General features: G+C 61.8%; 54 protein-coding genes and 1 tRNA gene (2 of these 55 only partly in view). 31 read left to right on the top strand and 24 right to left on the bottom strand.

The features are described from left to right. From hrpB to BLJAPNOD_RS02820, 4 genes are all read right to left on the bottom strand, one after another. On the bottom strand, positions 1-1,614 hold the 5' portion of the coding sequence (gene hrpB, locus BLJAPNOD_RS02835) for an ATP-dependent helicase HrpB (protein ID WP_115418832.1). The gene continues 846 nt to the left of window position 1, outside the view; the window shows 1,614 of its 2,460 coding nt (coding positions 1-1,614); it begins with the start codon at positions 1,612-1,614; the stop codon falls past the left edge of the window. Continuing rightward, positions 1,611-2,276 (bottom strand): ATP-binding cassette domain-containing protein, encoded by a 666-nt coding sequence (locus BLJAPNOD_RS02830; protein ID WP_244610867.1) that lies wholly within the window; start codon positions 2,274-2,276, stop codon positions 1,611-1,613. Before BLJAPNOD_RS02830 ends, hrpB begins: the two co-directional genes overlap by 4 nt. After that, positions 2,277-3,908: an ABC transporter permease gene (locus tag BLJAPNOD_RS02825; RefSeq protein ID WP_115421106.1), complete on the bottom strand. Its 1,632-nt coding sequence runs from the start codon at positions 3,906-3,908 to the stop codon at positions 2,277-2,279. 78 nt (positions 3,909-3,986) lie between these two features. Then, a complete protein-coding gene (locus BLJAPNOD_RS02820; RefSeq protein ID WP_115418831.1) occupies positions 3,987-5,213 on the bottom strand; it encodes an ABC transporter substrate-binding protein in 1,227 nt (408 codons plus the stop codon). A 697-nt stretch (positions 5,214-5,910) separates the two neighbouring features. Here BLJAPNOD_RS02820 and BLJAPNOD_RS02815 point away from each other — a divergent pair. The 8 genes from BLJAPNOD_RS02815 to deoA all read left to right on the top strand — a co-directional run bounded on the left by BLJAPNOD_RS02815 (position 5,911) and on the right by deoA (position 15,288). Next, positions 5,911-5,987, top strand: a tRNA-Met gene (locus BLJAPNOD_RS02815). Positions 5,988-6,547: 560 nt separating this feature from the next. Next, positions 6,548-8,884, top strand: a complete 2,337-nt coding sequence (locus BLJAPNOD_RS02810) for a heavy metal translocating P-type ATPase (RefSeq protein ID WP_115418830.1) — start codon at positions 6,548-6,550, stop codon at positions 8,882-8,884. Positions 8,885-9,133: 249 nt separating this feature from the next. Further along, positions 9,134-10,669, top strand: coding sequence for an ABC transporter ATP-binding protein (locus BLJAPNOD_RS02805; protein ID WP_115418829.1), 1,536 nt, complete (start codon positions 9,134-9,136; stop codon positions 10,667-10,669). Next, on the top strand, positions 10,666-11,799 hold the full coding sequence (locus BLJAPNOD_RS02800) for an ABC transporter permease (protein WP_077499550.1): 1,134 nt from the start codon (positions 10,666-10,668) through the stop codon (positions 11,797-11,799). The genes BLJAPNOD_RS02805 and BLJAPNOD_RS02800 overlap by 4 nt, the downstream gene beginning before the upstream one ends. Before the next feature lie 4 nt (positions 11,800-11,803). Further along, positions 11,804-12,775, top strand: a complete 972-nt coding sequence (locus BLJAPNOD_RS02795) for an ABC transporter permease (protein WP_077499548.1) — start codon at positions 11,804-11,806, stop codon at positions 12,773-12,775. 4 nt (positions 12,776-12,779) lie between these two features. After that, on the top strand, positions 12,780-13,172 hold the full coding sequence (locus BLJAPNOD_RS02790) for a cytidine deaminase (RefSeq protein ID WP_077499546.1): 393 nt from the start codon (positions 12,780-12,782) through the stop codon (positions 13,170-13,172). Beyond that, the gene (locus BLJAPNOD_RS02785; RefSeq protein ID WP_115418828.1) at positions 13,169-13,972 is read left to right on the top strand and encodes a purine-nucleoside phosphorylase; all 804 of its coding nucleotides are present in this window, start codon (positions 13,169-13,171) and stop codon (positions 13,970-13,972) included. The genes BLJAPNOD_RS02790 and BLJAPNOD_RS02785 overlap by 4 nt, the downstream gene beginning before the upstream one ends. Then, a complete protein-coding gene (deoA, locus tag BLJAPNOD_RS02780) occupies positions 13,972-15,288 on the top strand; it encodes a thymidine phosphorylase (protein ID WP_115418827.1) in 1,317 nt (438 codons plus the stop codon). Before BLJAPNOD_RS02785 ends, deoA begins: the two co-directional genes overlap by 1 nt. Here the strand turns inward: deoA and BLJAPNOD_RS02775 are convergent. The 7 genes from BLJAPNOD_RS02775 to BLJAPNOD_RS02745 form a co-directional block, all read right to left on the bottom strand. Continuing rightward, positions 15,281-15,811 carry a TIGR02281 family clan AA aspartic protease gene (locus BLJAPNOD_RS02775; RefSeq protein WP_115418826.1) on the bottom strand — a complete coding sequence of 177 codons (531 nt, stop codon included), beginning with the start codon at positions 15,809-15,811 and terminating at the stop codon, positions 15,281-15,283. The two genes, deoA and BLJAPNOD_RS02775, sit on opposite strands and share 8 nt — an antisense overlap. 146 nt (positions 15,812-15,957) lie before the next feature. Beyond that, a complete protein-coding gene (gene upp, locus BLJAPNOD_RS02770) occupies positions 15,958-16,587 on the bottom strand; it encodes a uracil phosphoribosyltransferase (protein WP_077499538.1) in 630 nt (209 codons plus the stop codon). A 129-nt stretch (positions 16,588-16,716) separates the two neighbouring features. After that, a complete protein-coding gene (locus BLJAPNOD_RS02765) occupies positions 16,717-17,685 on the bottom strand; it encodes an adenosine deaminase (protein WP_115418825.1) in 969 nt (322 codons plus the stop codon). After that, on the bottom strand, positions 17,682-18,902 hold the full coding sequence (locus BLJAPNOD_RS02760) for a phosphopentomutase (RefSeq protein WP_115418824.1): 1,221 nt from the start codon (positions 18,900-18,902) through the stop codon (positions 17,682-17,684). The genes BLJAPNOD_RS02765 and BLJAPNOD_RS02760 overlap by 4 nt, the downstream gene beginning before the upstream one ends. Before the next feature lie 139 nt (positions 18,903-19,041). Then, positions 19,042-19,635, bottom strand: a complete 594-nt coding sequence (locus BLJAPNOD_RS02755; RefSeq protein WP_244610866.1) for a TadE/TadG family type IV pilus assembly protein — start codon at positions 19,633-19,635, stop codon at positions 19,042-19,044. An 8-nt stretch (positions 19,636-19,643) separates the two neighbouring features. Then, positions 19,644-20,267: a TadE/TadG family type IV pilus assembly protein gene (locus BLJAPNOD_RS02750; protein ID WP_115418823.1), complete on the bottom strand. Its 624-nt coding sequence runs from the start codon at positions 20,265-20,267 to the stop codon at positions 19,644-19,646. A 112-nt stretch (positions 20,268-20,379) separates the two neighbouring features. Then, a complete protein-coding gene (locus BLJAPNOD_RS02745; protein WP_343215793.1) occupies positions 20,380-20,808 on the bottom strand; it encodes a pilus assembly protein N-terminal domain-containing protein in 429 nt (142 codons plus the stop codon). A gap of 252 nt (positions 20,809-21,060) precedes the next feature. On the opposite strand from BLJAPNOD_RS02745, the gene BLJAPNOD_RS02740 reads away from it, so the two are divergent. The 9 genes from BLJAPNOD_RS02740 (at position 21,061) to BLJAPNOD_RS02700 (ending at position 29,932) form a co-directional block, all read left to right on the top strand. Next, positions 21,061-21,240 (top strand): Flp family type IVb pilin, encoded by a 180-nt coding sequence (locus BLJAPNOD_RS02740; RefSeq protein WP_077499528.1) that lies wholly within the window; start codon positions 21,061-21,063, stop codon positions 21,238-21,240. Between the two features lie 110 nt (positions 21,241-21,350). Next, positions 21,351-21,866, top strand: coding sequence for a prepilin peptidase (locus BLJAPNOD_RS02735; RefSeq protein WP_077499526.1), 516 nt, complete (start codon positions 21,351-21,353; stop codon positions 21,864-21,866). Between the two features lie 128 nt (positions 21,867-21,994). Next, complete coding sequence (gene cpaB, locus BLJAPNOD_RS02730; protein ID WP_115418822.1) at positions 21,995-22,804, top strand: Flp pilus assembly protein CpaB; 810 nt, start codon at positions 21,995-21,997, stop codon at positions 22,802-22,804. A 20-nt stretch (positions 22,805-22,824) separates the two neighbouring features. Beyond that, positions 22,825-24,360, top strand: coding sequence for a type II and III secretion system protein family protein (locus BLJAPNOD_RS02725; protein WP_115421105.1), 1,536 nt, complete (start codon positions 22,825-22,827; stop codon positions 24,358-24,360). Positions 24,361-24,416: 56 nt separating this feature from the next. Continuing rightward, positions 24,417-25,112: a CpaD family pilus assembly protein gene (locus BLJAPNOD_RS02720; RefSeq protein ID WP_199565882.1), complete on the top strand. Its 696-nt coding sequence runs from the start codon at positions 24,417-24,419 to the stop codon at positions 25,110-25,112. 18 nt (positions 25,113-25,130) lie between these two features. After that, entirely contained in the window at positions 25,131-26,420 is a 1,290-nt protein-coding gene (locus BLJAPNOD_RS02715; protein WP_115418820.1) for a CpaE family protein, read from the top strand. A gap of 29 nt (positions 26,421-26,449) precedes the next feature. After that, a complete protein-coding gene (locus BLJAPNOD_RS02710; protein ID WP_115418819.1) occupies positions 26,450-27,916 on the top strand; it encodes a CpaF family protein in 1,467 nt (488 codons plus the stop codon). An 8-nt stretch (positions 27,917-27,924) separates the two neighbouring features. Then, positions 27,925-28,935 (top strand): type II secretion system F family protein, encoded by a 1,011-nt coding sequence (locus tag BLJAPNOD_RS02705; RefSeq protein WP_115418818.1) that lies wholly within the window; start codon positions 27,925-27,927, stop codon positions 28,933-28,935. Positions 28,936-28,945: 10 nt separating this feature from the next. Next, complete coding sequence (locus tag BLJAPNOD_RS02700; RefSeq protein ID WP_115418817.1) at positions 28,946-29,932, top strand: type II secretion system F family protein; 987 nt, start codon at positions 28,946-28,948, stop codon at positions 29,930-29,932. Between the two features lie 197 nt (positions 29,933-30,129). On the opposite strand, the gene BLJAPNOD_RS02695 is transcribed toward BLJAPNOD_RS02700, so the two are convergent. After that, positions 30,130-30,954, bottom strand: coding sequence for a tetratricopeptide repeat protein (locus tag BLJAPNOD_RS02695; protein ID WP_115421104.1), 825 nt, complete (start codon positions 30,952-30,954; stop codon positions 30,130-30,132). Between the two features lie 134 nt (positions 30,955-31,088). On the opposite strand from BLJAPNOD_RS02695, the gene BLJAPNOD_RS02690 reads away from it, so the two are divergent. The 3 genes from BLJAPNOD_RS02690 to BLJAPNOD_RS02680 all read left to right on the top strand — a co-directional run bounded on the left by BLJAPNOD_RS02690 (position 31,089) and on the right by BLJAPNOD_RS02680 (position 33,891). Next, positions 31,089-32,480: a M17 family metallopeptidase gene (locus BLJAPNOD_RS02690; protein WP_115418816.1), complete on the top strand. Its 1,392-nt coding sequence runs from the start codon at positions 31,089-31,091 to the stop codon at positions 32,478-32,480. 199 nt (positions 32,481-32,679) lie between these two features. Further along, positions 32,680-33,030: a MarR family winged helix-turn-helix transcriptional regulator gene (locus BLJAPNOD_RS02685; RefSeq protein ID WP_115418815.1), complete on the top strand. Its 351-nt coding sequence runs from the start codon at positions 32,680-32,682 to the stop codon at positions 33,028-33,030. 6 nt (positions 33,031-33,036) lie between these two features. After that, on the top strand, positions 33,037-33,891 hold the full coding sequence (locus tag BLJAPNOD_RS02680; protein WP_115418814.1) for an NlpC/P60 family protein: 855 nt from the start codon (positions 33,037-33,039) through the stop codon (positions 33,889-33,891). Positions 33,892-33,903: 12 nt separating this feature from the next. On the opposite strand, the gene BLJAPNOD_RS02675 is transcribed toward BLJAPNOD_RS02680, so the two are convergent. From BLJAPNOD_RS02675 to BLJAPNOD_RS02655, 5 genes are all read right to left on the bottom strand, one after another. Then, positions 33,904-34,863 (bottom strand): glyoxylate/hydroxypyruvate reductase A, encoded by a 960-nt coding sequence (locus BLJAPNOD_RS02675; protein WP_115418813.1) that lies wholly within the window; start codon positions 34,861-34,863, stop codon positions 33,904-33,906. Positions 34,864-34,873: 10 nt separating this feature from the next. Then, positions 34,874-36,502: an ABC transporter ATP-binding protein gene (locus tag BLJAPNOD_RS02670; RefSeq protein WP_115421103.1), complete on the bottom strand. Its 1,629-nt coding sequence runs from the start codon at positions 36,500-36,502 to the stop codon at positions 34,874-34,876. Positions 36,503-36,510: 8 nt separating this feature from the next. Beyond that, complete coding sequence (locus tag BLJAPNOD_RS02665; protein WP_077499504.1) at positions 36,511-37,653, bottom strand: ABC transporter permease; 1,143 nt, start codon at positions 37,651-37,653, stop codon at positions 36,511-36,513. After that, complete coding sequence (locus BLJAPNOD_RS02660; protein ID WP_077499502.1) at positions 37,653-38,735, bottom strand: microcin C ABC transporter permease YejB; 1,083 nt, start codon at positions 38,733-38,735, stop codon at positions 37,653-37,655. The genes BLJAPNOD_RS02665 and BLJAPNOD_RS02660 overlap by 1 nt, the downstream gene beginning before the upstream one ends. Before the next feature lie 183 nt (positions 38,736-38,918). After that, a complete protein-coding gene (locus BLJAPNOD_RS02655) occupies positions 38,919-40,778 on the bottom strand; it encodes an extracellular solute-binding protein (RefSeq protein WP_115418812.1) in 1,860 nt (619 codons plus the stop codon). Positions 40,779-41,000: 222 nt separating this feature from the next. Here BLJAPNOD_RS02655 and mepA point away from each other — a divergent pair, with 222 nt between their 5' ends. From mepA to BLJAPNOD_RS02625, 6 genes are all read left to right on the top strand, one after another. Continuing rightward, a complete protein-coding gene (gene mepA / locus BLJAPNOD_RS02650; RefSeq protein ID WP_199565881.1) occupies positions 41,001-42,056 on the top strand; it encodes a penicillin-insensitive murein endopeptidase in 1,056 nt (351 codons plus the stop codon). Positions 42,057-42,141: 85 nt separating this feature from the next. Beyond that, positions 42,142-42,525 carry a methylglyoxal synthase gene (locus BLJAPNOD_RS02645; protein ID WP_077499497.1) on the top strand — a complete coding sequence of 128 codons (384 nt, stop codon included), beginning with the start codon at positions 42,142-42,144 and terminating at the stop codon, positions 42,523-42,525. Between the two features lie 103 nt (positions 42,526-42,628). Then, positions 42,629-43,648: a glucokinase gene (locus BLJAPNOD_RS02640; RefSeq protein WP_115421102.1), complete on the top strand. Its 1,020-nt coding sequence runs from the start codon at positions 42,629-42,631 to the stop codon at positions 43,646-43,648. Between the two features lie 111 nt (positions 43,649-43,759). After that, positions 43,760-45,562 carry an ABC transporter ATP-binding protein gene (locus tag BLJAPNOD_RS02635; protein ID WP_077499495.1) on the top strand — a complete coding sequence of 601 codons (1,803 nt, stop codon included), beginning with the start codon at positions 43,760-43,762 and terminating at the stop codon, positions 45,560-45,562. A gap of 25 nt (positions 45,563-45,587) precedes the next feature. Next, positions 45,588-46,406: a 4-hydroxy-tetrahydrodipicolinate reductase gene (gene dapB / locus BLJAPNOD_RS02630; protein ID WP_115418810.1), complete on the top strand. Its 819-nt coding sequence runs from the start codon at positions 45,588-45,590 to the stop codon at positions 46,404-46,406. Positions 46,407-46,437: 31 nt separating this feature from the next. After that, a complete protein-coding gene (locus tag BLJAPNOD_RS02625) occupies positions 46,438-47,073 on the top strand; it encodes a 2,3-bisphosphoglycerate-dependent phosphoglycerate mutase (protein ID WP_077499491.1) in 636 nt (211 codons plus the stop codon). 52 nt (positions 47,074-47,125) lie between these two features. On the opposite strand, the gene BLJAPNOD_RS02620 is transcribed toward BLJAPNOD_RS02625, so the two are convergent. Further along, a complete protein-coding gene (locus BLJAPNOD_RS02620) occupies positions 47,126-47,998 on the bottom strand; it encodes a bifunctional helix-turn-helix domain-containing protein/methylated-DNA--[protein]-cysteine S-methyltransferase (protein ID WP_077499489.1) in 873 nt (290 codons plus the stop codon). A gap of 73 nt (positions 47,999-48,071) precedes the next feature. Then, the gene (locus BLJAPNOD_RS02615) at positions 48,072-48,569 is read right to left on the bottom strand and encodes a DUF2244 domain-containing protein (RefSeq protein WP_115418809.1); all 498 of its coding nucleotides are present in this window, start codon (positions 48,567-48,569) and stop codon (positions 48,072-48,074) included. A 22-nt stretch (positions 48,570-48,591) separates the two neighbouring features. On the opposite strand from BLJAPNOD_RS02615, the gene nth reads away from it, so the two are divergent. Beyond that, complete coding sequence (nth, locus tag BLJAPNOD_RS02610) at positions 48,592-49,365, top strand: endonuclease III (protein WP_077499571.1); 774 nt, start codon at positions 48,592-48,594, stop codon at positions 49,363-49,365. A 42-nt stretch (positions 49,366-49,407) separates the two neighbouring features. On the opposite strand, the gene BLJAPNOD_RS02605 is transcribed toward nth, so the two are convergent. Then, on the bottom strand, positions 49,408-50,001 hold the full coding sequence (locus BLJAPNOD_RS02605) for a TetR/AcrR family transcriptional regulator (protein ID WP_115418808.1): 594 nt from the start codon (positions 49,999-50,001) through the stop codon (positions 49,408-49,410). 70 nt (positions 50,002-50,071) lie between these two features. Here BLJAPNOD_RS02605 and BLJAPNOD_RS02600 point away from each other — a divergent pair, with 70 nt between their 5' ends. Next, positions 50,072-50,500 (top strand): VOC family protein, encoded by a 429-nt coding sequence (locus BLJAPNOD_RS02600; protein ID WP_115418807.1) that lies wholly within the window; start codon positions 50,072-50,074, stop codon positions 50,498-50,500. 87 nt (positions 50,501-50,587) lie between these two features. Beyond that, a complete protein-coding gene (locus tag BLJAPNOD_RS02595) occupies positions 50,588-51,580 on the top strand; it encodes an adenosine kinase (RefSeq protein ID WP_115418806.1) in 993 nt (330 codons plus the stop codon). Between the two features lie 139 nt (positions 51,581-51,719). On the opposite strand, the gene BLJAPNOD_RS02590 is transcribed toward BLJAPNOD_RS02595, so the two are convergent. Beyond that, on the bottom strand, positions 51,720-52,271 hold the full coding sequence (locus BLJAPNOD_RS02590) for an SH3 domain-containing protein (RefSeq protein WP_115418805.1): 552 nt from the start codon (positions 52,269-52,271) through the stop codon (positions 51,720-51,722). Between the two features lie 177 nt (positions 52,272-52,448). Here BLJAPNOD_RS02590 and BLJAPNOD_RS02585 point away from each other — a divergent pair, with 177 nt between their 5' ends. Beyond that, positions 52,449-53,453, top strand: coding sequence for a D-glycerate dehydrogenase (locus BLJAPNOD_RS02585; protein WP_077499477.1), 1,005 nt, complete (start codon positions 52,449-52,451; stop codon positions 53,451-53,453). A gap of 11 nt (positions 53,454-53,464) precedes the next feature. On the opposite strand, the gene BLJAPNOD_RS02580 is transcribed toward BLJAPNOD_RS02585, so the two are convergent. From BLJAPNOD_RS02580 to recF, 3 genes are read right to left on the bottom strand one after another with little or no spacing between them, the layout of a single operon-like run. Beyond that, positions 53,465-53,932 (bottom strand): GNAT family N-acetyltransferase, encoded by a 468-nt coding sequence (locus tag BLJAPNOD_RS02580; protein ID WP_115418804.1) that lies wholly within the window; start codon positions 53,930-53,932, stop codon positions 53,465-53,467. Beyond that, entirely contained in the window at positions 53,932-54,705 is a 774-nt protein-coding gene (locus BLJAPNOD_RS02575) for a molybdopterin-synthase adenylyltransferase MoeB (protein WP_115418803.1), read from the bottom strand. Before BLJAPNOD_RS02575 ends, BLJAPNOD_RS02580 begins: the two co-directional genes overlap by 1 nt. A gap of 28 nt (positions 54,706-54,733) precedes the next feature. Further along, the gene (gene recF, locus BLJAPNOD_RS02570) at positions 54,734-55,858 is read right to left on the bottom strand and encodes a DNA replication/repair protein RecF (protein ID WP_115418802.1); all 1,125 of its coding nucleotides are present in this window, start codon (positions 55,856-55,858) and stop codon (positions 54,734-54,736) included. Positions 55,859-56,157: 299 nt separating this feature from the next. Here recF and BLJAPNOD_RS02565 point away from each other — a divergent pair, with 299 nt between their 5' ends. After that, positions 56,158-56,491 carry the 5' portion of a DUF47 family protein gene (locus tag BLJAPNOD_RS02565; protein ID WP_077499469.1) on the top strand. Its footprint extends 311 nt past the window's final position, so only the first 334 of its 645 coding nucleotides appear in the window; the start codon lies at positions 56,158-56,160; its stop codon lies off the right edge, out of view.

The following is a 56,491-nucleotide window of genomic DNA, read 5'->3' as shown; positions in this document are numbered from 1 at the left end:
GCGTTCGGTCTCGGCGATTTCGGCGCCGCGGCCGTTGGCCATCACGAACCGCCCGCGTCCTCCGCGCTGCAGCGCGATGCGATCCGGGAAGGCATGCATCAGCAGCGTTCCGGGCTGGATCGGTTCGTTTGATCTCGGCCCGCCCTTGAGCTCGGCTGCCATGCGGCGGGCAAGGTTGCGCGAGGCCTCGGCGCGCTCGCCGCGCTCCTGGCGAAAGCGCCGCAGCCGGTCTTCCAGATCGATGGCGTTGCCGCCGAGCCCCTGTTCGGTCAGCATGACCGCCAGCAGGCAGGCGGCCTCGCCCTGGCCTTCTTCGGCTGCCGAAACAGCCATCGCCGCAAGGCGCGGGGGTAGCGCCAGATCGCGGATCTTGCGCCCCCTCGGTGTTAGCGCGCCGGCGCCGTCGAGCGCGCCAAGCTCGCCCAGCAGCTTTCGGGCTTCGGCAAGGGTGGTTTCGGGTGGCGGGTCGATGAAGGCCAGGGCTGCGGGATCGCTGACACCCCAGTGGGCCATATCGAGTAGCAGCCCGGAGAGGTCGCTGGCCAGGATCTGTGGCGGGGTAAAGGCGGCAAGGGCCGCGGTCTGGCCGGCATGCCAGAGACGGATCGCGACACCCGGCTCCGTTCGCCCGGCGCGGCCGGCGCGCTGGTCAGCCGACGCGCGCGAGACGCGCACGGTCTCGAGTCGGGTGATGCCGGTCGAGGCTTCGAACACCGGCAGTCTCTGCAAGCCGCTGTCGATGACGATCCGCACGCCATCGATGGTGATCGAGGTCTCGGCGATCGAGGTGGCAAGAACGATCTTGCGCGTGCCCTTCGGCGCCGGCCGGATCGCTGCGTCCTGCTCCTTCTGGGTCAGGTTTCCGTAGAGCGGAACGACAGTGGTCTCGGGGCCAAACCGGTCGGCAAGCCGTGCCGCTGTGCGGGTGATTTCGGCCTGTCCCGGAAGAAAGGCGAGGATCGATCCTTCTTCGCTGCGATGCGCCTCGACGATGGCGCGCACGACCGCGTCCTCGACGCTCTCGCCGCCGCGGTCCTGGTTGCGGATGTCGATCGGAAAGCTGCGCCCCTGGCTTTCGATGACGGCGGCATCGCCGAGCAATTTTGACACGCGGGCGACGTCGAGCGTCGCCGACATGACGATGATCCGGAGATCGTCGCGCAAGGCCGACTGAACGTCGAGCGCCAGCGCCAGCCCAAAATCGGCATCCAATGACCGTTCGTGAAATTCGTCGAACAGCACGGCGGAGACGCCGGCGAGCTCCGGATCGTCGAGGATCATGCGGGCAAAGACCCCTTCGGTCACCACTTCGATCCGGGTCTTTGCCGATATCCGGTTGTCGAGCCGCATGCGGTAGCCGACGGTTTCTCCCACCTTCTCGCCGAGCAACTCCGCCATGCGGCCGGCAGCTGCCCGGGCGGCGAGCCGCCGGGGTTCGAGCAGGATGATCTTGCCGCCCTTCAGCCACGGCTGGTCGAGCAGGAACAGCGGCACAAGCGTCGTCTTTCCGGCGCCGGGCGGTGCCGAAAGCACGGCGGAGCGGGCCCTATCGAGAGCCTCGGCGATTTGGGGCAGAACCTCGCGCACCGGCAAGGCAGGGAGAGTAACCGTCACGATTGCGTCTCCGCTCCGATATGAATGAGCGCACCACCGGCGGCATCCGCGTCCGCCAGGTCATGTGTCACGAGGATTGTCGGCAGGCCAGCCGAGCGCGCCTTGGCAAAGACCAGTTCGCGCGCCTGCTGGCGCAGGGCCATGTCGAGTTTGGAGAAGGGCTCGTCGAGCAGCAGCAGGCGCGGCTCGGAGAGAAGCACGCGCTGGAGGGCGACGCGCGCCTTTTGCCCGCCCGACAACGTCTCCGGATCGCGGTCGAAGAAGCCTGCAAGACCAACTTCATCGAGCGCCTCTTCGGCCAGTCGGCGCCTTGCATCTCGGCCCTTGATCGCCTCGGTAATGGCAAAGACGATGTTGCCGCCGACCGAAAGATGCGGGAACAGCAGCGGGTCCTGGAAAAGAATGCCGGTATGGCGTTGTTGCGGCGGCAGGCCGATCAGATCGTTCTCTCCGAGCCGAACCGCACCGTTGGCGACAAAGGCAGGATCGAGGAAGCCGCCGATATAGGCAAGCAGCGCCGACTTGCCGGCGCCTGACGGCCCCATGATCGTCAGCACGTCGCCGGGCATCACCATCGCTGAAACGGAAAGCAGCAGCTGGCCCGCGAGCCGGATGGTCACATCGCACAGAGTGAGAGCCATCGTCTTGCCCGGTGTTTGCATTCAAATCCTCATTGCCCGTCGGTGGCGGAATAGCAATTGCGGCACCAGCGATGCAACGAGAAAACCGAGGAACGGCAACAGCGCCTGCAGCAGCGCATAGACGCCGATGATGCGCCGATCGCCGCCTGATGAAAGCGCCACGGCTTCGGTGGTGATCGTCGTCACCCGGCCGGCGCCGATCAGCACAGTCGGCAGATAAAGACTGATGGAGACTGCAAAGCCGACGGCAAAGGCGGTGAGACAAGCGCGGAGCAGCATCGGCAGCCGGATGGTGACGAGGATCGCCAGCGGTGACTTGCCCAGCCCGGACGCAATTTGTTCGTAACGCCGGTCGAGCGCCCGCCAGGGCGGCCCAAGTGACAAGAGCACATAGGGTAGAACGAAAACCAGATGCACCGCGGCGACGGTGGCGATCGACGGTGAAAACCCCACCATCGCTGCCAGTATCTGCAATCCGAACACGAAGGCGATCTCCGGAACCAGCAACGGCAGAAAGACGGGGAGCCAACGATCGGCTGAGCGGTGCGCGCTCCGCGATAACAGCCCGATGGCGATCGCAAGGGCGACGAGCGAAGACAGAAGAGCGACGGCGACGGTGGTTGCCAGCGGTGCGGCGAGCGCCCCGAGAGCGCGGTCCCATGTTTTGAGCGTGAGGCTTGTCGGCAGACGATCGGGAAAGGGCCAAAAGCCCGCGACCGACCACAGCGCCAGCAGGCCGAGACCGATGAAGATGAATGCGGCGGACACGGCCATCACTGACGCTGCGGCCAGGCGAAGAAACCCGTCGCCGACAAGTCGTTTTCCCGAAGAACTCAGGCGTCGATGACAAATACGCCCAAGCCGTTCGACGCCGAGCCAGATCGTGATCGCGAGCAGGCCGAGCGCAAGCTGCAGCACGGCGCCGGCCGATGCGAGGAAGCGGGTGCCGATGTCGTCGTCGGCGAGCCACCGGGCGATACGCACCGGCAAGGTCGGCGGCAATTGCGGCCCGAGGATCATCGCGACGTCGACCACCGAGGTCGAGTAGACCAGCACCGCAAAAACCGGCAGCCGGACCTGCCGGTAGAGCAGCGGCCAGAGCGCGATAGCAAAGCCCGACACCCTGTTATAGCCGAGCGCCGTCATCAAGCGCCGCGCATTCGCGACCGGCAACTGCGGCAACGCGGCCAGCATCACCAGCAACAGAAAGGGGACCTCCTTGGCGATAAGGCCTGACATCATCGACAGCCCGAGCGGATCGTTGGGGATGAGCCAGTCAGGCGGGCGGGTGAAGCCGGTGAGTTCGGGAGAGATGATCCGAAGCAGAAAGCCGGACGGCGCGATCAGGAAGGCGATCGCAAAGGCCGATGCGGCATGCGGCACGGCGAGCAGCGGCGACAGCAGGTGCTGGATGAAGGCGAAGGACCGCGTCCCGGCAAAACCGGCGACGAAGGTCGCGACCACGATGAGAGCGACAAACGTGCTGGTCAGCCCTGCCGAAAGACTGATGAGCGCCGAGCGCAGGATATGCGGTTGGTCGGCAAGCGCCTCGAAGTGCCGAAATGTCACCTGGGTCCCACCGAGTGCCGGCAGGTAGCCGAAGGCCGGAAGCAGGGTGCCGGCGAGCCCGGCCAGCACCGGCAGGCATAACATCACGGTAAGGCCGGTGCCGATGCGTGGATGCAAGGCGGTTCTCACAGGGATGCCCGTCGGTAGCGCCGGCGCGCGCCGTCAATTGGCGGCGCCATAGCGGCGGATCCATTCGGCTTCGATCCGGGTCATCCAGTCGGGATGCGGTTCGCCAAGGGTCGGGCCGAGCCGATCCGGCGGCAGCGTTGCGACGCCGAGATCGAGCGCGGCGAAGGCCGCACGGTCCGCATCCGACAGCTTCGACATCGCCAGCACGGTCGGGTCCCCCCAGAACTGCGCATCCTGCTTGCGCAACTGCGCTTCGGGGGAGAGCAGGAAATCTGCAAGCAGCAACGCGCCCGCCTTTGCATTGGCATTATAGGGAATGGCGAGGAAGTGGGTGTTGCCGAGCGTTCCGCCGGAAAAGACGAAGGAGCGCACGCTCTCCGGCAGTTCACCATTGGCAATCGCCGCCGAAGCTTCCGCCGGATTGAAGGCGAAGATGATGTCGAGTTCCCCATCCGCCAGCTTCTGCTTCATGTCGGGATAGTTCTGCGGATAGGCTTTTCCCTTGCGCCATAGATTGGGTGTCAACTGGTCGAGATAGGCAAAGAGCGGCGCCACATCCTGTTGAAACGTTGTTTCATTGACCGGCTTCTGCAGCTTGCTCCTGTCTGCGACGAGCTCGATCAACACCTGCTTTAGAAAAGATGAACCAATGAAATCCGGCGGCTGCGGATAGGAGAAGCGCCCGGGATGGGTCTGTGCCCAATCGAGCAGGTCGTTTGCCGATGTGGGCAGTTGCTCGGTCGGCGTGCGGGCCTTGTCGTAGAAGAAGACCAGCTTGGCGCCGCCCCACGGGCTTTCGAGCCCCTCGGTCGGCACGGTGAAATCGGTCAGGATCGTCGACTTCGTCTCGTGGTCGACATAGACCCAGCTTGGAAGTCGGGTTGCCCAACCAGGGGTGAGGAGCAAGCCTTGCCGCTTCATGGCGGCAAAGTTCTCGCCATTGATCCAGATGAGATCGACGCTGCCGCCGACATCCTTGCCCGCCGATTTCTCGGCAAGTACGCTGGCCACCGCCCGGGCGGTGTCGTCGAGCTTCACATGCACGACGTCGACACCATAGCGCGACTTCATCTGTTCGCCCGCCCAGGCGATATAGGCATTGATGTTGCCCGCACCGCCCCAGGCATTGAAATAGACGGTTTCGCCCTTGCCCTCGGAAACGACCGACGCCCAATCATCGATATCGAAGGCTGCAGCCGGCCCGGCAAGGCCAAGTGTCACGACGACCGCCGTTGCCCATCGTCTTGCCCATCCGGCCATGTGCGCGCTCCCCCGTTTGCTGTTTCGGCGCGAAGGTAAGCCAAGCGCCCCGGGCGTCAATGTGCGCTGTCGGCAGTGGCCGTCACGTTTCGGTGAAACACTCCGGGGGCGAATAGGGGGATGATTTGCCCAAAGATGCCTGGCGATCGGCGCGATGATTGACCTTTTGCGCCCGCGCCTCGGAGATATCGGGATGAGTGACGCCATTTTTTCGGCTGCAGGCGTCGCTTTTTGACCATCTGGACAATGATTCTGCGCTTGCGTGCCGCCATTTGCAGGATCCCTTCCGCCCTGTTGATAACTCCTTTGTGAATTTCCCTATTGTTTTCAGTGGCTTGTTGGTCTTAAGACGCGGGAGAGTAGGTCGCTGCCAGGTCTGCAAAACGCAAGATAAAACCGAAAATCTTCTCGACACAAACGACTTCGGCCCAGCCGAACACGGGCCGCCCTCAAGCGGCCCTTTTGTTTTGCTAGGCTAAGATCGAAACAGACAACGGGATTTTGCCAAAGCAAAACCCGGACCGAAGGAAAGCATAACCGCTAAAGCGGTTACGCAACCGCGATAAACCGCATAGCGGTTTACGCTGGAAGTGCGTCCCTTACGCGAGACAAATCCTCACGGATTTGCTCGGCAGAGACCATAAATCCCGAAGGGATTTACGTTACCGCGACAAATCCCATAGGGATTTGCGCTTGGCGCGGGGTGGAGCAGCCCGGTAGCTCGTCAGGCTCATAACCTGAAGGCCGCAGGTTCAAATCCTGCCCCCGCAACCAAATCAAAAGCCCGCCAGGTGAAAACCGGCGGGCTTTTTGACGTTCCGGAGCAAGCAAATGCGAAACAAAAGCGCACCAGCCACAAAGTCCAACTGCTTCAAAAGCGATGTTGTTCGGCCAGAAACAGGCAACCCGTCGCGAGCCAGAACAAGCCTCGGCATCGCGGTCGCTGCGACACGCGGCGTCCCCCAGGGACACGAGCCGGTTGCCGTCACCAGCGGGCGGCTCATTGGGATTATGAGGGCCGTCGTGCGGGCAGTGGTACATCCGTGACGTTGTCATTGACCCAGGTCGTGATCGCGTGGACCTGCGCGGGGGGCCCGGTCCCGCAAGTAGGCTTCATCATCAGGCAGACCCATACGGACCCATAGCCGGCCACGAACACGGAGCGCGTATCGCCGACATATCCCGCGCGGCTCGCGCATCCGAGCGACGGGCAACGTCGAAGAAGCAAAGAAAAAAGCCGCCACAAAAAAACTTCCCGAGATCAAGCAATTCGGTCTTGCAGCTCTAGTCGCTAGAGGTCGTAGCCTTGCGTCGAGATATGCAAGGAGCAGGTCATGGCAGCCAATATTCGTGAAAACCGCTATCGGGTCGAGGGCATGGATTGTGCATCCTGCGCTTCGAAGATCGACACCGCCGTCAGGCGCATGCCCGGCGTAGAGGATGTGTCGGTTTCCGTCGCAGCGGGCACGATGTCGGTTAAGCATGCCGACAATAGCGAGCTTGCGGAGAACATTGTCAGCAAGGTCGGAAAGCTCGGTTACCGCCTGCATCCGATCGCCGCCCACCAGAAGCCGGCCATTGTCGCCGTGCACACTTGCTCAGGTGGGCATGACCACGACCATCCTCACGATCACGATCACGATCACGATCACGATCACGATCACGATCATGGGCATGGCCACGGCCACGAGCATGAGAAGCGCGCCCATACCAACGCCCATGACCATCAGCACAGCCACAACGAGGTCCTCGCAGCGTCATCGCAGCAGCCGAGCTCCCGTGCCCACGATCACGGGCCGACGAATGGTCCCTGGTGGCGTTCGGGCAAGGGCCGGCTGACGATCGCCTGCGCACTGGCGCTTGCCGCCGCCTATGGTCTCGGCCATCTCGTTCCGGCGACCGAACCCTGGATCTTCACGCTTGCCATGCTGGTCGGCCTGCTGCCAATCGCGCGGCGGGCATTCGCGGCCGCAACCGCGGGCACGCCGTTTTCGATCGAAATGCTGATGACCATTGCCGCCGTCGGCGCCGTCTTCATCGGCGCGACGGAGGAAGCGGCGATGGTCGTACTGCTCTTCCTGGTCGGAGAGTTGCTCGAGGGCGTTGCCGCCGGCAAGGCGCGGGCTAGCATCCAGTCGCTGACGGCGCTTGTGCCGAAGTCGGCCTATCTCGAGCGCAATGGCCGAATCGACGAGGTTCCGGCCGATAGTCTGGCGGTCGGCTCCGTCATTCTCGTGCGCCCGGGCGACCGCGTTCCGGCCGATGGCGTCATCCTTTCCGGCGAAAGTTCGGTCGACGAGGCGCCGGTCACCGGCGAAAGTACGCCGGTGCACAAGGCCGCCGACGATCAACTCGTCGCCGGAACGGTAAATGGAGACGGCGCCTTGCGCGTGCGGGTCACCGCGGCCGCCTCCGACAATACCATCGCCCGCATCGTGCGGCTGGTCGAGGAGGCGCAGGAGAGCAAGGCGCCGACCGAACGCTTCATCGATCGTTTTTCGCACTATTACACGCCCGCCGTCGTTGTCGTTGCCGCCCTCGTTGCGATCCTGCCACCCCTTGTCGGCGGTGGCGTCTGGAGCGAGTGGATCTACAAGGGGCTGGCGATCCTGTTGATCGGCTGCCCCTGCGCATTGGTGATTTCGACGCCGGCAGCGATCGCCGCCAGCCTTTCGGCGGGAGCACGGCGTGGCCTGCTCTTGAAGGGCGGCGCCGTTCTGGAAAATGTTGGCAAGATCACCGCTGCCGCCTTCGACAAGACCGGCACGCTGACGGAAGGCAAGCCCCGGGTGACCGATATCGTCGGTTTCGGACGCGACGAGAACGAGGTGCTGGGCTTGGCCGCAGCGCTCGAGCAGGGATCGAGCCATCCGCTGGCGCGGGCGATCCTGCAGCGCGCCGGCGAATTGGAGTCGCCCGTCCTGGGCATCGCGGCCGTAAAAGCCATCGGCGGCAAGGGCCTGGAAGGTATTGTCGGCACCGTCGCCGTGTTCCTCGGTTCTCCCAAGGCCGCCAACGACCGCGTGCCGATGTCGCCCGAACAGACCGCCCGCATCGCGGCGCTGAACGACGAGGGCAAGACGGTTTCGGTGCTGGTTGCCGACAACGAGATCGTCGGCGCGATCGCCATGCGCGACGAACCGCGCCCGGATGCCGCCGCCGGCGTCAAGGCGCTGGCCGATGCCGGCATCCATGTGGTCATGCTGACCGGCGACAACCGACGCACGGCGGAGGCGATCGGCCGGCAATTCGGCATGGAAGTGCGCGCTGAGTTGCTGCCCGAGGATAAGCAGCGCATCGTCGGGGAATTGAAGAGGTCCGGCTTCACCGTCGCCAAGATCGGTGACGGCATCAATGATGCGCCGGCGCTCGCTGCCGCCGATGTCGGCATCGCCATGGGCGGCGGAACCGATGTGGCACTGGAGACGGCGGACGCGGCGGTGCTGCATGGCAGGGTTGGAGACGTCGCGGCGATGGTCCGGCTTTCCCGCTCTACAATGCGAAACATTTTCCAGAATATCACTATTGCGCTCGGTCTGAAGGCCGTCTTCCTCGTCACGACCATCATCGGCGTGACCGGACTATGGCCGGCCATTCTGGCGGATACTGGCGCCACGGTTCTTGTCACCATGAACGCGCTGCGCCTGCTGCGGCCTGTCAAAGCGGCCTGAATCAGAAGCATAAATCAGAACCGGCGGCATCGAATGCCGCCGGTTTTTTGTTGCCGTTACGGTCTATCTGCCTGTGTATATTCACGCTGGACTCTCATCAGCGATCCGGTGAGAGTATAAGGAGATCTCGTTTGAGGGCTTCCGCGCCGGCAAATCGATGATAAACTTATACCAAATGGTAAAAAAATCGCCGGCACGGTTTCTGGGAAGAAGACCGAAGCGGGCCAGTTTGGGGATCGCAAGGCCAATATGGACAGTATTGCCATCGAACTGCGTGGGATCGACAAGAGCTTCGGTCCGGTTCACGCCAACAAGAATATCAATCTGAAAGTCCGCAAGGGTACGATCCACGGCGTCATCGGTGAAAACGGTGCGGGAAAATCGACCCTGATGTCGATCCTCTACGGCTTCTACCAGGCCGACAGCGGCGAGATCCATGTGGATGGCAGGCAGGTTACGATCCGGGATCCGAATGCGGCGATCGCCGCCGGCATCGGCATGGTGCACCAGCACTTCATGCTGGTCGAGAACTTCACCGTTCTCGAAAACATCATGCTCGGTGCTGAGGAAAGCCAGATCCTCAACAAGGGCATCGCCAAGGCGCGCGACGAGTTGAAGCGGCTGGAGCGCGAATACGCGCTGGAGGTCAATCCGGACGCGGTGATCGAGGAATTGCCGGTCGGTCTGCAGCAGCGCGTCGAGATCCTCAAGGCGCTCTATCGCCGCGCCGACATCCTGATCCTCGATGAGCCCACCGGCGTTTTGACGCCGGCGGAGGCCGATCATCTCTTCCGCGTTCTCGAACAGCTGAAGAGCCAGGGAAAGACCATCATTCTCATCACCCATAAGCTGCGCGAAATCATGGCGATTACCGACGAGGTTTCGGTGATGCGGCGCGGCGAGATGGTGGCGACGCGCACGACGGCGGAAACCTCGGTCGAGGAACTTGCCGAACTGATGGTCGGCCGCCGCGTGCTGCTGCGCGTCGAAAAGGGTGAGGCCAAGCCAGGTGATGTCAAGCTTTCCGTCAACGGTCTGACCGTCAAGGATAGCCGCGGCGTCACCATGGTCGACAATGTTTCGTTCAACTTGCGCGCCGGCGAGATCGTCGGCATTGCCGGCGTTGCCGGCAATGGCCAGTCTGAATTGCTGGAGGCGATCTCCGGCATCCGCCGTGCGGTTTCCGGTGAGGTGCACCTCAACGGAAAGGCGATTGACGTCACCGGCCATGTCGACCCCAGAGAGCTGCGTGATCGCGGTCTCGCCCACGTGCCGGAAGACCGGCATCACGTCGGCCTGGTCTTGAAATTCGAGGAATGCGAAAACGCCATCCTCGGCTACCACCACGACAAGCGCTACCTCAACGGCGTCTTCCTGAACGTCGACGCCATTCGCAAGGATGCGGAGCAGCGCATCGCCGAATACGATATCCGTCCGCCGAACGCCCGGCTGAAGACCGCCAATTTCTCCGGCGGCAATCAGCAGAAGATCGTTCTCGCCCGCGAGATGGAGCGGGGACCGGACGTGCTGATCATCGGCCAACCCACCCGCGGCGTCGATGTCGGCGCCATCGAATTCATCCACAAACGGATCATCGAGATGCGCGACCAGGGCAAGGCTGTCCTGCTTGTTTCCGTCGAACTCGATGAAATCCGCGCCCTGTCGGACCGTATCCTGGTCATGTTTGCCGGCCGTGTGGTCGGCGAGCGTGATCCCGATGCGACCGAGGGCGAGCTGGGCCTGCTAATGGCCGGCGTCGAAGGCCGCAAGGAGGCCGCAGAATGAGCAATCCCTATGCAAAGCTTCCGGGTTGGGTCGAATACGGCCTCGTCCCGCTGGTCAATCTCGCCGTTGCGTTTCTCGTTGCCGGTCTCGTGGTTCTGCTCGTCGGCGAAAACCCGCTCGAAGCCGCCTACCACCTGATCAATGGTGCCTTCGGCCGCGGCGAGTACATCGGCTTCACGCTCTATTACGCCACCACCTTCATCTTCACCGGCCTTGCGGTCGCAGTCGCCTTCCATGCCGGGCTTTTTAACATCGGCGGCGAAGGCCAGGCTTATGTCGGCGGTATCGGCGTCGCGCTCGCGTGCCTGTGGCTCGACCAGACGATGCCGTGGTTCGTGGTTTTCCCGCTGGCGATCATCGGTTCCGCCCTGTTCGGCGCCGCCTGGGCGTTCCTGCCCGGCTGGCTGCAGGCCAAGCGCGGTAGCCACATCGTCATCACCACCATCATGTTCAACTTCATCGCTTCGAGCCTGATGGTCTATCTCCTGACCCGGGTGCTGAAGCCGCTCGGCTCGATGTCACCGCAGACCCGCACCTTTGCGGAAGGCGGCCAACTGCCCAAGCTCGATTGGCTGCTAGGGATCTTCGGGCTCGATATCGGCACGGCGCCGTTCAACGTGTCGTTCCTGCTGGCGCTTGTCGCCGCCTTCGGCGTCTGGCTTTTGATCTGGCGCACCAAGCTCGGCTACGAGATGCGCACCATGGGCCACAGCCCGTCGGCCGCCCGCTACGCCGGCATGAGCGAGAGCCGCATCACCGTCATCACCATGATGATCTCAGGCGCGCTTGCCGGCATGATGGCGCTCAACCCGATCATGGGCGAGCAGGGCCGCATGCAGCTCGATTTCGTCCAGGGTGCAGGCTTCGTCGGCATCGCCGTTGCCCTTATGGGCCGCTCGCATCCCGCCGGCATCATCCCTGCGGCTGTTCTCTTCGGTGTGCTCTATCAGGGCGGAGCGGAGATCTCGTTCGAAATGCCGTCGATCTCGCGCGACATGATCGTCATCATCCAGGGCCTCGTCATTCTGTTTGCTGGCGCCCTTGAAAACATGTTCCGGCCGGCGATTACCCGGTTGTTTTCCACCTCCAGCCGGCGCGCCGCGGTCGTTGCCCAGACCAAGGGAGCTTGAAGCCATGGATTTTTTCCACGTCATCGTGGTGCTCCTCGAGTCCACCATCCGCGTCTCCGTTCCGCTGATTTTCGCGGCCCTTGCCGGGCTCTTCACCGAGCGTGCCGGTATCTTCGATATCGGCCTTGAAGGCAAAATGCTGGGCGCTGCCTTTGCCGCCGGCGCGGTCGCGGCCATCACCCAGTCGGTCTGGCTGGGATTGCTTGCCGCCATCCTGATCTCGGTCGCCCTGTCGCTGGTTCACGGCTATGCGTCGATCACCCAGCGCGGCAACCAGATCGTTTCCGGCGTTGCCATCAACTTCATCGTCGCCGGTTCCACCGTCATCTTGGGCGAGGCGTGGTTCCGCCAGGGCGGGCGCACGCCCGCGCTGGCCGAAGGCGCCCGGTTCCAGACGATCAATTTTCCCTTTGCGGACACGATTCGCGAAGTCCCTTTCATCGGGCCGATCTACGCCGATCTGCTCTCGGGCCATTTCATCCTGACCTACCTGGCCTTCGCCATGGTGCCGCTCAGCTGGTGGATCCTCTATCGCACCCGCTTTGGTCTGCGGCTGCGCGCGGTTGGCGAAAACCCGGGCGCCGTCGATACGGCCGGCATTTCGGTGATCTGGATGCGCTATCGCGCCGTCATCTGCTGCGGCATCCTGTGTGGCTTTGCCGGCGCCTACCTGTCGCTGGCGATGACCGCCGGCTTCGTCAAGGGCATGACCGCCGGCAAAGGTTACATTGCCCTTGCCGCGCTGATCTTCGCCAAATGGCGGCCGTTCAACATCATGCTGGCCTGCCTGCTCTTCGGCTTCCTCGATGCATTTGCGATCCGTCTGCAAGGCAATCCCCTGCCGCTGATCGGCCAGGTTCCGGTGCAGTTGATGCAGGCATTGCCCTATATTCTCACCGTCATCTTGCTTGCCGGCTTCATCGGCAAGGCCATCCCGCCGAAGGCCGGCGGCGTCCCCTATGTGAAGGAGCGGTAAGACCATGGAAAACGAGCTCTTCGAAGCCGCGCGCGAGGCGATGGCCAAGGCGCACGCGCCCTACTCCAAGTTTCCCGTTGGTGCTGCCATCCGCGCGGAAGACGGCCAGATCTATACCGGCGCCAACATCGAAAACCTGTCGTTTCCGGAGGGGTGGTGCGCCGAGACCACGGCCATTAGCCACATGGTCATGGCCGGCCAGCGCAAGATCATGGAAGTGGCCGTCATTGCCGAGAAGCTGGCACTCTGCCCGCCTTGCGGCGGCTGCCGGCAGCGGCTTGCGGAATTCTCCGGCGCCAGTACCCGGATCTATCTCTGCGACGAGACGGGCGTGAAGAAGACGCTGGCCCTGTCGGATCTGCTGCCACATAGCTTCGAAACCGAGATTCTGGGATGACCAGTGCTGCGGAATTTCTGCGGGGCAGGCTCGGGGGCCTGTCTCCACGCTATGGTATTGTCCTCGGGTCAGGACTTGGCACACTTGTCGAAGCGGTCGGCGGCGCGACCCGCATTTCCTACGCGGACATTCCCGGTTTCCCCGTCAGCAGCGTTTCCGGCCATGCCGGCGAGCTCGTCGCAGGTTTGCTTGGCGACGTTCCGGTCGTGATGCTGTCCGGCCGGGTGCACTACTACGAGAGTGGTGACGCCAACGCTATGCGCGTGCCGCTGCAAACCCTGAAGAACCTCGGCGTCGAAAACCTGGTGCTCACCAACTCAGCGGGCTCGCTCAGGGACGATCTGCCGCCCGGATCGGTCATGCGGATCTCGGATCACATCAATTTTTCCGGCTTCAACCCGCTGATCGGCGTTGAAAGCGACGATCGTTTCGTCGGCATGACCAGTGCCTACGATGCAGAGCTTGCCGAGCGCATGCAGGGCGCAGCCGAGCGACTGGGAATTCCCCTGCAGGCCGGCGTCTATATGTGGTTCTCCGGGCCGAGTTTTGAAACGCCGGCAGAAATCCGCATGGCGCGCGTGCTCGGAGCCGACGCGGTCGGCATGTCGACTGTGCCGGAAGTCATCCTGGCGCGCTTCATGGGCCTCAAGGTCGCGGCAGCCTCGGTGATCACCAATTTCGGCGCGGGCATGACCGGCGGTGAGTTGAGCCACCACGAGACCAAGGACATGGCGCCCGTCGGCGGCAAGCGCCTGGCGGCCATTCTCAAAGAGATGATTTCCAACGACGCGGCGGTTTAGTGACCATGCTCCCGCAAGAATTCATCCGCCGCAAGAGAAACGGTGATCGCCTCGAAGCATCGGACATTGCACGCTTCGTCCGCGGTCTGTCCGACGGCTCCATTTCGGAGGGACAGGTCGCAGCCTTCGCCATGGCGATCTGGTTCTCGGGCATGAGCCGCGACGAGACGGTAGCGCTGACGCTGGCCATGCGCGATTCCGGTGAAACGCTCGACTGGAGCAGCGTCAGTCGCCCCATCGTCGACAAGCACTCGACCGGTGGTGTCGGCGACAATGTCTCGCTGATGCTCGCCCCGATCGTCGCCGCATGCGGCCTGGCCGTGCCGATGATCTCGGGACGGGGATTGGGTCACACCGGCGGTACGCTCGACAAGCTCGAATCCATACCCGGCTATGATATCCAGCCGTCAGCTGGGCTGTTCCGAAAGACGGTCGACGAGGTCGGCTGCGCCATTATCGGCCAGACCGCCAATCTGGCGCCCGCCGACAAACGGCTCTACGCCATCCGTGACGTCACCGCGACCGTCGATTCCGTTCCGCTGATCACCGCATCGATCCTGTCCAAGAAGCTTGCCGCCGGCCTGCAGTCGCTGGTGCTCGACGTCAAGGTCGGCAACGGCTCGTTCATGAGCGATGCCGGCGAAGCCGAGGTGCTGGCCCGGTCGCTGGTCGATGTCGCCAATGGCGCCGGCGTGCGCACGTCGGCATTGCTCACGGACATGAATGAACCTCTTGCCGATGCGGCCGGCAATGCGCTCGAGATCTGGAACTGCCTCGCCTTTCTCAAGGGCGACAAGCGTGGCACCCGTCTGGAAACCGTCGTCATGGCCTTTGCCGCCGAAATGCTTGTTGCAGCCGGTGCGGCAGTCGATCCGACAGCCGGTGAGGCACTAGCCCGCGCGACGCTTGAAAACGGTGCGGCAATCGAGCGTTTCGCCAGGATGGTGCATGCTCTCGGCGGCCCCGCGGATTTCGTCGATCGGCCGGGACAATACCTCGCGGCCGCACCGGTCATTCTGCCGGTCAAGGCCGAAAACGACGGCTACTTGCTGTCCTGCCGGACCCGCGATCTCGGCATGGCCGTGATCGCTCTTGGGGGCGGGCGGACGCATCCGAACGATCAGATCGACCATCGCGTCGGCTTTGCCGATCTGAAACCGTTGGGAACGCGGATCGCCGAGGGGGAGCCGATCGCGTTCGTCCATGCGGCGGACGCGAATGCGGCTGAACGCGCGCGCCAGGATATCTTGTCCGCCTATGAGGTCGTCGACACTCAACCGGAACCGTGCTCGCCGATCCTTTCGAGGATCACCTGACCAGGTGTAGAGCGCCGTCTTCGACCCGGTAGGATGATAGCCGGCTGAGAAAGCTCATGCCGACGAGCATGCCTGAAAGCGACTTGTCGGGCAGCACGAAGGCGTCGACGTCGCGCAGCGATATGCCGCCGATCTCGACTTTCGCCAGTTTTGCCCTCGCCGCGGCGACCTCGCCATTGGCCGTTCCAACGCGAACGTTGAATGCGAGTGTCCCCGTTGAAAGGCCGAGCCTGCGCGCGGTCGAAACATTGATAGCGATGGTGCTGGCGCCCGTATCGACCAGGCCGCGTTCGGTGCGGCCGTTGATGCGGAAATCGCCGAAGAAATGGCCGGAATGATCGGCTTCAAGCACGACTGCTTTCCCGGAAGCATACTTGGCCGTCGTTGCCGGAATGGCGCCGATTTCAGCGGTTTTGCCCGAGCCGCGCGTATCCGGCTTTGAAAGGTATGAGCTCGCAAGGTCGGGGATGACCAGCGCCGCAACGGCGATGCCGCCGGCAAATGTCAGCAAACGTCCGAACATGGCCTGACCTTCCGCGCATACCGGCCGCAGATATACGTGCCGATCGAGCGTCCAATAGAGCAGAGGAAGGCTAATACGGCACAAAAAAACCGCCGGGTTACCGGCGGTTTTTCGTCAACTTTGCGCTCTGGTTAAGAAACGGAAAATCACTTCGTTCCGTACATGCGGTCGCCGGCATCGCCGAGCCCGGGCATGATGTAGCCAAGCTCGTTCAGGTGGCTGTCGATCGATGCCGTGAAGATCGGCACATCCGGGTGCGCGGCCTGGAAGTTGCGGATGCCTTCGGGGGCTGCGAGCAGGCAGAGGAAGCGCAGGTTCTTCGCGCCGCGTTCCTTCAGCTTGTCGATCGCCGCGATCGAGGAGTTGCCGGTCGCAAGCATCGGATCGACGACGATGATCAGCCGCTCGGACAGGCTTTCCGGTGCCTTGAAGAAATACTCCACCGCTTCCAATGTATCGTGGTCGCGATAGACGCCGATATGCGAGACGCGGGCCGAAGGCACCAGTTCAAGCATGCCTTCCAGCAGCCCGTTGCCAGCGCGCAGGATCGACGCGAAGACGAGCTTCTTGCCTTCCAGCACCGGCGCGTCGATCTCCTGCATCGGCGTCTCGATGCGCTCCATCGTCAGTTCCAGATCGCGCGTTACCTCGTAGCAGAGCAGCGTCGAGATTTCCCGAAGCAGTCGCCGAAAACCCGCGGTCGAGGTTTCCTTCTTGCGCATGATGGTCAGCTTGTGTTGCACAAGCGGATGATCGATCACTGTTACGCCGTCCATGGCCACCTTCCCGGAAGTTTCTGTGTCCGCCCTTTTTCCATGGAATGCTCCGCGGCCGCAAGGGCGTTGGGCGGCTCGTTGTGTTCATCCCCAGCCGCGCCATCCTTCTTGGACCAGCGCAGGCTTGGGTCAGATAAGCGCCAACAATCTCTGCCGCGTCGTCTCGTCGACGAAAGCCGCCTGGATCGCCGTCCGCGTCATCTCGTTGATGTCGTCGTCATCGAACCCCATAACCGTCGAGGCGATGTCGTATTCCTGGGCAAGCGAGGTGTGGAAGAAGGGCGGGTCGTCGGAATTGAGCGTCACCCGAACCCCGGCTTCGTGCAAGGCTCGCAGGGGATGCGCGTCAAAACCCGGGAAGACCTGCAAAGAGATGTTGGATCCGGGGCAGACCTCCAGAACGACACCTTCATCAGCGAGCCGCTTGACGAGGTCCGCGTCCTCGATCGCCCGCACGCCGTGGCTGATGCGCGACGGCCTGACATGGTCGAGCGCGTCGCGCACGCTGAAGGCGCCCGAAAGTTCGCCCGCGTGAATGGTCAGGCCAAGGCCGGCATCGCGGGCGATATCGAAGGCCCGGGCAAAATCGGCGACGCTGTGCATGCGCTCTTCGCCCGCCAGATTGAAACCGGTGACCAGAGCGTGCTCTCTTTTGGCGGCGAACTCAGCCGTCCTGACGACCGATTCCGGCCCGAGATGCCGAATGCCTGTAATCAGCATGCGCGATTCGATCCCGGTCTTCGCCTTGGCGGCCTCCATGCCTGCGGCAAGGCCCTCTAGATAGGCGTCGGCACCAAGGCCGATCGTGTTGCCGTGATCCGGCGAGACGATGATCTCGCTGTAGATTGTCCCAACCTCGGCCAGTTCCGTCAGATAGGCCTCTGCAAGAAGCGCATAGTCTTCCTGCGTGCGAAACAGCGAGGCCACGCTGTCGTAGCATTTCACGAAGCTGGTAAAGTCCGCCCAGACATAGGCGCGGTCGGCGATGATCTCGCTGGTGTCGAGCCCGTACTTCTCCGCTTGGCGTAGCGCCAATTCCGGCGGCGTCGCGCCCTCGATATGGCAGTGCAGTTCCGCCTTCTTCAGATGTGCGGTCAAATGAGGCTTCTCCCGTGTAGGCCCGGTGCAATCCCGAGATGTCTGGCGACCGTTTCGCCGATATGTGCAAAGGTGTTGGCAATCCCGAGAGAACGGCTGCGCACGGCCGGCCCGAACATGAGCACCGGCACGCGCTCGCGTGTATGGTCCGTTCCGCGCCAGGTCGGATCGCAGCCGTGATCGGCCGTCAGGATGACGATATCGCCGGGTTTCAGCTTCCGGTCGAGATCGGGAAGCCGCGCGTCGAAGGCTTCGAGTGCTGCGGCATAACCGGCGATATCGCGGCGATGGCCGAAGAGCATGTCGAAATCGACGAAGTTGGTGAAGACGAGGTCGCCATCCTCCGCCTCGTCGATCGCAGCCAGGCTCGCATCGAACAACGCCATGTTGCCGTCGGCCTTGGTCAGCTTCGTCACGCCCTGGTGGGCGAAGATATCGCCGATCTTGCCGATCGCGTGCACCGTGCGGCCGGCGTGCGCGAGGCGGTCGAGAACCGTCGGCTCCGGCGGCAGAACCGAGTAGTCGCGCCGGTTGCCGGTGCGGGTGAAGGTCTGCGCGCTGTGGCCGATGAAGGGGCGGGCGATGACGCGGCCGATATTGTAGTCGTCAAGCAGGCGGCGAACGACCTGGCAGAACTCCAGCAGGCGTTCCAAGCCGAAAGTGTGCTCGTGGGCGGCAATCTGGAACACGCTGTCCGAGGAGGTGTAGCAGATCGGCTTGCCGGTCCGCATATGCTCCTCGCCGAGGCGGGCGATGATATCTGTGCCGGAGGCGTGGCAATTGCCGAGAATGCCGGGGATATTGCCCTCGCGGCAGATCGCCTCGACCAGTTCCGCCGGAAATGCGTCGCCTTCGGCCGAGAAGTAGCCCCAGTCGAACATGACAGGCGTACCCGCAATCTCCCAATGGCCTGATGGTGTATCCTTGCCGCGCGAGACTTCGCTGGCTGCGCCATAGGCGCCGTAGACCCGGCCCGGCACCGGCATGCCCGTCGGTAGCCGCCCCGTTGCCAACTTGGCTGCGTGCACGAGCCCGAGTGCCGACATATTGGGAAGATTGAGCGGCCCTTCGCGCAAGCCAGCACGATCCGCCGCTCCGGTCGCGCAGAATTCGGCGATGTGGCCAAGCGTGTCTGCGCCCAGGTCACCATAGGTTTCGGCATCCGGCGCACCGCCTATGCCGAAGGAATCGAGGACAAAGAGAAACGCGCGCGCCATGAAAGATCCGGTAAGCCGGAGCGCGAGCAGAGCGCGCGGTCCGGTGCTGCAACGAGCGCGGACGCAGATGCCGCCAGCGCAATCTCGAAGGAATAGCGCCGGCGAAGTCGCATTGCAATTGGCTTCGGTTATGTTGCGATCAGCAGTCGGGGCACTTTATGATTTCGGCCTGGCGTGAGCGGAAATAGGCCGTCTTGGACAGGTTTATCGTCTTGAGTGTGCTGGAATTCAAGCCTTCTGCAAAGAGCAGAAGCTCATGTGGAACGACGAGTTCCGTGCGAACGACGAAAGCTTCGGTGGAAGCAAACTGCGCGGGAACGGTTGTCGGAGAGTTCGCGGCGTAGGGTATCGCGCCATTCTGATCACGCGACCAAACGACAGTGCCGTTGTTGGCGGCGTCGACTTTGATTCCGGTCATTTTCAGAGTGAATCCGGAATTCTGGTAGGGTGCGAGGATGCTCTTGGCGACATTCGACATGTTGCCGAGGTAAGTTTTGTTAACCTCTGATTGTTGCGCGATCATATCCGCAACTGAGCTTGCGGCCCGTTCGACCTTGCTTTTCACCGTGAAGCCGAGGGTAACTTCGAACGCCCCGATATAGGCGACCACCAGCATTGGGATCACCATGGCGAATTCAATCGCGCCGAAACCGCTGCGGTCTTTTGCGAGCAACGCAATCGAGTTGCGAGTCCGCGCCAACATGGAGGTTGTTTTCTTCGCAAGAGAGATCACGGACGCCCTCATTCGTTTTCGTTGCGGAAAGTCGCGGTCGCCACCATGAGATAGTCTCGTGGCATGCTCGTGCCGGCAGGGCGCAGATTGGTCACAAAAGGACGGACGAGGTCCGTAATCACGCTCCAGCGGTAATAGGCGCGCAGCACATTGTATGTGCCTGGCCCCCCCGGCGCGAAGGAGAAGCTGCCGGTATTGATGTCGTTGGATTTGGCCATTCGAGGTATATCGACTGGAAGCTGAGCCAAGTCGGTCGTGCTTTTGACATCGATAAGCAACCTGCTCGGAATGTTCACTTCTGTCGCCGAGCACTTCAGCATCACAGAGATCTCAGCGCAGAACGCCTGACGGAACTGTTTTTCCGTCATGTCGGTGGGCTTGCCTCTGGCGAAGGTGATCTCGCCGGTGCGTACCTTGCGCGCCATCACCTCCGTGGCGCTGGCCAGGAGCCGCTCGCCCGTAAAGGCAAAGAATGTCTCGAAGCAAGCAAAAGTGACCACGAGGAACGGGATCACCAGAATCGCGAACTCGATTGATGCCGCACCATTTTTATTCGCAAACAGACGCCGTAGCGGACCGCGATTTGATCTCGAAGATTGCCTCGACCCTTGAACTTCCTGTTCGGCCAACATCTCGTCGTCCCATCATGTTACGTTTGATGGGTGAGAAATAAGGGGTAACTCTTGATATTTCGTTCTCGATGATCATTGGCATTTTAATGATCGCCGGCGTTTTTGCTCGATTTTAGTTGCCGGTGCCGGTGCCGGTCGTTTTGCGTTCGGCATGACGTTCGCAGTTTGGTGTGCACGACAGAACGGTGCGCGACGTCTGCTTATAGACGCGCACGGTGTTGCCCTCGTCGATAGAGACGATAATGCGCTCGTCGACGATCGCATTGCCATCCTGGTCCAGGATCACAAGGTTCGTCGTGCCGAAATTGCGGCCCGTGACGACGATGGTCTTTGCATCGGCTACCGTTGCATCGGCAACATCAGCGTTGCCGATGATCACTTTGCTGACGGGGCGATCAAGCTTGAGGACGCGCGCGTGATCCATGTAGACGCGCATGATGTCTTCCTGGGCGCTGGCGGCAAGGGGTGGGAACACTGCAAAAAGCCCGACGAGCGCGAGAACAAGCAAACTGATGTGGGCGGTCGTGAAGGGCACAGACATGGGGCGTCCTTTAGGTGACATGCCGCATCCTCGCGTGTCTTGGTGAATGAAGCGTTAAGCCGCCGGTGTCTGGCCCAATGCCCGGAAATATTTGCCGTTCGTTTACCCAAAAATCAGCGATGAGACGTTCATCTTTTGGTAACCGCCTTCCTTAAGTCGGTAGCAATCCGACGGGCATAGGTTGAGCTCATCCGATCAACGGCAACAGTTGGCGGACGTGCTGAACAACAATCGCGAAGTAGGAGAATCATCATGAAGAAGATTTTTGCCCGTCTGATGAAGGACGAGTCTGGCGCAACTGCAATCGAATACGGCCTCATTGCCGCCCTCATCTCCGTTGCGCTGATCGCTGGCGCTAGCCAGCTGGGCAACGTTCTCAACGGCCAGTTCAGCTTCCTCGCCAACCAGGTTACCGGTTCGCAGACGCCGTAAGGCAAGCCGTAGGCGTTACGGATGGAAAAGAGAAAGCCGCCCTTGTTGGCGGCTTTTTGTTACCTTGGCAGATATGTTCCAAGTCTCGCTCGCGGAGTGGATCTCGATAAATGCTCTTGTTGGCCTTCCTTGCAATCTTTCCGCTGTGTCTGATCTGGGCCGCTGCTTCAGACCTGATGACGATGACGATACCGAATCGTCTGTCGTTGCTGCTCGCTATCGGTGCGGTCCTGGCCAACGTCGCCGCCGGGTCCGGTTTCGTTGACATCGGCTTCGACGTAGCTGCCGGTCTGCTGGTTTTCCTGCTGTGCTTTTGTCTTTTTTCTGCGGGTGTCATGGGTGGCGGTGACGCAAAACTTTTGACCGCCTGCGCTCTGTGGTTCGGGTTGAACGGCTCTCTGCTGGCGTTTCTGCTGTATGTCTCGCTTATGGGCGGTGTCTTAACGGTGCTCGTCGTGATGTTGCGGTCCCGTCCGGGCGTCTTGCTTGCGGCCGGCATTCCGATGCTAGGCCTTCTGCTCACTGCTAAGAAAATACCCTACGCGATTGCGATCGCTGCCGGCGCCTTCTTGGCCTTTCCGGCGTCGCCTTTGTACCGGGCTGCTCTCGCGCAAATTGGCGTTTGAAGGTGATCGGCACGGAAAGTTGAATGGTAGCGATATGTTAACCATACCTGTAGATGCAGCGTTAACTATAATTACACCAATTCCTGATCAATCTGATCCCGGCATATCTGCGGGGCACAGAAACGATCATGAAACCGGTTCGCATCATCATACTGACGGTGGCCGTCGCGTCGGCGGCGATGGCCGGGTTGTTGGCGATGAAGCTGACCCGCGGCCCTGCCCAACTCACGGCTGAGCCCGTCATTGAACGCGCTCCGACCGTCAATGTCCTCGTTGCCAGCAAGAGCTTGCCCGTCGGATCGCGGCTGGGTGGAGACGCCGTCCACTGGATGGCCTGGCCCAAGGACGGCGTCGTCGATGGCCTCATTACCGAAGAAAACCGGCCTTCGGCCATCGAAGACCTGACCGGTGCGGTCGTTCGGTTGCCGATTTTTAATGGTGAGCCGGTGCGCAGCGAGAAGGTTGCCGACTCCTCCAGTCGAATCATGTCGTCGCTCTTGCCTGCCGGCAAGCGCGCGGTTGCGACGGAAATTACCGTGGCGACAGGCGCCGGCGGTTTCATCCTGCCGAACGACCGTGTCGACGTCATCATGGTCCGCAAATCAGACAACGATGTTTTCCTGACGGAAACGGTGCTCAGCAACGTCCGCGTTCTGGCGATCGACCAGCAGGTCGAGGAGAAGGATGATGGCTCCAAATCCGTGGTCGGCACCACAGCGACCCTGGAGCTGACCCCTGACCAATCAAAGGTCATGACCGTCGCCCAACAGATGGCTGAGCGCATCTCGCTCGCCCTTCGCAGCGTCGCGGATGCGCAGGAGCCCGATACGAACGCCGCGGATTATCTTTTGAGCGGTGATGGCCAGCCCAGCATTCAGGTCATCAAGTCGGGCTCCATCGTCAAGGGCGACGGTTCAAGCCAGGGCCAGCAACAATGAGCGATCGAGTGGAGCACAAGGTGAAGCGGATCGGAAATAAATTTCGGGCGTCTGTTGCGGCGGGTCTGTCATTTTGCCTGGCATTTTCGGGCATTACGCTGCCGACGCTGCCGTCCGCCTATGCGGCTGCATCCTCGGTCGTCAGGATCGTCGAAAGCGGGCCGGGGGTAAAGAAGAAGGTCAGCTTGGGGCTGAACAAGGCTGTAGTCGTCGATCTGCCTTCCGACGCCCACGATATTCTCGTCGCCGACCCATCGCTCGCCGATGCCGTTACGCGCACCTCAAGACGTATCTATCTCTTCGGCAAATCCGTCGGGCAGACCAATATCTTCGTCTTCGGACCGAACGGTGAGGAAATCGTCAGCCTAGACGTGGAGGTCGAGCGTGACATCGCCAACCTGCAATCCAATCTGCGCCGCTTCATTCCCGATGCCGAAATCAACGTCGAAATCATCTCCGACAACATCGTCCTGACAGGCACCGTGCGCACGCCGCTCGATTCGACGCGGGCCGTCGATCTCGCCAAGGCCTTCCTCCAGGGCGGTGAAGCGACGACACGCAACATCACGGCGCAGGGCAACAATGGTGATGCCGATATCTTTGCCGAAGACCGCCAAGTGTCGCAGATCGTCAACCTGTTGACCATCGAAGGCGATGATCAGGTCACGCTGAAAGTCACGGTTGCCGAAGTCAGCCGCCAAGTCCTCAAGCAACTCGGCTTCAACGGCAGTGTCTCCGATGGCGACAGCAGTATCGGATTCCGCAACCCCGCCAACCTTGGAGACGCCATAGGCCTCGGTGCAAACGCGCTTATCAAGGGCTCGATTGGTGGAACGACGATAGCAAGCTACATCAATGCGATGGAACAGGCAGGCGTGATGCGCACGCTCGCCGAGCCGAGCTTGACCGCGATTTCGGGTCAAGAGGCGAAATTCTACGTTGGTGGCGAGTTTCGGCTGTCGGGCATGCAAGAGGTCGAAAGGGACCCCGCCACCAATCTGACCACCGTCAAGCGCGAGGTCAACGACGTCGAATATGGCATTCGCCTGAACTTCAAGCCGGTCGTTCTCGGCCCTGGAAGGATCAGCCTGCAGGTCCAGACCAATGTGTCGGAGCCGACTTACGAAGGCAGTGCCGTCACCGGCAACGGCTCCAATTCCGTCCCCGGCAACACGTTCCTCGGCATTCGCAAGCGCGAGGCATCGACCAGCGTCGAACTCCCCTCGGGTGGCTCTATCGTCATCGCCGGCCTTGTGCAGGACAATATCCGCCAGGCCATGTCCGGCGTGCCGGGCGCGTCGAAGATCCCGATCCTCGGAACGTTGTTCCGCAGCAAGGATTTCGTCCGTAACGAGACCGAACTCGTCATCATCGCAACGCCCTATCTCGTGCGGCCTGTGGCCAGAAGCGCGATCTCCAGGCCCGACGACAATTTCAATGCGGCCAATGATTGGGAAAGCTTCTTCCTTGGTCGGGTGAACCGGATCTACGGGCGGCCGGAGGCATCCGCTCCAGCCGGTCGCTACCACGGCAACGTTGGCTTCATCTACAAATAGGCTGGGTCATGCAAACGCGAAGCAGCTTCCACGAGAATTCTGAAAGGCCGAGTGCCATGCCCCTCAACAGATCCGGAATTCCCGCCCGTCATTTGCGGCATGTTGCAATCCTCGTCGTTGCCGCGGGGCTGCTTGCCGGTTGCGGCAGCAAGGACAATCTTGCGACGGGCTCCATCCCGGATGACTACCGCACCCGCCACCCGATCGTGCTTGCCGAAGGTGAGCGTGCGATCGATATCCCAATCGCTTCCGGCGATCGCCGGCTGACGCAGGGCACGCGCGACGTCATCAGCGGCTTTGCGGCCGACTATCGCAATTCGTCGACCGGTGTTGTCCAGATCATGCTGCCGCGCGGCTCGGCAAACAGCCAGGCAGCACAGGCGATGCGCAAGGAGATCCGCAGTGTTCTGGTTGCCGCCGGTGTCCCCGCCAAGCGGCTGATCGAGGCGGGCTACGAGGCCGGCCCGTCGGGTGACGCTGCGCCTGTTCGCATAAGGTATGTGGCGATCACCGCCCAGACGGCCCCCTGTGGTGAGTGGCCCGAGGACGTTGCGCTCAATACGATCCAAAACCGCAACTACTATAATTTCGGTTGCGCATCGCAATCCAACCTGGCGGCCCAGATTTCCAATCCGACCGATCTGCTCGGCCCGCGCCAGATGTCGCCGATCGATGCGGAGCAGCGCGGCCAGGTCATCAAGGACTGGCGCGGAACCGAAAAGAGTGACGGGCCCGTCATCATCTTCAATTGATATCGTTGGGATCATCAGATGAGCAGCATTGAGTACAGGATCGAAACGGGCGCCGCGGCCGGCGACCTCGCCTTCGATACGGTGCAGCCGGGTGACCTTGAGCAGGTCCGCCCGCTGCCGCGCATCTCGATCCACGCATTTTGCGAAACCGAGGCGGTGCAGCGACTGATGGAGCGTTGCGGCCAGGATCGCCGCATGGCGAAGGTCAGCTTGCGCATCAACAACGGCGGCATCGATGCCGCGGCCAACATGTTTGCGAGCGTGTCGACGCCGAACCTGATCATTCTGGAAACATCCGCCGATCCCCGGTTCCTGCTGAGCGAGCTTGCGCCGCTGGCTGCGGTCTGCGATCCGAGTACCAAGGTGATCCTCGTCGGCAAATACAACGATATCGGACTTTATCGCGAGCTCATCCGCAACGGCATCTCGGAATACATGGTCGCGCCCGTGGCAATGCCGGACGTTCTGTCCGCGGTCGCGTCGATTTTCGTCGATCCCGACGCCGAGCCATTGGGACGTAGCCTGGCGTTTATCGGCGCCAAGGGCGGCAGCGGTTCGTCTGCCATCGCGCACAATTGCGCCTGGGGGATTTCTAATCTCTTTTCGACGGAGACCATTCTCGCCGATCTCGACCTGCCCTACGGCACGGCCAACATCGATTTCGATCAAGATCCCCCGCAGGGCATATCGGAGGCGGTTTTCGCGCCCGAGCGGCTCGACGAGGTCTTTCTCGATCGGCTTCTGACCAAATGCTCCGACCATCTTTCGTTGCTTGCGGCGCCATCCATGCTGGATCGTGCCTATGACTTCGAGGGTGGCGCCTTTCATCCGATCCTTGAGATCCTGCAACGCAGCGCGCCGGTTTCGGTGCTCGACATCCCGCATATGTGGACGGATTGGACGCGCTCGGTACTGGGCGAATCCGATGAAATCGTCATTACGGCGGTGCCGGATCTCGCGAGCCTTCGCAACACGAAGAACCTGCTCGATGCCTTGAAGAAGCTGCGCCCGAACGACAAGCAACCCCACCTCGTCTTGAACCAGGTGGGCATGCCGAAGCGTCCGGAGATCGCGGTCAACGAATTCTGCGAATCGCTGGAAATCGAAGCGGCAGCCATCATTCCATTCGATGCCGTTCTTTTTGGCAACGCATCGAACAGCGGCCGGATGATCGCGGAGATCGACAAGAAGTCGGCAGCGACCGAAACCTTCTCCCAGCTCGCGCACCTGCTCACCGGTCGCGCATCGATGAAGAAGGCGCGGCGCGGCGGTCTCGGCAAGATGCTTGCGGCGCTCGGTAGAAAATAGACGGCGCAGAGAACGGACGGATCAGGAACATGTTCGGCAAACGCGGAAACGAAGGCTCTAGCAGGGGCGGCACCACAGGTGCCGCGATGCCGCCGATCGTCACGGTCACGCAAGCGGCGGTGATCGAGCGCGCCGCGGTACCGGTGCTTGCTGACTCGCAATCATCCGCTTCCCGTCCGCAATCTCCAGCTCCGACACAAAGAAAGCGGCCCGCGCGCACCGAGGACTACTACGATACCAAATCGCAGGTCTTCTCGGCTCTGATCGACACGATCGACCTGTCGCAGCTGGCCAAGCTCGATACGGAAAGCGCGCGCGAAGAAATTCGCGATATTGTCAACGACATTATCACGATCAAGAATTTCGCGATGTCGATCTCCGAGCAGGAAGAGCTGCTCGACGATATCTGCAACGACGTCCTTGGCTATGGACCGTTGGAACCGCTGCTCGCGCGCGACGACATTGCCGATATCATGGTCAACGGTGCCGGCCAGACCTTCATCGAAGTCGGCGGCAAGACCATCGAGTCTGAAGTGCGCTTCCGCGACAACGCCCAGCTACTCTCGATCTGCCAGCGGATCGTCGGGCAGGTGGGGCGGCGCGTCGACGAATCGAGCCCGATCTGCGACGCGCGTCTGCCCGATGGCTCGCGTGTCAACGTCATTGCGCCGCCGCTCGCCATCGACGGCACCGCGCTGACGATCCGCAAATTCAAGAAGGACAAGCTGAAGCTCGATCAGCTGGTGAAATTCGGGGCGATCACGCCGGAAGGTGCTGTCCTTCTTCAGATCATCGGCCGCGTCCGCTGCAACATCGTCATTTCAGGCGGTACCGGCTCGGGCAAGACGACGCTCCTGAACTGCTTGACCGGCTTCATCGATCTCGACGAACGGGTCATCACCTGCGAAGACACGGCCGAATTGCAATTGCAGCAGCCGCACGTGGTTCGTCTCGAAACCCGACCGCCGAATATCGAGGGCGAGGGTGAGATCACCATGCGCGATCTCATCAAGAACTGCCTGCGCATGCGACCTGAACGCATCATCGTCGGCGAAGTGCGCGGACCGGAGGTGTTCGACCTTCTGCAGGCGATGAACACCGGCCATGACGGCTCGATGGGAACGATCCACGCCAACACGCCGCGCGAATGCCTCGCCCGCATGGAATCGATGATCGCGATGGGCGGCTTCACGCTGCCGGCAAAGACTGTCCGCGAGATCATATCCGGGTCCATCGACGTCATCATTCAGGCGGCACGCCTGCGCGATGGCTCGCGCCGTATCACCCACATCACGGAAGTGGTCGGCATGGAAGGCGACGTCATCATCACGCAGGATCTGATGCGTTACGAAATCGAAGGCGAAGATGCCAACGGCCGCATTATTGGCCGCCACGTCTCGACCGGCATCGGGCGTCCGCATTTTTGGGATCGCGCCCGCTACTTCAACGAAGACAAGCGCCTGGCGGCGACACTCGACGCCATGGACAAGGGCTAGGATCCGCGATGTTCGGCATAGGCCTTCCCGTCCTCGCCCTAGCTGCACTGGTCGCGATATCGGCGTCGGCGCTGGCCTATGGCGTGATGTATTCGCGCATCGAAAGCGAGAAGAAGACGGAAGGTCGCGTGCGCAGAGTGAGCGCGGCCGAAACAGATCGAGTCAAGGTCAAGGCCGCCCGCGATCGCGTCAACGAGATGTCGAAGCGGCGCAAGTCTGTCCAGGATTCGCTTAAGGAGCTCGAGAAGAAGCAGCAGGAAAAATCGGCGAAAGCCGCGCCCTCGATGAAGGCGCGGCTGGCGCAGGCAAATCTGTCTATCTCGTTGGCCAAGTTCTATGTTTTCAGCGCATTGTTCGGCCTTTTTGCAGCCTTTGTTGCGTTGATCCTGGGTGCCGGTCTGGCCATAGCCGCGGGCATCGGCGTCATTGTCGCCGCAGGCCTGCCGCGTTGGCTGGTCAACTTCCTGATCAAGCGCCGTTGCAAGAAGTTTCTTGAAGAGTTCCCGAACGCTCTCGACATCATGGTTCGGTCGATCAAATCCGGCCTGCCTTTGAACGACGCGCTCCGCCTCATCGCCAATGACGGACAGGAACCGGTCAAGAGCGAATTCCGCAGGGTGGTGGAATCGCAGCAGGTCGGGCTGAGTGTCACAGAAGCCTGCGCCCGCATGGTCAATCACATGCCGCTGTCGGAGGTCAATTTCTTTGCGATCGTGATCGGCATTCAGGCTCAGGCCGGCGGTAACTTGTCCGAAGCGCTTGGCAACCTGTCGAAGGTCCTGCGAGAGCGCAAGAAGATGAAGGCCAAGGTCAATGCCCTGTCGATGGAAGCCAAGGCTTCGGCCTGGATCATCGGTGCCTTGCCGTTCATCGTGTCGACCCTCGTCTATCTGACGTCGCCGGACTACATGATGATCCTGTTTACCGATCAGCGCGGGCATCTGATTATCGGTGCTGGTCTCGTCTGGATGAGCATCGGCATCCTGATGATGCGCAATATGATCAACTTCGACATCTGAGGAAACAATTATGGGCGAAGGATTGGTCAAGACGTTCACGGATCCCAACATCATCCTTGCTGTTCTGGTCTCGTTTGCAGTGCTGGCGACCTTCTATTCGCTGGTGGTGCCATTCTTCGAGCGCGGAGATCTCGGCAAGCGGATGAAATCGGTGGCCACCGAGCGTGAGCAGATACGCGCGCGGGAACGCGCCCGCCTCGCCACGGAGGTTTCAAGCGGCAAGGCCAGTTTGCGCGGACAGAACAACACGTCCGTTCGCCAGGTCGTCGAGCGATTGAACCTGCGCAAGGCCCTTGTCGACGACAATACCGTCAACCGCCTCAAGACTGCCGGCTATCGCTCGCAGAATGCGCTCAACACGTTCCTTTTCGCGCGGTTCTGCCTTCCGTTCCTGTTTCTGGTCATAGCGATCGTCTATATTTTCGTGCTCGGCAATTTCGCCGAGAAGCCTTTCATGATGCGGTTCGCATTCGCCATTGGCTTTGCCTATGTCGGCTTCTATGCGCCGAACATCTTTGTCGCCAACGCCATCGCCAAGCGACAGCATTCCATCCGTCGCGCCTGGCCGGATGCGCTCGATCTCCTCTTGATCTGCGTAGAATCCGGCGTGTCGATGGAGCTCGGTATGCGGCGCGTCGCCGACGAAATCGCCTCCCAGTCGCCGGCCCTGGCGGAAGAGTTGGTGCTGACGACGGCCGAGCTTTCGTTCCTGCCCGAACGTCGTATCGCGCTTGAAAATCTTGGACACCGCACCGGCCTCGATGACGTCAAGTCGGTGGTACAGGCGCTGATCCAGGCGGATCGCTACGGAACGCCGATCGCCCAGGCGCTGCGCGTGTTGGCACAGGAAAGCCGCGACCAGCGCATGAATGCGGCGGAAAAGAAGGCGGCCGCTTTGCCGCCGAAGCTCACCGTGCCGATGATCCTGTTCTTCCTGCCGGTTCTCGTCGCCGTCATCCTGGGTCCGGCCGGCATCCAGGTCGCCGATCGCTTCTGATCCCGACCCGGCATGCATTCTTAACGAAGTCGGAATCGATTTCAGCGACAGATCATGCAGCAGGCTCACATTGCTAAAATGCCCCGAGTGCGCGCTCACGGGGCATCTCGGGTATCTGCAAACAAGGATATCTGACGTCGGCGTGATCGCGCGCACCACCGTTATGTCGTCGGCGTGCGCCGCGACCGTAACGCCGTTTAGTTGGTGTTCGCGTCGTCCGCCTTGGCAAGCTGCTTCCATGCGCCCTGCTGTGACAGCATCGAGCGCAGATACGTCACATTTGCCTCGGCCTGCTCGCCTGACAATTCCTGGCGGGCGATCGTTTCGGCCTCTTGGAAGCGACCCTGCAGGCCCACCGCGAGCGCCAGGTTCTGCCGTACGCTGCTGTCGGCGCCCGGTTGGCCCGTTGCCGATTTCAGATAGGTTTCGGCGGTGCGCAGGTCCTTGGTCAGAAGATAGGACATGCCGAGGTTGGAAAGCACGGACGGCTCGTTGGGCTTGAGTTCCAGCGCTTCGCGGTAGCGCAGGCGCGCTTCCTGCGAGCGGCCGAGCTGGTCGAGGATTGCGCCTTCTGCCGATTTCAGCTTCCAGTCCGGCCGGTCCGGTGTCTGGGCGCGGCTGATCGTGTTCAATGCCTGTTCCAGCTGGCCTGCGGCTGCCTGCGCCTTGCCGTAGGCGCCGAGAACTTCGCGGTCCTGCGGATGGTTGATCGCGACCTGCTGCATGACGGCGAGTGCCTGTTCGTTACGTCCGGTCATACGCAGGAGGTTGGCGTAATTCAGCCCCGCCTCGCGATCCCTGGGGTTCTTCTCATAGGCCTGCCCAATGCTTTCGGCCGCCTGCGACAGCTCCGATGCGGTCATTGATTGGACGGGCTTCGACGTGCGCGAGATGGAACCGGTCGTCAGTTCCTTCTTCGGCTGGTTGGCGCAACCGGCGACAGACAGGGCGACGATCGCGATCGCGACGCCTTGTATGAGACGGGTGACATTTCGGGATGAGATCGTGTTGTGTTTGGCCATCGGTGGTGTCCCCAGCATGCATTCGCGCACCAGAACTCCAAACAACATCGGCGCAACTTTCACTCCAGCAATAATCTGTTAACCCTAACAGAGCGTTAATTGCGCGAATCCATCTCTGTCAGCCGAGGACTTCCATGGCCCCCTATCAGTTCATCGAGCGGCCGTCGCCGTTCAACACCAGCGCCGGCAAGACGTTGCCCATTTTCGCAGTCACGCCGGCGCATATCGAAACGGGAGCCATCGATCCGATCGCGCTTGATTGGGCCCGCAAGGCCGGCTTCGGGGCCGAATCGGGGGCCGTGCTGCTGATCCCGTCTTCCGATGGCCATCTCGGCGGCGCGCTCTTCGGTCTGGGCAGCAATCCCTCCGAGGCACCGTTCCTGACCGGCAAGCTGGCGCGCGCTCTGCCCGCCGGCAAGTGGCACATCGAAACGGCGCCGCTGACGGCGAACCGGCTGGCGCTCGGTTATGGCCTCGGTTCCTATCGCTTCGAGCGCTACAAGTCGGCCAAGGGCGAGCCGCCGACCTTGCTGATCCCGGGCGATGCAGATGCGACCGACATCAAGCGCCAGCTCGCCGGCGTCTTTCTTGCCCGCGACCTCATCAACACCCCAACCAACGACATGGGCCCAGAGGCCTTGGAAGCGGCATTCCGCGCGCTTGCGGCGCACTACAAGGCTGATGTCTCGGTGATATCAGGCGAGGCTCTTCTGACGCAGAATTTCCCGCTCGTGCACACCGTCGGCCGGGCGAGCGCCGAAGCGCCCCGTCTTCTCGAACTGCGCTGGGGCAAGAAGGGCCACAAGAAGGTGACGCTGGTCGGCAAGGGTGTCTGCTTCGACACCGGTGGCCTCGACATCAAGCCCGCTTCCTCGATGCTTCTGATGAAGAAGGACATGGGTGGTGCCGCCAATGTCATGGGCCTCGCGCTGATGATCATGGACGCAAAGCTCAAGGTCGACCTGCGGGTTATCATCCCCGTCGTTGAAAACTCGATTTCTGCCAATGCCTTCCGGCCTGGCGACATCTATCGCAGCCGCAAGGGTCTGACGGTGCAGATCGACAACACCGATGCCGAAGGCCGGCTCATTCTTGCCGATGCGCTTGCCTATGCCGACGAGGAAAAGAACGATCTTCTCGTCGACATGGCAACGCTGACCGGTGCCGCCCGCGTCGCGCTCGGTCCCGACCTGCCGCCGTTCTTCACCGACGACGCGGAGCTGGCGCACGATCTGTCCGAGGCGAGCCTCAGCGTCGACGATCCGATGTGGCGCATGCCCTTGCACATGGGCTACGACAAGGATGTCTCCGCGCGCATTGCCGATCTGACGAATGCGCCTTCGGGTGGCATGGCGGGATCGATCACCGCCGCGCTCTTCCTCAAGCGCTTCGTCACCAATACCAAGAGCTGGGTGCATTTCGATATCTTCGGATGGGCGCAGTCCGAGCGGCCGCATTCGCCGGTTGGCGGGGAGGCCCAGGCTATTCGCGCTCTCTACCAGCACATCCGGCAGATCGCCAAGTAACATGCCAAGGTTGGAGACCGGCGCTGACAGCGCCGGTCTCCAAAAAGAAACGCTTGCGTAACGGTCCTCGGCTATGGTGGTAAACCACTGCAGCACCGGGCGTCCTTCAGAAGCGCAATGGTCGCTGTAGCCCTTTGACTGCCCGCATGCTTCCTCAAGCCCAATCCGGCTGGCGCATGCGGCCGTGCAGGAGTTGCCATTGCCGGTCGAGCTCACGCCCTCCCAGGCCCTTGGGCTCTGGCACACGGTTTCACTGGAGCAGGTTCGGGTCGACGGCCGCGACCTGACGCTGCGCCAGATGGCGATCTTGCTGCAGATCTATCTCGTGCCTCCGCCCCACACCGTTCGTGGCCTTGCGGCGACGCTTGGCGTCACCAAGCCGGTCATCACGCGCGCGCTCGATACCATGGGTGCCCTCGGCCTCGTCGATCGCGTCCGTGATGAGCGTGATCGACGCAACGTCGTCATCAAAAGGACAGTCGACGGTGCTCTTTATCTTGAAAAATTCGGCGATCTGATCATTGATCAGGGCCGCAAACAGCCTAAGTGAGTTGACATGTCGACACTTCCCGATCGCCGCCTGAATGCCTATCGAGCCGACCTCGCAGAAAACCGCCTTCGCGGTGTCGTCGACGCCGAGCGCTATGTGGAGGGAAGTGTCGCGCGCGTCTCCGTGCCGGTGACACCGCTCAGAGCAAAGCCCGATCTTGCCTGCGGCACCGATACCGAGCTGCTGCTCGGCGAATCCGTGCGCGTGCTCGATACCAACGAGAGTTGGTGCTGGGTGAAAGCCGATCTGGACGGTTATGTCGGCTATCTGCCGGAATATTGCCTTGCACCTGTCATCAAGAGCCCGACGCATGTCGTCTCGGCGCCGCGCACCTTCGTTTACTCCGGCCACGACCTGCGCTTTCCAACAGTCTACCCGCTGTCCATGGGCAGCCGCCTGACCGTCATAGATGAGCGTGAAACCCGTGGCACCCGTTATTTTCTGCTCGACGGCGGGCAGGCGGTGGTCGCCGACCATTGCATCGAGGTTGGCAACGTTCTGGCCGGCGATTATGTCTCCGTTGCTGCCCGCTTCGTCGAAACCCCCTATCTCTGGGGCGGTCGCTCCGGCTTCGGCATCGACTGCTCAGGCCTGGTGCAACTGTCGATGATGATGGTCGGCAAGCTTGCACCGCGCGATTCCGACATGCAGGCGGCTGGCTTGGGAACGCCGATTGCGCGTGAAGAGCTGAAGCGCGGTGACCTCGTCTTCTGGAAGGGACATGTCGCGTTGATGGAAGACGACGAAACGCTGATCCACGCCAATGGCCATACGATGACCGTTGCGCGCGAAGGCCTGGAAGCCTCGATCGAGCGCATCGGCTGGCTCTACGATCAGCCGACGGGCTATCGCCGCCCCTGATGATTCAACGGCTCAGTAGCCGGCTAATTTGTCGACGACGTGCTGCAGCGGTTGCCCGCTTTCGAGGCGGGCGATCTGCTGTTCGACGTGGCGGAACAGCGCCTTGACGTCCGAGGACGCGGCGACATGCGGCGTCACATAGACATTCGGCATCTGCCAGAAACGGCTGTCCGGCGAAAGCGGCTCCTGCTCGAAGACATCGAGGGAAGCCGCGTGGAGAATCCCCGCATCGAGTGAACTCAGGATATCGGCTTCGTTCTGGCTCCCGCCGCGGCCGCCGTTGATGAAGACCGCGGCGCCAAAGGGGCCGTTGCGACTCAGCTTGGCAAAAAGCCCGGCATTGAAGATGCCCTTGGTCTCAGGCGTCAGTGGCAGCAGGCCGACCAGGAAATCGGTGCGCGCCAGGAAGGCGTCCAGTTCGTCGCCGCCATAGGTCTCGATGCCATCGACCGCCTTCTTGCTGCGCGACCAGCCGATCACGTTGAAGCCCATGACCGAAAGCTTGCGGGCCGCATCCTGGCCGAGCACGCCCATGCCCATGATGCCGACGGTGACATCCGCCGCTTCAGGTTGGGAAAGTTCCTGCCATTCCCGCTTTTCGGCAAACGCTTCATAGGCCCGGTGCTGGCGCAGATGCATCAGGCACTGCATCACCACCCATTCGCTCATGCGGGTCGTCAGGCTGCGATCGACGAAACGAACAAGCGGCACCTCCGGCAACCCCGGCAACGTCAGCACATGGTCGACGCCGGCCCCGCCGGAGAAAACCACCTTGAGATCGGGCGCCCTGTCGAAGAGGTCCGGTGCCGATTTCCACACCACCGCATAGTCGATGCCGGCGAGGTCGCGATTGTCATGGATGGCGTCGGCGCGGTTGATCACCTCGCGATCCGGGAAGGCGCCCTTCAGGGCAACTTCCACCTCTTCCGGGATGAACTTCAGATCGACGATGACGGGGCTTTTGGCGGACATTGCGACAACTCTATTGGCGGATGGCGGTGAGGTTGACGGCTTCGAGGTTAAAGGCGGCGGCCATCAGGGCCTTGGTGTAATCCTCCTGCGGCGCATTGAAGATGCGTTCCGCCGGACCTTGCTCGACGACCTTGCCCATGCGCATGACGATCATCTCGTTGGCCAGTGCCCGCACCACCTTGAGGTCATGGCTGATGAAGAGATAGGCGAGATCGTGCTTTTGCTGCAGGTCTCGCAAGAGATCGACCACCTGCGCCTGAACGCTCATATCGAGCGCTGATGTCGGCTCGTCCAGCATCACAAATTTCGGCTTCAGCACCATCGCTCGCGCGATGGCGACGCGTTGGCGCTGGCCGCCGGAGAATTCGTGCGGATAGCGCCAGCGCGTGGCGGCATCAAGACCCACCTCCTCGAGTGCCGCGGCAACGCGGGCATCGCGCTCGTCGTCCGACAATGCTCGCTCGTGGATTTTCAGCCCCTCGGCGATGATGTCGGCAACAGACATGCGCGGGCTGAGCGAACCGTAGGGGTCCTGAAACACCACCTGCATCCGGTTTCGAAGCGGCCGCATTTCGCGGAAGCTGTAGGCGGCGATGTCCTTGCCGACAAAGGCAATCCGCCCCTTGGAAGAGATCAGCCGCGTCAGCGCCAGCCCCAATGTCGTCTTGCCCGAGCCCGATTCGCCGACGACACCGAGCGTCTGACCGGCGCGCAGTTTGAGGTCGATGCCATCGACCGCCTTCACATGGTCGACGACCTTGCGCAGGAACCCTGCCTTGATCGGAAACCACACCTTCACGTCATCAGCTTCCATGACGATCGGCTTGGAGGCGTCGGACGGTGGCGGGTTGCCCCGTGGCTCGGAGGCGAGCAGGTGGCGGGTATAGGCATGCTGCGGATTGGCAAAGATCTCGGCGGTCGGTCCGGTCTCGACGATCTTGCCCTTGGTCATCACGCAGACGCGGTCGGCGATCTTGCGCACGATGCCGAGGTCATGGGTGATAAAGAGCATCGACATGCCGTGTTCGTCCTTGAGTTTCTTGAGCAACTCAAGGATCTGCGCCTGCACGGTGACGTCGAGCGCCGTCGTCGGCTCGTCGGCAATCAACAGCTCCGGCCGGTTGGCAAGAGCCATGGCAATCATCACGCGCTGGCGCTGGCCGCCGGAAAGCTCGTGCGGATAGGCGCCAAGCCGCTTCTCCGGTTCGCGAATGCCGACCTGGTTCAGGAGTTCTAGAATGCGCGTGCGGGCGGCGACACCTTCGAGCCCCTGGTGCAGCTCGAGGATCTCGCCGATCTGCCGCTCGATCGGATGCAGCGGATTGAGCGACGTCATTGGCTCCTGGAAGATCATCGTGATGTCGTTGCCGCGCACCTGGCGCAACTCCGCATCGCTCGCTTTCAGGAGGTCCTTGCCGTTGAAGTGGATTTCGCCGCCCGGATGGCTGGCGGAAGGGTAGGGCAACAGCTTCAGGATCGAGTTGGCGGACACCGACTTGCCGGAGCCGGACTCGCCGACGAGCGCAACCGTTTCGCCGCGCTTGATGTCGAAGGAAATGCTGTCGACCGCAAGCGAGGTGTTGCCGCCCTGGTGGAAGGCGACCGACAGATCACGGACGGAGAGAATGGGGTCGGTCATCGTTGCGCTCACCGGAATGTCTTTCTCGGATCGAAGGCATCGCGGGTCGCTTCGCCGACGAAGATCAGCAGCGACAGCATCAACGACATCACGCAGAAGGCCGTCAGCCCGAGCCAGGGGGCCTGCAGGTTGGATTTGCCCTGCGCGATCATTTCGCCAAGGGAAGGTGAGCCAGGCGGCATGCCGAAGCCGAGGAAGTCGAGCGAGGTCAACGTAGTGATCGAGCCCGACAGGATGAACGGCAGGAAGGTGAGTGTTGCCACCATCGCATTCGGCAAGAGGTGGCGGTACATGATCGTGCCGTTGCCGACGCCAAGGGCGCGCGCCGCATTCACATATTCGAAATTGCGCGCCCGCAGGAACTCGGCGCGCACCACGCCGACGAAGCCGACCCACGAGAAGAGCAGCATGATGGCGAGCAGGATGAAGAAGCCCGGAGGCAGGATCGCGGCGATGATCAGGAGAATGTAGAGCACCGGCATCGACGACCAGATCTCGATGAAGCGCTGCATCAGGAGGTCGGTCCAACCGCCGAAATAGCCCTGCACCGCGCCGGCCGTCACGCCGATGATAGCCGAGGCGATGGTGAGAATCAGTCCGAACAGCACCGAGATGCGGAAGCCGTAGATCATGCGCGCCGTCACGTCGCGTGCCTGGTCGTCGGTGCCGAGCCAGTTGAGATTGCCGGCGATGCAGTTGCGGTCGGCCGAACCTTCCGGATAGGCCGAGCAACGCTCGTCCTTGCTCATCAGCCAGAAGGGTCTTGTCGGTGCCGAATGCGGAATGTTCGAGTTGACCGTCTGGTAGGAGTAACGGATCGGCGGCCAGACCATCCAGCCGTTGGCCTCGATCTCGTCGCGGATGAAATCCGAGCGGAAGTCTGTCTCGGCCAGGAAGCCGCCGAACTTCTCTTCCGGATAATCGACCACCGCGGGAAACAGGATCTCGCCCTTGTAGGAGGCGATGATCGGCCGGTCGTTGGCAATGAATTCGGCAAACATGCTGAGCACGAACAGCAGAAGGAAAATCCAGAGCGACCAGTAGCCGCGCCGGTTCGCCTTGAAATTCTGCCATCGCCGTTTGTTCACCGGTGATAGCCAGCCGCGCGGTGGAGCGGCAGCCTGTGCAGGGGCAGTGGTGACGGTGTTCATCACACGTCCCTCCGCTCGAAGTCGATACGCGGATCGACCCAGGTATAGATCAGGTCGGAGAGCAGGCTGACGACCAGTCCCATCAGCGAGAAGATGAACAGCGTCGCAAAGACGATCGGATAGTCGCGCTTGACGACGGAATCATAACCGAGCCGGCCGAGGCCATCGAGCGAGAAGATGTACTCGATCAACAGCGAACCGGTGAAGAAGGCCGAAATGAAGGCGCTCGGGAACCCGGCGATGATGATCAGCATCGCGTTGCGGAAGACGTGGCCGTAGAGCACCTGACGGTCGTTCAGACCCTTGGCGCGTGCCGTCGTGACATATTGCTTCTTGATCTCGTCGATGAACGAATTTTTGGTCAGCAGCGTCGTCGTTGCAAAAGCCGAAAGCAGGAGCGTGATCAGCGGCAGTGTCATATGCCAGAAATAGTCGAGGATCTTCTGCCACCAGGGCAACTGCCAGAAATTATCCGAGACGATGCCGCGCAGCGGAAACCAGTCGAGGAACGACCCGCCGGCAAAGACGACGATCAGGAGGATGCCGAAAAGGAAGCTCGGAACGGCATAGCCGACGATGATGATTCCGGATGTCCACACGTCGAAGGTCGATCCATCAGACACCGCCTTCTTGATGCCGAGCGGGATCGAAATCGCGTAGGAGAACAGGAGGATCCAAACTCCGAGCGAGATCGAGACCGGCATCTTCTCCTTGATGAGATCGATGACCGAGGTGTTGCGGAAGAAGCTCTCGCCGAAATCGAAGCGGATGTAATCCCACATCATCGTGCCGAAGCGTTCGAGCGGCGGCTTGTCGAAGCCGAACTGCTTTTCGAGCTTGGCGATGAATTCCGGGTCGAGCCCCTGGGCACCGCGGTACTGGCCGCCCTGTTCGCCACCGGCCTGCATCAGGTCGCCGCCGCTGCCGCTGAGGCGGTCCGAGCCGCCGGCGTTCGTCAGGTCGGAGATCACCTGTTCGACCGGTCCGCCCGGCGCAAACTGAATGACGGTGAAGGAAATCGCCATGATCCCAACGATCGTCGGGATCATCAAGAGCAGGCGACGCAGGATATAGGCACCCATCAGGCCAGCCTCTCGATCGACGTGTTGCCGGTGGCCCGGACCCGCGAAGCGTCGGCGTGCGCCCTATGGTGTCTCAATCCTCACGTCTCCTTGCGGCTCTCAGGCCCAAACCGGGCCTATATTCGTTTTCAGTGATTCGTTTTTCTGCATTTGGAATCGAGACGGCTTCGGAGCGCAAGGGCTTCATTTGGCTGTGGCGTTTTTCGACCACCAAGCGTCCGGGAAGCCGGTGCCGTAATAGGGCAACTCCTTAAGGTGGGCGAGGTGGTTCCAGTAGGCGACGCGGATCGCCTTGGAGTAGAACAGCGGCACGACATAGTGATGGGCGAGCAGGACGCGGTCGAGCGCCCGTGTCGTCGCTACCAGCTCTTCGCGGTTTGGTGCGAAGATTATCCTGCGGATCAACTCGTCGATCGCCGGATCGGCAATGCCGACATAGTTTCTCGATCCCGGCTGGTCGACCGAGCCCGAACCCCAGTAATCGATCTGTTCGTTGCCGGGCACCAGTGTTTGCGCCCAGATGCCGTAGATCATGTCATAGTCGAAGCTTCTGACGCGATTGGTGTATTGCGAATCGTCGACGGTGCGGATGCGGGCATCGATGCCAATCTTCTTGACGCTGTTGATGAACGGCGTGACCGTGCGCTCGAAGGACGGATTGGACAGAAGCAGCTCGAAGGAGAAGGGTTCGTCGGTCTTGGTGTTGACCAGGCGGTTGCCCTTGAGCTCGTAGCCCGCCTCCTTGAACAGGTCGAGCGCCTTGCGCAAGTTGGTGCGCACCTTCTGCGGGTCGCCATTGATGGGGTTGGTATAGGGCGTGGTGAAGACTTCGGGCGGAACCTTGTCCTTCAGTTCCTCCAGGATTTCCTTTTCACGGCCTTCGGGAAGGTTGGAGGAGGCAAGCTCGGTGCCCCAGAAATAGCTGTCGACGCGCTGATAGGCGTTATAGGCGAGATTGCGGTTCAGATCCTCGAAGTCGAAGGCGTAGTTCAGCGCCTCGCGCACCCGCTGATCCCTAAATTTCTCGCGGCGCATGTTCGGCACCAGTGCCTGCATGATCCCGGTTGCGCGCAATGGATTCTCGATCTCCTCGCGGATCACGCGGCCGTCCTTCATGGCCGGAAAGTCATAGGCTGTCGCCCAATGGCTTGCGCTACTGTCCTGGTAGAAATCGACATTGCCGGCGCGGAAGGCCTCGAACTGCACGTTCCTGTCGCCGAAGAACGCGTAGTTGATCGTGCGGAAATTGTGCTGCCCGACATTGACGTTGAGGTTCTTGCCCCAATAGTCGTCCCTGAGCTCGAAGCGGATCGAGCCGCCCGGCTGGAAAGAAGCGATCCTGTAGGGGCCGGAACCCATGACTGGCTCCAGCGTCGTGCGGGCGATATCACGCTTGTTGCCCTTGGCGTCCTGTCCTTCCCACCAATGCTTCGGAACGATCGGGAACTGACCGAGAATGTTCGGCAGTTCGTGGTTGTTCTTCTCGTCGAAGCGGAAGGTAACGTCGCGCTCGCCGGTCTTTTCCGCCGAAACCACATGGCGGTAATAGTTCGACAAGAGCGGATTGTGCTCCTTCACCATGTTGAGGGAATAGATGACATCCTCAGGCGTTACCGGCATGCCATCCGCCCACTTGGCCTCGGCGCGCAGGCGAAACGTGGCTGACGAGATATCGTCGGGATAGGAGACGCCCTCGGCAAGCAGGCCGTAAGCGGTGGTGATTTCATCCTCGGCGGATTTCAAGAGCGTATCGAAGACAAGGGAGGAAACGCCGGTCGCCGCTTCGCCTTTGGCGAGGATGGGGTTGAACGTGTCGAACGTGCCGGTCTCCGACAGCTGCAATTCTCCGCCTTTCGGGGCATCCGGATTGACGTAGTCGAAGCGGGCGAAGCCGTCCTTGTGTTTGGGCTCGCCGATCGACGACGTGCCATTGCGCCAGACCGGCTGTTCTTCAGCATGCGATGCAGGAGGAAGGAAAAGAAGCGCCGCTGTCAGAAACGACGCCGCCATGCCAGGTTTTACGGTCCTGCAGAAGTTTGGCATCCAGCCGGTACCCCTTATATTTCAACGTTCTTTTGCGAGAGAATAGGCGAAATCGGGCCAAATGACAGGCGCCGCCGCAAATCAGGCGAAATTTTTGCGTCACATCCCGGTGATCCGCAAGGCTGAGGCAAAGGCAGCACCTTAGGATCAGGGGATATCGGGCATCTCGCACCCACTGCCGGTGTGGTTCGCCGTTGGGGAATGAACGGAACGGAATTGGACATGGTTGCTGCAATACGACGCTGTGGCTCGGCGCTTATGGCGCTTTTGCTCGGAACGAGCGTCTTGATCGCCGATGTTGCCAGCGCAGAAGATACGCCGGCCAAGGCGCTCTTTGGCGCTAAATCACTGCCGGCGCAGATGGCGCCCTCGTCCTACGGTTTCTACGCGAAGGGTTGCCTTGCCGGCGGCGTGGCCATCCCGACGGATGGCCCGACCTGGCAGGCGATGCGGTTGTCGCGCAACCGTCGCTGGGGCCATCCCCAGATGATCGCGCTGATCGAACAGTTCTCCCACGATGCTGCCGAAAAGGTCGGCTGGCCCGGTCTGCTCCTCGGCGATATCTCGCAGCCGCGCGGCGGCCCGATGCTGTCCGGTCACGCCTCGCACCAGATCGGTCTCGATGCCGATATCTGGCTGACGCCGATGCCGCAAAGGACGCTGACGGGCCGCGAGCGCGAAGACATTTCCGCGACGTCCATGCTGCAGAAGAACAAGTTTCTGACCGTCGATCCGTCGATCTGGACGCCGTCACATGCGCGGTTGATCATGCTGGCGGCAAGCTACCCTCAGGTCGAGCGGGTCTTCGTCAATCCGGCCATCAAGAAGAAGCTCTGCGACACCTGGAACGGCGACCGTTCGGCGCTGGGCAAGGTCAGGCCGATCTACGGCCACGATTACCATTTCCACATCCGCATCAAGTGCCCCGAGGGGGCGTCGACCTGCAAGGACCAGGCGGCCGTTCCGGCCGGCGATGGCTGCGACAAGTCGCTGGCCTGGTGGTTTACCGATGAGCCCTGGGCAAAGCCGAAGAAAAAGCCTGGCGAAAAGCCGGTGAAGCCCCGTCTGACGACCATGGCCGACCTGCCGAAGGCGTGCACGTTGGTGCTGAACGGACCGTCACCGGCCTCCGAGCAGGATGCGACCTACGGCATGGCCTATCGTGCCGCGGCGCCAGCGCCTGCCGAGCAAGGCATCGAGCAGGTTATCGGCAATGCCGCAAGCGATTTGCCGCCATCGGACGTGCCGGTGCCGCTGCCGCGTCCGACGCTGCAATAGGCGTCCTGGCTTGCGGCTTTTCAATCCTGTTACGCTCATGTATACCGCGATCAAATCGATTTAAATTTGATCGCGGGGAGATGGCATGGCGGATCGGAAATGCGTGGCCCTGATCGCGCACGATCAGAAGAAGGACGACCTTGCCGCCTTTGCCAAGGCAAACGAAGCGGTGTTTGCGCAGTGGAAGATCGTCGCCACGGGCACGACAGGCGGCCGCGTTCTCGACATCTGCCCCGGTCTCGATATTACGCGCCTGAAAAGCGGTCCGCTCGGCGGCGATCAGCAGATCGGCGCTTTGATAGCAACCGGCGATATTGATCTTCTGATCTTCTTCGTCGATCCGCTGACGGCCATGCCGCATGATGTCGACGTCAAGGCGCTGATGCGACTTGCGATCGTCTATGACATCCCGATGGCGCTCAATCGCGCCACGGCCGAGCAGTTGATCGACTTCAACCACAACTGCTAATCATGCAGCAAGTTTAAGTGCTACAGCGTCCTTTGCGCGTCATTGACGCGCGGCGCTGCAGAGAATTCGAAACCTCACGGCGACGATCAGGATGGACAGTGCGATGCCAGGTGCGAGTGACAACAGCTTTTCCTTTCCGATCCTGATCGGCGATATCGGCGGCACCAATGCGCGCTTCGCCTTGCTGCTCGATGCCTTTGCCGAGCCGAAGCAACTGCCACCGATCAAGACAGGCGATTTCGAGACGATCGAGGAAGCGCTGCAGAAGAGTATCCTCGACAAGACGTCCGTCCAGCCGCGTTCGGCAATCCTCGCCGTTGCCGGTCCGATCAAGGGCGATGAGATCCCGCTGACCAATGCAGGCTGGGTGTTGCGCCCGAAGGACATGCTTAAAAGCCTTGGCCTTGAGGACGTCCTGATCATCAATGATTTCGAGGCGCAGGCACTGGCCGTTGCTGCTCCGGCTGCTGAAGATCTGGTGCAGATCGGCGGCGGCAGCGTCCGCCCTCTGACCTCCCGCGTCGTTCTCGGCCCAGGTACCGGGCTCGGGGTGGGCGGCCTGGTCTTTGCACAACACACCTGGTTTCCGGTTCCAGGCGAAGGCGGCCACGTCGATATCGGTCCGCGCACGGAGCGCGACTTCCAGATCTGGCCTTTCCTGGAGCCGATCGAAGGGCGCATGGCCGGCGAGCAGATCCTCTGCGGTCGCGGCATCATGAACCTCTATCGCGCCGTTTGCGCCGCCAATGGCGAAGAGTCGGTGATGAAGGATCCGGCCGAGGTCACGACAGGCGCGCTGTCCGGCAACGACGCTGCTGCCGTCGAGACCATCTCGTTGTTTTCGACCTATCTCGGCCGCGTGGCCGGCGACATGGCGCTGATCTTCATGGCCCGCGGCGGCGTCTTCCTGGCCGGAGGCATTTCGCAGAAGATTTTGCCGGCGCTGCAAAAACCGGAATTCCGCGCCGCCTTCGAAGACAAGGCGCCGCACTCCGCTCTGATGAGGACAATTCCGACCTTCGCGGTCATCCATCCGATGGCGGCACTTTCCGGTTTGGCGGCTTTCGCGCGCACGCCGAGAGACTTCGGTGTTGCAACAGAGGGACGGCGCTGGAGAAGCTGAAGCCGCCGGATCGCGCAAAGACTCGCCAAAGCCGCATCAAACCACTATAGAGCCCGGGAAAGGTTGCGTCGGCGTCCGACGCACCGCACAGGCTCAGGGAAGACAGGCTTTTTGAGCGCTAAAGATAAAAAACAGCATGCAGTCGATTCCGACACCATCACCGGAATCCTGAAGCGAGTCATTGCAGAAAACGGTCGCGATCACATCCGCGGCTATCTCTTTGCTATTGCCTGCCTGGCTGTCGTCGCCGCGACCACGGGCTTTACCGCCTCGATCATGGAGACCGTGATCAATGAGGCCTTTGCCAACAAGAACGCGAGCATCGTGTTGCTGGTCTGCGGCTCGATCTTTGGCGCTTTCGTGCTGCGCGGCTTTGCCACCTACGGCCAGGCCGTCGCCTTGTCGAAGATCGGCAACAATATCGTCGCAAGGTACCAGAAGCGGCTCTACGCGCATCTGATGGCGCTCAGCGTCGGCTATTTCAGCGAGCAACGATCGGCACAGCTTGCGGCCCAGATCAGCCAGAACGTCAGCGGCATCCGTGACGTGCTCAATCTGACGGTGACGTCGATCGCCCGCGATCTGTTGACCCTGGTCGGCCTGATCGGTGTCATGTTCGTCAAGGACTGGCTGCTGTCGATCATCGTGTTTGTGACGGCGCCGCCTTTGCTTTTGGGCCTGCGGTATGTCTCCAAGCGGCTGCGCTCTGCGACCCGCGAAGCCATCGATGTGAACAGCCGTGTCCTCGGCGCCATGCAGGAAACGATCCAGGGGATTTCCATCGTCAAGGCCTTCACGATGGAAGGCGAACTGCGCGGCAAGGTCGACGCGATCGTCGATCGCGCCGAAAATCGTGCCAACCGGATTGCTCGCCTGAGCGAACGCACGGCGCCGATGACCGAGACTTTTGCGGGCCTGGCCATTTCGAGCGTGCTTGCCTATTCCGCGTTTCGCGCAATCTACAACGATGTTCCGCCAGGTGCCTTCTTCGCTTTCGTCGTCGCCCTGCTGATGGCCTATGACCCGGCGCGGCGACTGGCCCGCCTTCAGGTGTCGCTGGAGCGCGCTGCGGTCAATGCCCGCATGGTCTACGAGATCCTCGATACCGTTCCGCATCAGCGCGACAAGCCGGGTGCAAAGCAACTCACCTTTGATGGCGCAACCGTCGAGCTGCGCGATGTGCGTTTCCGCTACGCCTATGGCGATGAAATCCTCAAGGGGGTCAGCTTCGTCGCCGAAGGTGGCAAGACCACTGCTCTCGTCGGCCCGTCCGGGGCCGGAAAGTCGACGGTTATCAGCCTCGTTCCACGGTTCTATGATCCGGCCTCCGGCCAGATCCTGATCGACGGACAGGACATAGCCGACGTGACCAAGCAGTCGCTGCGCAACGGCATCGCCTATGTCTCGCAGCAGCCTTACCTTTTCGAAGGCTCGATCCGCGACAACATCCGTTACGGCCGCCCGGATGCGACCGATGCGGAAATCGAGGAAGCCGCCCGTCTCGCCTATGCGCATGATTTCATTCTGACCCAACCGCAGGGTTATGACACTCCGGTCGGCGAGAACGGGGTGACGATGTCCGGCGGCCAGAGGCAGCGCCTGTCGATCGCCCGCGCACTCGTGCGCAATGCGCCGATCCTGCTGCTCGACGAGGCCACTTCAGCGCTCGACACCGAGTCTGAGGCGGCCGTACAAAAGGCGCTCGACGAGGCGATGCATGGACGCACGGTGATCGTCATCGCCCACCGGCTTTCGACGGTCGTCAATGCCGACAAGATCATCGTCATGAAGGATGGCCTTGTTGTCGAGGAGGGCACGCACAAGGATCTGTCAAACCGCCAGGACGGCCTCTACGCGCGCCTGCACAATCTCCAGGGCAAAGCCCCTGAGGCGTTGCTCGACCCCGAAATCTAATCATGAGCAGGAAGGAAAATCGCCGATGAGCACAACGGACATGAAGCTTGTGGTCGTCGGCGCGGCCGGCCGCATGGGCCAGACGCTGATCCGTATGGTTCATGGCATGGACGGCGTCCGCCTGCATGCGGCGGTGGAACGTCCGGGTTCGCCTTTCATCGGTCGTGACGCCGGCGAGATCGCCGGTCTCGGGCCGATCGGCATCGCGGTCGCCGACAAGCCGCTCGAAGCCTTCGTCGAAGCCGAAGGCGTGCTCGATTTCACCTCGCCCTCCGGCACTGTCGAATTTGCCGGCCTCGCCGCGCAGGCACGCATCGTGCATGTCATCGGCACCACCGGCTGTGGAGCGGACGACGACGCGAAGATCCGTGCCGCCGCACGTCATGCCCGCATCGTCAAATCGGGCAATATGAGCCTCGGCGTCAACCTTCTCGGCGTGCTGACGGAGAAGGCGGCGCGCGCTCTCGGGCCCGCTGCCTGGGACATCGAGATCCTCGAGATGCATCACAAGCACAAGGTGGACGCCCCTTCCGGGACAGCATTGCTTTTGGGCGAAGCGGCGGCGAAGGGGCGAGGCATCGCGCTTTCGGAACATTCCGTGCGTGTCCGCGACGGTCACACCGGCGCCCGCCCGCAAGGCACAATCGGCTTTGCGACGCTGCGTGGCGGTTCGGTGATCGGCGAACACTCGGTCATTCTTGCCGGTGAAGGCGAACAGGTGACCCTGTCTCACAGCGCCACCGACCGCTCGATCTTCGCACGCGGCGCCGTGACCGCTGCCCTTTGGGCGCGCGACCAGAAACCCGGCTTCTACTCCATGCTCGATGTTCTCGGGCTCGACTGACACCATCTCTATCATCTCAAGGGGAAATCATATGAGCGGCACCCTCGTCCTCGTCCGGCATGGCCAAAGCGACTGGAACCTGAAGAACCTGTTCACCGGCTGGCGTGATCCTGACCTGACTGAGCTTGGCGTCGAGGAAGCCAAGGCCGGCGGCCAGGCGCTTGCCGACTACGGCATCAAGTTCGACATCGCCTTCACCTCATCGCTGATCCGCGCCCAGCGCACGTGCCAGTTCGTGCTCGATGCCGTCGGCCAGCCGTCGCTGGAAACGATCCGCGATCAAGCGCTGAACGAGCGCGACTATGGCGATCTCTCCGGTCTCAACAAGGATGATGCGCGCGAAAAATGGGGCGAAGAGCAGGTGCATATCTGGCGCCGTTCCTACGACATTCCGCCGCCGGGCGGCGAAAGCCTGCGCGACACCGGCGCCCGCGTATGGCCCTATTACCTGACGGAAATTCTGCCGCGCGTGCTGGCCGGCGAGAAGGTTCTCGTCGCCGCGCACGGCAACTCGCTGCGTTCGCTGGTCATGGTTCTCGACCGTTTGACCAAGGAAGAAATTTTGAAGCTCAATCTCGCGACTGGCGTTCCGATGGTCTACATGCTCAACGCCAATTCGACGGTTGCTTCCAAGGAAGTGCTGGGCGATATGTCGGCCGCGCACTAAGCCGCGCCTGCGATGACAAATGAAAGGGGCGCCTGTCGCCCCTTTTTCGTTTTCAGGCTTTGCCTGCTTCCCATCCGAGGATCGCGCGCTTGCGCGTCAATCCCCAGTGATAGCCGGTGAGAGCGCCGCTCTTGCCGACCGCCCGGTGGCAGGGAACGACGAAGGAGATCGGGTTGGCGCCGACAGCCGCTCCGACTGCGCGTGAGGCGGTCGGCTGACCGATCTCGCCGGCGATGGTCGAATAGGTGGTGGCGCGCCCGAGCGGGATCTTCAACAGCGCCTGCCAGACCCGGATCTGGAAGTCAGTGCCGATCAGGAAGATGCGCAACGGCTGGTCGGAGCACCAGCGTTCCGGGTCGAAAATGCGGGCGGCATATTGCGCCGTCGCCGCACTGTCCTCGACGTAAGCGGCGTTCGGCCAGCGATGCGCCATGTCCTCGAAACTCTCCTGCTCACCGCCGCCATCGGCAAAGGCAAGGCCGGCCAGGCCGCGGTCGGTGATCATCACCAGCGCCGTGCCAAAGGGCGAGGGGTGGTAGCCATAACGGATGGTCAGGCCGGCGCCGCGCGCCTTCCACTCGCCCGGCGACATCGCTTCATGGGTCACGAAGAGATCGTGCAGCCGGCTCGGGCCGGATAGCCCGACCTCGATGCTGGTCTCCAACAGCGGCATGTCTTCCTGGCGCAACAGCCGCTTGGCGTGGTCGAGGGTGACTGCCTGCAGGAAAGCCTTCGGCGACAGCCCGGCCCAACGGGTAAAGACCTTCTGCAATTGCGTCGGCGATTGTTTGAGCCTGCGGGCGATTGCGTCGAGCGAAGGCTGTTCGCGATACTCTTCGGTGAGCATCTCGATCACATTTCTCACCGTGTCGTAATCGGTGCCATCAGGCGTGATGTCGGCGGGGAGGGTTGTCGCTATGTTCATCGGTCATCTCCTGTCTTGACACAGGTAATCATGCTGGCAGTGCCGTTGCCACCCGAAACTTGTTGGCGCTGCGTCAGCGGCGACGCACGGTGGCAAGCGCCCCGGAAAACGCTGTGGCGAAGGTTTCACGGTCGTCGCGGTTGAGGAAGGACCCGATGTCCGTCCGGTTGCCGCCGTCACTGACACTCATCGAGACGATGCCGATCTCCTGGTGTCGCGCAATCTTGAAGCGCGCCCAGAACGGATTGAAGCGATGCTCGGTCATCCGGCCCGATGGCGCGAACTTGCGCACCGAAACGTCGGTGCGTGAAACGCGCACTTCTTCGCGAGCACGCGCCGAGCGGTAGTTCAGCCAGAAAGCGCCAAACAGAAGCGCGAAATCCAGCCCGAAGAAGAACACGATCGGCCAGGCGCCGATCACCATGAACACGACCGCATGCACCAGGCTGAGCAGCCCGGCGATCAGGAAAAACACCTTGAACCCCTTGAAGCCGAGCGAACGGTAAGGGGTCAGTTCGGCGCTGAACACCGGCTCTTCGCCGGCAAACTTCTCGTCGTTGCCATCAGTCATGACCATTGACTATAGATGCATCATGAAAAACGTGAAGCCAAAATTGCCGGGCAAACCTGCGAAAAAGAAGCCGCCGTCGAGCCGCCGCACTCCGCGAACGACGGGCCTCTACAGCCGTGAGGAAATCTCCGAGATTTTCCGGCGCTTTTCGATCCAGCGGCCGGAGCCGAAGGGGGAGCTGGAGCACGTCAATCCTTTCACTCTGGTGGTGGCCGTCGCCCTGTCGGCGCAGGCGACGGACGCCGGCGTCAACCGGGCGACGCGCGCGCTCTTCGCCATTGCCGACACGCCGGAAAAGATGCTGGCGCTCGGTGAGGAAAAGGTCCGCGATCACATCAAGACCATCGGGCTTTTCCGCAACAAGGCGAGGAACGTCATCGCGCTCAGCGAAAAGCTGATCACCGATTTCGGCGGCGAGGTGCCGCACACGCGCGAAGAACTGGTGACGTTGCCGGGCGTGGGACGAAAGACCGCCAATGTCGTGCTATCCATGGCCTTCGGCCAGGCGACTATCGCCGTCGACACCCACATCCTGCGCATCGCCAACCGGCTCTGTCTGGCGCCGGGCAAGACCCCGGACGAGGTCGAGGCAAAGCTCTCGCGCATCATTCCCGACGAATATCTCTACCACGCGCACCACTGGCTGATCCTGCATGGCCGCTATTGCTGCAAGGCGCGCAAACCGGAATGCGAGCGCTGCGTTATTGCCGATATCTGCAAGTCACCGGAAAAGACCTGCGATATCCCGGCACCGCTCGTCGAGTTGCCGCAACAGGTTCTTCCGGTGGCTGGCTGATCTGCTCCGTGTGACTGAGTGCGCCATCGGCCCTAGGCGGGTTCAGGCGGAAATCAGTCCGTCGATCAGGTGGCTGATCGCTTCAACGTAGAGGTTCGTCGGAGCGCCTTCGGCAATCTCCAATGCCGCACGATCAAAAGCCGCCGACAGGAGTGTTGCTGTTGCAGCCAATGCGTCCCGGTCAACGACCTTCGGGGCCATTGCTTCCGCCAGACCGTCTTCCAGCGTCCTCTGGGCATTGGCCGCATCGATTGCAGCCATTTCGCGGGTGCCGAGCACGGCCGGGCCGTCGAGGAGCAGAATGCGGATCCGGCCTGGTTCTGCCATGGCGTCAAAGAACGCTCTTGCGCCTGTTATCAGCGCCTCGCGCGGCGTCAGGTCATCGATGGTCGCCCTCTCGATCCTTGCCGCTACCGCACCGGCCTCCCGCTCGGCAACAGCGCGAAAGAGCGCCTTCTTATCCACGAAATGATGGTAGAGCGCCCCACGCGTCATGCCGGCGGCTGCCACGATGTCGGGCGTTGATGTCTCCGCATATCCTCGCTCGACGAAGAGACCATGGGCCGCATCGAGTATGGCGCCGCGGGTCGTGTCGGAGCGCTCGCGGTTGGAGCGGCGGGGCGATTCCGTTTGCATACATTCAGCCTGTATGTTAATTCGATAAATACATGCAGATTGTATGATAATGCGAACCCGAGGAAAAGCCATGAAATCGACGAGCTACTATCCTGTCATCATGACGTCGGACGTTGCGACAACCGCGGACTTCTACGTCACCAATTTTCGCTTCCAGGCGCTGTTTACCAGCGATTGGTACGTCCATCTGCAGTCGACCGAATCCGAGACGGTCAACTTGGCTGTTCTCGATTATCGCCATGAAACGATCCCGGAAGAGGGTCGCGCACCCGTCCGCGGACTGCTCCTCAACTTCGAGGTCGAGGATCCCGATGCGGTCTATGCCGATTGCCAGGCAGCCGGCCTGCCGATCTTGAAGGCGATTTGCGACGAGGATTTCGGCCAGCGCCATTTCATCACCGCCGATCCCAACGGCGTCCTGATCGACGTCATCAAACCGATCCCACCGAGTGCCGAGTTTGCTGCCGCGTATGACGCAAGCGCGCTTCCGGCGGAATGATCGCGGCAAGCGCGTGTTTTGTCTTCCAAATGGCTGGAAAACCGCTATTAACGAACACCGGCCATTAGGGAAACTTGGACGGAGTTCATGACAAAATACGACGTGCTGACGATCGGCAATGCGATCGTGGATATCATTGCGCGCTGCGATGACGGCTTTCTGAGCGAAAACGGCATCATCAAGGGCGCGATGAACCTCATCGATGCCGACCGGGCGGAGCTGTTGTACTCGCGCATGGGCCCTGCCGTCGAAGCCTCCGGCGGCAGCGCCGGCAACACCGCGGCCGGCGTCGCCAGCCTTGGCGGACGCGCTGCCTATTTCGGCAAGACGACCAACGACCAGCTCGGCGAGATCTTTGCCCACGACATTCGCGCCCAGGGCGTCTATTTCCAGACAAAGCCGCTCGAAACCGTGCCTCCGACAGCGCGCTCGATGATCTTCGTCACCGAGGACGGTGAGCGCTCGATGAACACCTATCTCGGCGCCTGCGTCGAGCTCGGCCCGGAGGACGTGGAAGCCGACGTCGTCGCCGAAGCCAAGGTCACTTACTTCGAAGGCTACCTCTGGGATCCGCCGCGCGCCAAGGATGCCATCCGCGAGGCCGCCAAGATCGCCCATGCAAACGGTCGCGAAACCGCCATGACGCTGTCGGACAGTTTCTGCGTCCATCGCTACCGCGACGAGTTTCTCGAGCTGATGCGCTCCGGCACGGTCGATATCGTTTTTGCCAACAAGCAGGAAGCGCTCGCACTTTACGAGACCGAGGACTTCGATCTGGCGCTGGAAAAGCTGTCGAAGGATTGCAAGCTCGCAGCCGTCACCTTGAGCGAGGAAGGCTCCGTCGTCGTGCGCGGCGCAGAACGCGTGCGCGTCGGTGCGACGCCGCTTGCGCAGGTCGTCGACACAACAGGTGCCGGCGATCTTTACGCGGCCGGCTTTCTCCACGGATATACGACCGGTCGGTCGCTCGAGGATTGCAGCAAGCTCGGCAATCTCGCAGCCGGTATCGTCATCGGCCAGATCGGCCCGCGGCCGATGGTCTCGCTTGCGGCGGCCGCCAAACAGGCCGAGCTCGCCTGAGGCGAGCTACAGCGCGCGCCAAACTTGACGCGCCAAGGGCGCTATCGCGCTTCAAGACTTACGGCATGATTCCTTAAATCGAACCCGATCTGAGGAATCATGCCGTAACCTTTTCAACCCTGTCGAAAGAGGCGAGCCTTTACTTGAAGGCTTCGCCCGGATAGGCGCCCCAGATCTCGCTCTGGACGATCCAGCCGTCGACGCCCTGGGTCTCGATGTGGCACCAGTCGCCGTTGCATTCACCCACACGGATGACGACACCAGGCTCCATGCGCGCGACGATCGACGCCGTGCTCTGTGGTTCGCGGCGCAGGTTGACGAACACGCCTTCACCCTTGCCGCGCATCCATGGTGCGGTGACGGCGGTGCGGTCGCCCGACAGAAGCGCCTGGTTCACCCAGCCTTCGGTACCGTCGGCATCGCGGATGCGGCGCCAGTTGTCGTATTCCTGGATGATTTCCACCGGTACGCCTGGTCTGAGGTAACGGAACGCCACCGCATAGTCGACGCTTGGGCCGATGCGCAGATTGACGCTCTTGGCCTTGAGGCTGACGAATCGCGGCAGCGGCAACCCGCTGGCTCCCTTGGCGGCCTGGGCATGGGCGCCCGAAGCCGTGATGACCGCGCCGATGAGGGCGGCGATCAACGCGAACGAGAGTTTGGAAATGACGTGACGCATGACGAAGCTCATTTTCCGTGGCAACTTGCAGGCGCAGTTCACCCAGGGCGCTTGGCTGGGGCGTAAATCGCGGGGACGACGCAGCGAGTTTTGTTTGTCTTCCCGACCGGGTCTGGTAGAAATTGCGGCTACAGGGAGAAAGTATCACCCAACTTGGTTAAGGACCCGTCAACGAGGCCCATCGCAGCAATGACAAGCAAGAAGAAGCCCAAGGTCTACATCACCCGGAAACTGCCGGATATCGTCGAAACCCGCATGCGCGAGCTGTTCGACGCCGAGCTCAACATCGACGATACGCCGCGCAGTCAGCCGGAGCTTGTGGCGGCGGTAAAGCGCGCCGACGTGCTTGTGCCGACCGTGACCGACCGTATCGATGCGGCGCTGATCGAGCAGGCCGGACCGCAACTGAAGCTGATCGCGAGCTTCTCCAACGGTGTCGACAACATCGATGTCGATGCTGCCGCCCGCAAGGGCATCACCGTCACCAATACGCCGAACGTCCTGACCGAGGATACCGCCGACATGGCGATGGCGCTGATTCTCGCCGTTCCGCGCCGCCTTGCCGAAGGTGCGCAGATCCTGACCGATCGCAAGGGCGAATGGGCCGGCTGGTCGCCGACCTGGATGCTCGGCCGCCGCATTGCCGGCAAGCGCATCGGCATCGTCGGCATGGGCCGGATCGGCACCGCAGTCGCGCGCCGCGCCAAGGCCTTCGGCCTGTCGATCCACTATCACAACCGTCACCGGGTCAAGGTCGAGACCGAGGAAATGCTGGAAGCGACCTATTGGGACAGCCTCGACCAGATGCTGGCCCGCGTCGACATCGTCTCGGTCAATTGCCCCTCGACTCCGGCCACCTATCACCTGCTCTCGGCCCGTCGCCTGGCGCTGATGCGCCCGGAAAGCTATATCGTCAACACCGCCCGCGGCGGCATCATCGACGAGACCGCGCTGATCAAGTGCCTGCGCGAAGGCAAGATCGCCGGCGCCGGCCTCGACGTCTTCGAGAACGAGCCTGCGGTCAATCCCAAGCTCATCAAGCTTGCAGGCGAAGGCAAGGTGGTGCTGCTGCCGCATATGAGTTCGGCGACGCTCGAAGGCCGCATCGACATGGGCGACAAGGTGGTGATCAACATCCGCACCTTCTTCGACGGCCATCGGCCACCGGACCGGGTGCTGCCTGGGCGCGATTGATCAGCGACGGATCAAAGCGTCTTGCGCATCTCGATTGTGGTGGGTCGGGTAAAGCCCGGATGCGCCGTCCTGCCGGTTTCGACGAAGCCCCAGGCCGCAAACGTCCTGTGGTTTTCGGTGAGTTCGATCCGCGTCTGCAGTCTCAGGGCGGATAGGTTGCGATTGCGTGCCGTGTCTTCGGCGCCTGCAAGCAACAGCCGCCCAACGCCTTTGCCCCGATAGCCCTCAGCGACCGCAAGCTTGCCGATATAGAGGCAGTCGATCTCCGGCTTGCAGAAGATGCAGCCGGCCAATGCGGGTCCATCGAGGGCGATCAAGCCGATTTCTGCCGAAGCCTTCTGCTTCAAGCCTTCGATCGTCAGCGCATGGGCCGAGGACGGCGGGTCGATGCGCCCATCCATATAGGCAAAGGCGTTGAGAATCAGGGCCAGCAATTCTTCGTAGCGATTGAAGGCCGCGTCTATCCGGATGATGTGCATCAGTCCGCCTTGACGGTCTTGCGCCTGCGATAACGGATGGTGCTGAACTGCGCCGACAGCGCATCATACATCAACAGCCGGCCGACCAGCGGCTTGCCGATGCCGGCGATGACCTTGATGGCTTCCATAGCCTGCAATGTTCCGATGACGCCGGTGAGGGCACCGATGATTCCGGCCTCGGCGCAGGAGGGCACAACGCCCGCAGGCGGCTTCTCGGGAAAGAGATCGCGGTAGGATGGGTTCGGCTCGCCATCTTTGCCCGTGCGATAGGGCATCAACACGGTGAGCGACCCATCGAAACGGCCGACTGCGCCGGTGACGAGCGGTATGCCGATGGCGGCCGCCGTATCGGCGGCGAGATAGCGCGTGTCGAAATTGTCCGAGCCGTCGACCACCAGATCATATTGGCGAAACAGCGTTTCGGCGTTGTCGGCGGCGAGGCGAAACGCATGCGTTTCGACTGTCACATGCGGATTGAGTGCGCCGATTGCCGCCTCGGCACTGTCGACCTTTGCCTGGCCGATATCCGCAGTTTGGTGGATCACCTGCCGCTGCAGGTTCGACAGCGACACCACGTCGTCGTCGACGATGCCGAGCGTGCCGATGCCGGCGGCGGCCAGGTACTGCAGCACGGGAGCGCCGAGGCCGCCAGCACCGATGACGAGGACGCGCGTGGCCTTCAGCTTCTGCTGTCCCGCACCGCCCAGTTCCGGAAGGATGATGTGGCGCGCATAACGGGCGATTTCCGATGGGTTGAGGCTGGTGTTGGTCATGAACGGACACTTTCCATGATCGGCTCCATCATCCCGAAACGTTCCCATGCTCCACGGTCAGGAACCGGCCGCGCTCGCCGAGCGCGTCGAACATCGCACGGTCCGTCCCGGTCATGAAGGCCTGACCGCCCAGCCCGTCGACGAGATCGAAAAGGGCGGCGCGGCGGCCCATGTCGAGATGCGCGGCGATCTCGTCGAGCAGCAGTATGGGGGCGTGGCCGGTCATGTCGCCGACCAGGCGCGCATGGGCAAGCACCAGGCCGACGAGCAGTGCCTTCTGTTCGCCGGTCGAGCAGCGCTCGGCCTCCATGTCCTTTTCGCGGTGACGGATCAACAGGTCGCTGCGGTGCGGTCCGTCCAGCGTCCGGCCGGCGGCTGCATCGCGCGGCCGGCCTTCGCGCAGCATGGTCAGATATTGTTCTTCAAGGTCGAAGGCCGGCCTGTGGCCCTCATTGTCGAAGAAACCAGAGAGCGCCAGACGAGCGGACGGAAAGACACTGTCGCCGGTGTTTCGTTCGACCAGTGCCGTCAGCAGTCCCAGCATTTCCTGCCGCGCCAGGGCCATCGACACGCCGAGCCCGGCCATTTCCTTTTCGATGGCGGTCAGCCAGGCAGGATCCGGGCGAAATTCGCTGAGGAGCCGGTTGCGGCTGCGCATGGCGCGGTCAAATTCGCTGGCGCGCCGGCCGTGTTCCGGGTCGAGCGAAAGCACCAGCCGGTCAAGGAAGCGGCGTCGATCGGCCGATGGCCCGGTAAAGAGCCCGTCCATTGCCGGCGTCAGCCACAGCACCCGCAGATGATCGGTCAGTTCGTCGACTGCACTGGCCGTGGTGCCGTTCAGCCGCAGCCGTCGCGATTGCCCCTCACTGGTCCCAGCCGTGCCGGTGCCGATCTCGACCGGGCCTTCCATGCCCACCACTTCGGCAAAGACCGAGAAGCCGTCGCTGGCGCCGACGCGGGCGACATCGGCATATGCCGCACGCCTGAGCCCGCGACCGGGCGACAGGAACGACACCGCTTCCATCAGGTTGGTTTTTCCGGCGCCGTTCTCGCCCGTCAGCACGATGTGCCGCTGGTCGAGCGTCAGCGACAGCGCCGCATAATTGCGGAACTCGCTCAGCTTCAGGCGATTGAGGAAGACCTTCTGTGGCATTTCGGGTCCGGATTCGACGTCGGCGCCCGTAACTGCGCGTCGGAAAGGACGCGCATGGACGCTGAAACACTTTAAACGCGCTGCGTAATTCTTGGCCTAAACCGATGCCGATTTAAGAAACCATGCAGTAGGACGAAAGCGCCCGCCAAGGCAAGACGAAAGGCGGCCTCAGCCATTCCAGGCAAAAATGCGCGATAACGGCGGGGAAAGCCTTACGATCCCTGCGTTTCAGCGCTTTTCTTGATGGCTTGCGTACAATATGACAGCCGCATGACAATCCACGAACGGATATATGTGTGATGCTGGCTTGGTTCCGCAAACTCCTTCCCCGCGAAGACCGCTTCTTTGATCTCTTCGCCCACCATTCGCGCACCGTCGTCGGTGCCGCCGAAGCGCTCGAAAAGCTTCTGGCCGGCGGTAACGACCTTGAAAAGCACTGCGACCGCATCGTCGCGCTTGAAGACGAGGCTGATAACATCACCCGCGACGTGCTTCTCGCCGTCCGTCGCTCCTTCATCACGCCGTTCGATCGCGGCGACATCAAGGATCTCATCCAGTCGATGGACGATGCCATCGACATGATGCACAAGACGGTCAAGACCATCCGGCTGTTCGAACAGAAGACCTTCGATC

The sequence above is a fragment of the Ensifer sp. M14 genome (genome assembly GCF_003355565.1).
GTDB lineage: Bacteria > Pseudomonadota > Alphaproteobacteria > Rhizobiales > Rhizobiaceae > Ensifer.
This window is presented reverse-complemented; position numbering and strand designations above follow the sequence as displayed.

Bases quoted from the DNA above. Each gene is read 5' to 3' on its own strand.
- BLJAPNOD_RS02830 (WP_244610867.1), bottom strand. From the start codon at position 2,276: ATGCAAACACCGGGCAAGACGATGGCTCTCACTCTGTGCGATGTGACC.
- BLJAPNOD_RS02825 (WP_115421106.1), bottom strand. From the start codon at position 3,908: ATGTTATGCCTGCCGGTGCTGGCCGGGCTCGCCGGCACCCTGCTTCCG.
- BLJAPNOD_RS02820 (WP_115418831.1), bottom strand. From the start codon at position 5,213: ATGGCCGGATGGGCAAGACGATGGGCAACGGCGGTCGTCGTGACACTT.
- BLJAPNOD_RS02810 (WP_115418830.1), top strand. From the start codon at position 6,548: ATGGCAGCCAATATTCGTGAAAACCGCTATCGGGTCGAGGGCATGGAT.
- BLJAPNOD_RS02805 (WP_115418829.1), top strand. From the start codon at position 9,134: ATGGACAGTATTGCCATCGAACTGCGTGGGATCGACAAGAGCTTCGGT.
- BLJAPNOD_RS02800 (WP_077499550.1), top strand. From the start codon at position 10,666: ATGAGCAATCCCTATGCAAAGCTTCCGGGTTGGGTCGAATACGGCCTC.
- BLJAPNOD_RS02795 (WP_077499548.1), top strand. From the start codon at position 11,804: ATGGATTTTTTCCACGTCATCGTGGTGCTCCTCGAGTCCACCATCCGC.
- BLJAPNOD_RS02790 (WP_077499546.1), top strand. From the start codon at position 12,780: ATGGAAAACGAGCTCTTCGAAGCCGCGCGCGAGGCGATGGCCAAGGCG.
- BLJAPNOD_RS02785 (WP_115418828.1), top strand. From the start codon at position 13,169: ATGACCAGTGCTGCGGAATTTCTGCGGGGCAGGCTCGGGGGCCTGTCT.
- BLJAPNOD_RS02775 (WP_115418826.1), bottom strand. From the start codon at position 15,811: ATGTTCGGACGTTTGCTGACATTTGCCGGCGGCATCGCCGTTGCGGCG.
- upp (WP_077499538.1), bottom strand. From the start codon at position 16,587: ATGGACGGCGTAACAGTGATCGATCATCCGCTTGTGCAACACAAGCTG.
- BLJAPNOD_RS02760 (WP_115418824.1), bottom strand. From the start codon at position 18,902: ATGGCGCGCGCGTTTCTCTTTGTCCTCGATTCCTTCGGCATAGGCGGT.
- BLJAPNOD_RS02750 (WP_115418823.1), bottom strand. From the start codon at position 20,267: ATGTTGGCCGAACAGGAAGTTCAAGGGTCGAGGCAATCTTCGAGATCA.
- BLJAPNOD_RS02745 (WP_343215793.1), bottom strand. From the start codon at position 20,808: ATGTCTGTGCCCTTCACGACCGCCCACATCAGTTTGCTTGTTCTCGCG.
- BLJAPNOD_RS02740 (WP_077499528.1), top strand. From the start codon at position 21,061: ATGAAGAAGATTTTTGCCCGTCTGATGAAGGACGAGTCTGGCGCAACT.
- BLJAPNOD_RS02735 (WP_077499526.1), top strand. From the start codon at position 21,351: ATGCTCTTGTTGGCCTTCCTTGCAATCTTTCCGCTGTGTCTGATCTGG.
- cpaB (WP_115418822.1), top strand. From the start codon at position 21,995: ATGAAACCGGTTCGCATCATCATACTGACGGTGGCCGTCGCGTCGGCG.
- BLJAPNOD_RS02720 (WP_199565882.1), top strand. From the start codon at position 24,417: ATGCCCCTCAACAGATCCGGAATTCCCGCCCGTCATTTGCGGCATGTT.
- BLJAPNOD_RS02715 (WP_115418820.1), top strand. From the start codon at position 25,131: ATGAGCAGCATTGAGTACAGGATCGAAACGGGCGCCGCGGCCGGCGAC.
- BLJAPNOD_RS02710 (WP_115418819.1), top strand. From the start codon at position 26,450: ATGTTCGGCAAACGCGGAAACGAAGGCTCTAGCAGGGGCGGCACCACA.
- BLJAPNOD_RS02705 (WP_115418818.1), top strand. From the start codon at position 27,925: ATGTTCGGCATAGGCCTTCCCGTCCTCGCCCTAGCTGCACTGGTCGCG.
- BLJAPNOD_RS02700 (WP_115418817.1), top strand. From the start codon at position 28,946: ATGGGCGAAGGATTGGTCAAGACGTTCACGGATCCCAACATCATCCTT.
- BLJAPNOD_RS02695 (WP_115421104.1), bottom strand. From the start codon at position 30,954: ATGGCCAAACACAACACGATCTCATCCCGAAATGTCACCCGTCTCATA.
- BLJAPNOD_RS02690 (WP_115418816.1), top strand. From the start codon at position 31,089: ATGGCCCCCTATCAGTTCATCGAGCGGCCGTCGCCGTTCAACACCAGC.
- BLJAPNOD_RS02680 (WP_115418814.1), top strand. From the start codon at position 33,037: ATGTCGACACTTCCCGATCGCCGCCTGAATGCCTATCGAGCCGACCTC.
- BLJAPNOD_RS02675 (WP_115418813.1), bottom strand. From the start codon at position 34,863: ATGTCCGCCAAAAGCCCCGTCATCGTCGATCTGAAGTTCATCCCGGAA.
- BLJAPNOD_RS02670 (WP_115421103.1), bottom strand. From the start codon at position 36,502: ATGACCGACCCCATTCTCTCCGTCCGTGATCTGTCGGTCGCCTTCCAC.
- BLJAPNOD_RS02665 (WP_077499504.1), bottom strand. From the start codon at position 37,653: ATGAACACCGTCACCACTGCCCCTGCACAGGCTGCCGCTCCACCGCGC.
- BLJAPNOD_RS02660 (WP_077499502.1), bottom strand. From the start codon at position 38,735: ATGGGTGCCTATATCCTGCGTCGCCTGCTCTTGATGATCCCGACGATC.
- BLJAPNOD_RS02655 (WP_115418812.1), bottom strand. From the start codon at position 40,778: ATGCCAAACTTCTGCAGGACCGTAAAACCTGGCATGGCGGCGTCGTTT.
- mepA (WP_199565881.1), top strand. From the start codon at position 41,001: ATGGTTGCTGCAATACGACGCTGTGGCTCGGCGCTTATGGCGCTTTTG.
- BLJAPNOD_RS02645 (WP_077499497.1), top strand. From the start codon at position 42,142: ATGGCGGATCGGAAATGCGTGGCCCTGATCGCGCACGATCAGAAGAAG.
- BLJAPNOD_RS02640 (WP_115421102.1), top strand. From the start codon at position 42,629: ATGCCAGGTGCGAGTGACAACAGCTTTTCCTTTCCGATCCTGATCGGC.
- dapB (WP_115418810.1), top strand. From the start codon at position 45,588: ATGAGCACAACGGACATGAAGCTTGTGGTCGTCGGCGCGGCCGGCCGC.
- BLJAPNOD_RS02625 (WP_077499491.1), top strand. From the start codon at position 46,438: ATGAGCGGCACCCTCGTCCTCGTCCGGCATGGCCAAAGCGACTGGAAC.
- BLJAPNOD_RS02620 (WP_077499489.1), bottom strand. From the start codon at position 47,998: ATGAACATAGCGACAACCCTCCCCGCCGACATCACGCCTGATGGCACC.
- BLJAPNOD_RS02615 (WP_115418809.1), bottom strand. From the start codon at position 48,569: ATGACTGATGGCAACGACGAGAAGTTTGCCGGCGAAGAGCCGGTGTTC.
- nth (WP_077499571.1), top strand. From the start codon at position 48,592: ATGAAAAACGTGAAGCCAAAATTGCCGGGCAAACCTGCGAAAAAGAAG.
- BLJAPNOD_RS02605 (WP_115418808.1), bottom strand. From the start codon at position 50,001: ATGCAAACGGAATCGCCCCGCCGCTCCAACCGCGAGCGCTCCGACACG.
- BLJAPNOD_RS02600 (WP_115418807.1), top strand. From the start codon at position 50,072: ATGAAATCGACGAGCTACTATCCTGTCATCATGACGTCGGACGTTGCG.
- BLJAPNOD_RS02595 (WP_115418806.1), top strand. From the start codon at position 50,588: ATGACAAAATACGACGTGCTGACGATCGGCAATGCGATCGTGGATATC.
- BLJAPNOD_RS02590 (WP_115418805.1), bottom strand. From the start codon at position 52,271: ATGAGCTTCGTCATGCGTCACGTCATTTCCAAACTCTCGTTCGCGTTG.
- BLJAPNOD_RS02585 (WP_077499477.1), top strand. From the start codon at position 52,449: ATGACAAGCAAGAAGAAGCCCAAGGTCTACATCACCCGGAAACTGCCG.
- BLJAPNOD_RS02580 (WP_115418804.1), bottom strand. From the start codon at position 53,932: ATGCACATCATCCGGATAGACGCGGCCTTCAATCGCTACGAAGAATTG.
- BLJAPNOD_RS02575 (WP_115418803.1), bottom strand. From the start codon at position 54,705: ATGACCAACACCAGCCTCAACCCATCGGAAATCGCCCGTTATGCGCGC.
- recF (WP_115418802.1), bottom strand. From the start codon at position 55,858: ATGCCACAGAAGGTCTTCCTCAATCGCCTGAAGCTGAGCGAGTTCCGC.